Origin of the sequence: Dokdonia sp. Asnod1-B02 (assembly GCF_045063955.1) — a bacterium.
Classification (GTDB): Bacteria; Bacteroidota; Bacteroidia; order Flavobacteriales; family Flavobacteriaceae; genus Dokdonia.
Window position 1 is genome coordinate 2,531,932 of record NZ_JBEFNW010000002.1, and the last position, 57,671, is coordinate 2,589,602.

At 37.1% G+C, this 57,671-nt stretch carries 55 protein-coding genes (2 of these 55 only partly in view); 27 read left to right on the plus strand and 28 right to left on the minus strand.

What is annotated here, in order from left to right; genetic code table 11:
* The 3 genes from ACJJVU_RS11480 to ACJJVU_RS11490 all read right to left on the minus strand — a co-directional run.
* A protein-coding gene (locus ACJJVU_RS11480) for a bifunctional 5,10-methylenetetrahydrofolate dehydrogenase/5,10-methenyltetrahydrofolate cyclohydrolase (protein WP_108878511.1) crosses the window boundary here: on the minus strand, positions 1-232 show its start. 662 nt of this gene lie to the left of the window's left edge; the window shows 232 of its 894 coding nt (coding positions 1-232); it begins with the start codon at positions 230-232; its stop codon lies beyond the left edge, outside the window.
* A gap of 77 nt (positions 233-309) precedes the next feature.
* On the minus strand, positions 310-1,638 hold the full coding sequence (gene ffh / locus ACJJVU_RS11485) for a signal recognition particle protein (protein WP_405225515.1): 1,329 nt from the start codon (positions 1,636-1,638) through the stop codon (positions 310-312).
* Between the two features lie 326 nt (positions 1,639-1,964).
* Positions 1,965-2,216, minus strand: coding sequence for a type B 50S ribosomal protein L31 (locus ACJJVU_RS11490; RefSeq protein WP_035337593.1), 252 nt, complete (start codon positions 2,214-2,216; stop codon positions 1,965-1,967).
* Positions 2,217-2,397: 181 nt separating this feature from the next.
* On the opposite strand from ACJJVU_RS11490, the gene ACJJVU_RS11495 reads away from it, so the two are divergent.
* The 4 genes from ACJJVU_RS11495 (at position 2,398) to ACJJVU_RS11510 (ending at position 7,550) form a co-directional block, all read left to right on the plus strand.
* On the plus strand, positions 2,398-2,928 hold the full coding sequence (locus ACJJVU_RS11495) for a DUF4199 domain-containing protein (protein ID WP_405225518.1): 531 nt from the start codon (positions 2,398-2,400) through the stop codon (positions 2,926-2,928).
* Complete coding sequence (locus ACJJVU_RS11500) at positions 2,928-3,869, plus strand: glycosyltransferase (RefSeq protein ID WP_405225521.1); 942 nt, start codon at positions 2,928-2,930, stop codon at positions 3,867-3,869. The genes ACJJVU_RS11495 and ACJJVU_RS11500 overlap by 1 nt, the downstream gene beginning before the upstream one ends.
* Positions 3,870-3,958: 89 nt before the next feature.
* The gene (locus ACJJVU_RS11505) at positions 3,959-5,686 is read left to right on the plus strand and encodes a phospho-sugar mutase (protein WP_405225523.1); all 1,728 of its coding nucleotides are present in this window, start codon (positions 3,959-3,961) and stop codon (positions 5,684-5,686) included.
* A 34-nt stretch (positions 5,687-5,720) separates the two neighbouring features.
* Positions 5,721-7,550, plus strand: a complete 1,830-nt coding sequence (locus ACJJVU_RS11510; RefSeq protein ID WP_405225526.1) for an ABC transporter ATP-binding protein — start codon at positions 5,721-5,723, stop codon at positions 7,548-7,550.
* 1 nt (position 7,551) lies between these two features.
* Here the strand turns inward: ACJJVU_RS11510 and ACJJVU_RS11515 are convergent, their stop codons facing one another.
* Complete coding sequence (locus ACJJVU_RS11515) at positions 7,552-8,259, minus strand: hypothetical protein (RefSeq protein ID WP_298324050.1); 708 nt, start codon at positions 8,257-8,259, stop codon at positions 7,552-7,554.
* 246 nt (positions 8,260-8,505) lie between these two features.
* Between ACJJVU_RS11515 and ACJJVU_RS11520 the strand changes: the two genes are divergently transcribed.
* A complete protein-coding gene (locus ACJJVU_RS11520) occupies positions 8,506-9,561 on the plus strand; it encodes a vWA domain-containing protein (RefSeq protein WP_405225530.1) in 1,056 nt (351 codons plus the stop codon).
* Positions 9,562-9,678: 117 nt separating this feature from the next.
* Entirely contained in the window at positions 9,679-10,110 is a 432-nt protein-coding gene (locus tag ACJJVU_RS11525) for a hypothetical protein (RefSeq protein WP_405225533.1), read from the plus strand.
* Here the strand turns inward: ACJJVU_RS11525 and ACJJVU_RS11530 are convergent.
* Together ACJJVU_RS11530 and ACJJVU_RS11535 are read right to left on the minus strand one after the other, a co-directional pair.
* Positions 10,100-11,647, minus strand: coding sequence for a family 20 glycosylhydrolase (locus ACJJVU_RS11530; protein ID WP_405225536.1), 1,548 nt, complete (start codon positions 11,645-11,647; stop codon positions 10,100-10,102). The two genes, ACJJVU_RS11525 and ACJJVU_RS11530, sit on opposite strands and share 11 nt — an antisense overlap.
* A 9-nt stretch (positions 11,648-11,656) precedes the next feature.
* Positions 11,657-12,865, minus strand: coding sequence for a class I SAM-dependent rRNA methyltransferase (locus ACJJVU_RS11535; protein WP_405225539.1), 1,209 nt, complete (start codon positions 12,863-12,865; stop codon positions 11,657-11,659).
* Positions 12,866-12,938: 73 nt separating this feature from the next.
* Between ACJJVU_RS11535 and ACJJVU_RS11540 the strand changes: the two genes are divergently transcribed.
* The gene (locus tag ACJJVU_RS11540) at positions 12,939-13,556 is read left to right on the plus strand and encodes a M15 family metallopeptidase (protein WP_405225542.1); all 618 of its coding nucleotides are present in this window, start codon (positions 12,939-12,941) and stop codon (positions 13,554-13,556) included.
* 2 nt (positions 13,557-13,558) lie between these two features.
* Here the strand turns inward: ACJJVU_RS11540 and ACJJVU_RS11545 are convergent, their stop codons facing one another.
* The 8 genes from ACJJVU_RS11545 to aroC all read right to left on the minus strand — a co-directional run bounded on the left by ACJJVU_RS11545 (position 13,559) and on the right by aroC (position 22,875).
* On the minus strand, positions 13,559-16,057 hold the full coding sequence (locus ACJJVU_RS11545; protein WP_405225545.1) for a zinc-dependent metalloprotease: 2,499 nt from the start codon (positions 16,055-16,057) through the stop codon (positions 13,559-13,561).
* A 109-nt stretch (positions 16,058-16,166) separates the two neighbouring features.
* Positions 16,167-16,556: an acyl-CoA thioesterase gene (locus ACJJVU_RS11550; RefSeq protein WP_298324030.1), complete on the minus strand. Its 390-nt coding sequence runs from the start codon at positions 16,554-16,556 to the stop codon at positions 16,167-16,169.
* Between the two features lie 147 nt (positions 16,557-16,703).
* Positions 16,704-17,390: an HAD family hydrolase gene (locus ACJJVU_RS11555; RefSeq protein WP_405225548.1), complete on the minus strand. Its 687-nt coding sequence runs from the start codon at positions 17,388-17,390 to the stop codon at positions 16,704-16,706.
* 43 nt (positions 17,391-17,433) lie between these two features.
* Complete coding sequence (locus tag ACJJVU_RS11560; RefSeq protein WP_405225551.1) at positions 17,434-18,288, minus strand: family 16 glycosylhydrolase; 855 nt, start codon at positions 18,286-18,288, stop codon at positions 17,434-17,436.
* A 217-nt stretch (positions 18,289-18,505) separates the two neighbouring features.
* Complete coding sequence (locus ACJJVU_RS11565) at positions 18,506-19,324, minus strand: lamin tail domain-containing protein (protein ID WP_405225554.1); 819 nt, start codon at positions 19,322-19,324, stop codon at positions 18,506-18,508.
* A 6-nt stretch (positions 19,325-19,330) separates the two neighbouring features.
* Positions 19,331-20,113, minus strand: coding sequence for a hypothetical protein (locus ACJJVU_RS11570; RefSeq protein WP_405225557.1), 783 nt, complete (start codon positions 20,111-20,113; stop codon positions 19,331-19,333).
* Positions 20,114-20,232: 119 nt separating this feature from the next.
* Positions 20,233-21,678 carry a dicarboxylate/amino acid:cation symporter gene (locus ACJJVU_RS11575; protein ID WP_405225560.1) on the minus strand — a complete coding sequence of 482 codons (1,446 nt, stop codon included), beginning with the start codon at positions 21,676-21,678 and terminating at the stop codon, positions 20,233-20,235.
* 132 nt (positions 21,679-21,810) lie between these two features.
* Positions 21,811-22,875, minus strand: a complete 1,065-nt coding sequence (aroC, locus tag ACJJVU_RS11580) for a chorismate synthase (protein WP_298324012.1) — start codon at positions 22,873-22,875, stop codon at positions 21,811-21,813.
* A gap of 172 nt (positions 22,876-23,047) precedes the next feature.
* Between aroC and ACJJVU_RS11585 the strand changes: the two genes are divergently transcribed.
* The gene (locus ACJJVU_RS11585; RefSeq protein ID WP_405225564.1) at positions 23,048-23,860 is read left to right on the plus strand and encodes a UDP-2,3-diacylglucosamine diphosphatase; all 813 of its coding nucleotides are present in this window, start codon (positions 23,048-23,050) and stop codon (positions 23,858-23,860) included.
* Positions 23,861-23,888: 28 nt separating this feature from the next.
* Here ACJJVU_RS11585 and ACJJVU_RS11590 read toward each other — a convergent pair whose 3' ends face one another.
* On the minus strand, positions 23,889-26,804 hold the full coding sequence (locus ACJJVU_RS11590; RefSeq protein WP_405225567.1) for an FAD-binding and (Fe-S)-binding domain-containing protein: 2,916 nt from the start codon (positions 26,802-26,804) through the stop codon (positions 23,889-23,891).
* A gap of 90 nt (positions 26,805-26,894) precedes the next feature.
* On the opposite strand from ACJJVU_RS11590, the gene ACJJVU_RS11595 reads away from it, so the two are divergent.
* Positions 26,895-27,389 (plus strand): hypothetical protein, encoded by a 495-nt coding sequence (locus ACJJVU_RS11595; protein ID WP_298324004.1) that lies wholly within the window; start codon positions 26,895-26,897, stop codon positions 27,387-27,389.
* Here ACJJVU_RS11595 and bshA read toward each other — a convergent pair whose 3' ends face one another.
* From bshA to ACJJVU_RS11640, 9 genes are all read right to left on the minus strand, one after another.
* A complete protein-coding gene (gene bshA, locus ACJJVU_RS11600) occupies positions 27,390-28,520 on the minus strand; it encodes an N-acetyl-alpha-D-glucosaminyl L-malate synthase BshA (protein ID WP_405225570.1) in 1,131 nt (376 codons plus the stop codon). It abuts the gene before it with no gap.
* A 93-nt stretch (positions 28,521-28,613) separates the two neighbouring features.
* Positions 28,614-31,535: a glycoside hydrolase family 3 N-terminal domain-containing protein gene (locus ACJJVU_RS11605; protein ID WP_405225573.1), complete on the minus strand. Its 2,922-nt coding sequence runs from the start codon at positions 31,533-31,535 to the stop codon at positions 28,614-28,616.
* Positions 31,536-31,682: 147 nt separating this feature from the next.
* The gene (locus ACJJVU_RS11610; RefSeq protein WP_298323995.1) at positions 31,683-32,177 is read right to left on the minus strand and encodes an ABC transporter ATPase; all 495 of its coding nucleotides are present in this window, start codon (positions 32,175-32,177) and stop codon (positions 31,683-31,685) included.
* A 199-nt stretch (positions 32,178-32,376) separates the two neighbouring features.
* Positions 32,377-33,168: a (Fe-S)-binding protein gene (locus ACJJVU_RS11615; RefSeq protein ID WP_013749572.1), complete on the minus strand. Its 792-nt coding sequence runs from the start codon at positions 33,166-33,168 to the stop codon at positions 32,377-32,379.
* A 33-nt stretch (positions 33,169-33,201) separates the two neighbouring features.
* Positions 33,202-33,636 (minus strand): phosphoheptose isomerase, encoded by a 435-nt coding sequence (locus ACJJVU_RS11620; protein ID WP_013749573.1) that lies wholly within the window; start codon positions 33,634-33,636, stop codon positions 33,202-33,204.
* Positions 33,629-33,970: a hypothetical protein gene (locus ACJJVU_RS11625; RefSeq protein WP_298323987.1), complete on the minus strand. Its 342-nt coding sequence runs from the start codon at positions 33,968-33,970 to the stop codon at positions 33,629-33,631. The genes ACJJVU_RS11620 and ACJJVU_RS11625 overlap by 8 nt, the downstream gene beginning before the upstream one ends.
* A complete protein-coding gene (locus ACJJVU_RS11630) occupies positions 33,960-35,306 on the minus strand; it encodes a 4Fe-4S dicluster domain-containing protein (protein WP_405225579.1) in 1,347 nt (448 codons plus the stop codon). The genes ACJJVU_RS11625 and ACJJVU_RS11630 overlap by 11 nt, the downstream gene beginning before the upstream one ends.
* Before the next feature lie 25 nt (positions 35,307-35,331).
* Complete coding sequence (locus ACJJVU_RS11635) at positions 35,332-36,276, minus strand: MlaD family protein (RefSeq protein ID WP_298323982.1); 945 nt, start codon at positions 36,274-36,276, stop codon at positions 35,332-35,334.
* A 67-nt stretch (positions 36,277-36,343) separates the two neighbouring features.
* Positions 36,344-37,471, minus strand: coding sequence for an N-acetylmuramoyl-L-alanine amidase (locus ACJJVU_RS11640; protein WP_405225582.1), 1,128 nt, complete (start codon positions 37,469-37,471; stop codon positions 36,344-36,346).
* Between the two features lie 178 nt (positions 37,472-37,649).
* On the opposite strand from ACJJVU_RS11640, the gene ACJJVU_RS11645 reads away from it, so the two are divergent.
* Together ACJJVU_RS11645 and ACJJVU_RS11650 are read left to right on the plus strand one after the other, a co-directional pair.
* The gene (locus ACJJVU_RS11645; RefSeq protein ID WP_405225585.1) at positions 37,650-40,415 is read left to right on the plus strand and encodes a putative LPS assembly protein LptD; all 2,766 of its coding nucleotides are present in this window, start codon (positions 37,650-37,652) and stop codon (positions 40,413-40,415) included.
* Positions 40,416-40,467: 52 nt separating this feature from the next.
* Positions 40,468-40,848 carry a Rid family detoxifying hydrolase gene (locus ACJJVU_RS11650; protein WP_298323975.1) on the plus strand — a complete coding sequence of 127 codons (381 nt, stop codon included), beginning with the start codon at positions 40,468-40,470 and terminating at the stop codon, positions 40,846-40,848.
* A 44-nt stretch (positions 40,849-40,892) separates the two neighbouring features.
* On the opposite strand, the gene holA is transcribed toward ACJJVU_RS11650, so the two are convergent.
* Positions 40,893-41,897: a DNA polymerase III subunit delta gene (gene holA, locus ACJJVU_RS11655; RefSeq protein WP_298323973.1), complete on the minus strand. Its 1,005-nt coding sequence runs from the start codon at positions 41,895-41,897 to the stop codon at positions 40,893-40,895.
* Positions 41,898-41,933: 36 nt separating this feature from the next.
* Between holA and ACJJVU_RS11660 the strand changes: the two genes are divergently transcribed.
* The 4 genes from ACJJVU_RS11660 (at position 41,934) to ACJJVU_RS11675 (ending at position 45,399) form a co-directional block, all read left to right on the plus strand.
* A complete protein-coding gene (locus ACJJVU_RS11660) occupies positions 41,934-42,389 on the plus strand; it encodes a type I restriction enzyme HsdR N-terminal domain-containing protein (protein WP_013749581.1) in 456 nt (151 codons plus the stop codon).
* Positions 42,390-42,437: 48 nt separating this feature from the next.
* Complete coding sequence (locus ACJJVU_RS11665) at positions 42,438-43,442, plus strand: glycosyltransferase family 2 protein (RefSeq protein ID WP_405225590.1); 1,005 nt, start codon at positions 42,438-42,440, stop codon at positions 43,440-43,442.
* Positions 43,443-43,514: 72 nt separating this feature from the next.
* The gene (locus tag ACJJVU_RS11670; protein ID WP_405225593.1) at positions 43,515-44,396 is read left to right on the plus strand and encodes an OmpA family protein; all 882 of its coding nucleotides are present in this window, start codon (positions 43,515-43,517) and stop codon (positions 44,394-44,396) included.
* A 244-nt stretch (positions 44,397-44,640) separates the two neighbouring features.
* Positions 44,641-45,399 (plus strand): Two component regulator three Y domain protein, encoded by a 759-nt coding sequence (locus ACJJVU_RS11675; RefSeq protein WP_405225596.1) that lies wholly within the window; start codon positions 44,641-44,643, stop codon positions 45,397-45,399.
* Positions 45,400-45,499: 100 nt separating this feature from the next.
* Here the strand turns inward: ACJJVU_RS11675 and ACJJVU_RS11680 are convergent, their stop codons facing one another.
* Together ACJJVU_RS11680 and ACJJVU_RS11685 are read right to left on the minus strand one after the other, a co-directional pair.
* Complete coding sequence (locus tag ACJJVU_RS11680) at positions 45,500-46,117, minus strand: L-threonylcarbamoyladenylate synthase (protein ID WP_013749585.1); 618 nt, start codon at positions 46,115-46,117, stop codon at positions 45,500-45,502.
* 72 nt (positions 46,118-46,189) lie between these two features.
* Entirely contained in the window at positions 46,190-46,402 is a 213-nt protein-coding gene (locus ACJJVU_RS11685) for a DUF2945 domain-containing protein (RefSeq protein WP_298323946.1), read from the minus strand.
* Positions 46,403-46,507: 105 nt separating this feature from the next.
* Between ACJJVU_RS11685 and ACJJVU_RS11690 the strand changes: the two genes are divergently transcribed.
* Positions 46,508-47,407, plus strand: coding sequence for an alpha/beta hydrolase fold domain-containing protein (locus tag ACJJVU_RS11690; RefSeq protein WP_405225601.1), 900 nt, complete (start codon positions 46,508-46,510; stop codon positions 47,405-47,407).
* Between the two features lie 136 nt (positions 47,408-47,543).
* Here the strand turns inward: ACJJVU_RS11690 and ACJJVU_RS11695 are convergent, their stop codons facing one another.
* On the minus strand, positions 47,544-49,880 hold the full coding sequence (locus tag ACJJVU_RS11695) for an ATP-dependent helicase (protein WP_298323940.1): 2,337 nt from the start codon (positions 49,878-49,880) through the stop codon (positions 47,544-47,546).
* A 203-nt stretch (positions 49,881-50,083) separates the two neighbouring features.
* Here ACJJVU_RS11695 and ACJJVU_RS11700 point away from each other — a divergent pair, with 203 nt between their 5' ends.
* The 11 genes from ACJJVU_RS11700 to ACJJVU_RS11750 form a co-directional block, all read left to right on the plus strand.
* Complete coding sequence (locus tag ACJJVU_RS11700; protein ID WP_405225604.1) at positions 50,084-50,467, plus strand: VOC family protein; 384 nt, start codon at positions 50,084-50,086, stop codon at positions 50,465-50,467.
* A 244-nt stretch (positions 50,468-50,711) separates the two neighbouring features.
* Positions 50,712-51,101, plus strand: coding sequence for an abortive infection system antitoxin AbiGi family protein (locus ACJJVU_RS11705; RefSeq protein ID WP_405225607.1), 390 nt, complete (start codon positions 50,712-50,714; stop codon positions 51,099-51,101).
* On the plus strand, positions 51,059-51,439 hold the full coding sequence (locus ACJJVU_RS11710; RefSeq protein ID WP_405225610.1) for an abortive infection system antitoxin AbiGi family protein: 381 nt from the start codon (positions 51,059-51,061) through the stop codon (positions 51,437-51,439). Before ACJJVU_RS11705 ends, ACJJVU_RS11710 begins: the two co-directional genes overlap by 43 nt.
* A gap of 174 nt (positions 51,440-51,613) precedes the next feature.
* Positions 51,614-52,885: a hypothetical protein gene (locus tag ACJJVU_RS11715; protein WP_405225613.1), complete on the plus strand. Its 1,272-nt coding sequence runs from the start codon at positions 51,614-51,616 to the stop codon at positions 52,883-52,885.
* Between the two features lie 371 nt (positions 52,886-53,256).
* The gene (locus ACJJVU_RS11720) at positions 53,257-53,529 is read left to right on the plus strand and encodes a hypothetical protein (RefSeq protein ID WP_405225616.1); all 273 of its coding nucleotides are present in this window, start codon (positions 53,257-53,259) and stop codon (positions 53,527-53,529) included.
* A gap of 86 nt (positions 53,530-53,615) precedes the next feature.
* Positions 53,616-54,335 (plus strand): suppressor of fused domain protein, encoded by a 720-nt coding sequence (locus tag ACJJVU_RS11725; RefSeq protein WP_405225619.1) that lies wholly within the window; start codon positions 53,616-53,618, stop codon positions 54,333-54,335.
* Positions 54,336-54,458: 123 nt separating this feature from the next.
* Positions 54,459-54,902 carry a hypothetical protein gene (locus ACJJVU_RS11730; protein WP_013749594.1) on the plus strand — a complete coding sequence of 148 codons (444 nt, stop codon included), beginning with the start codon at positions 54,459-54,461 and terminating at the stop codon, positions 54,900-54,902.
* 317 nt (positions 54,903-55,219) lie between these two features.
* Positions 55,220-55,468: a hypothetical protein gene (locus ACJJVU_RS11735; protein ID WP_405225623.1), complete on the plus strand. Its 249-nt coding sequence runs from the start codon at positions 55,220-55,222 to the stop codon at positions 55,466-55,468.
* 4 nt (positions 55,469-55,472) lie between these two features.
* Positions 55,473-56,315, plus strand: a complete 843-nt coding sequence (locus tag ACJJVU_RS11740; protein WP_405225626.1) for an energy transducer TonB — start codon at positions 55,473-55,475, stop codon at positions 56,313-56,315.
* A 238-nt stretch (positions 56,316-56,553) separates the two neighbouring features.
* On the plus strand, positions 56,554-57,411 hold the full coding sequence (locus ACJJVU_RS11745; protein WP_405225629.1) for a hypothetical protein: 858 nt from the start codon (positions 56,554-56,556) through the stop codon (positions 57,409-57,411).
* 247 nt (positions 57,412-57,658) lie between these two features.
* On the plus strand, positions 57,659-57,671 hold the 5' portion of the coding sequence (locus ACJJVU_RS11750; RefSeq protein ID WP_405225632.1) for a M23 family metallopeptidase. Its footprint extends 665 nt past the window's final position; 13 of the gene's 678 nt are visible here — the first part of the coding sequence; the start codon lies at positions 57,659-57,661; the stop codon falls past the right edge of the window.

Here is a 57,671-nt window from a genome sequence, read left to right on the forward strand (position 1 = left end):
GCAATTCAATTTCGCTAGTCATGTTTGTCATGCGCACCATGGTAGACTCAAAACCTACACGCTCACAGGCACGTACTTTACTCCCTACATATGTAAGAGAAGCTCCATCATTACCTACAATCACTGCAGCAAGATGAGGCACCTTCTCACCGTTTGCTTTCATTTTATCAACTTCGGCTTTGATTTCGTTTTTAATGTCGTTTGAAGTTTTCTTCCCGTCAAGAATAGTCATAGGTAATAGCGTTATGGTTTAGTTTGTTTCATATAAATTAAAAAGACACCCGTTATGGGTGCCTTTTAAGGATATTGTTATTTCATTTGATTCATCATCTGCATCATCTTGCGGCCTCCGCCTCCTTGCATCATTTTCATCATCTTACTCATTTGATTAAACTGCTTGAGCAACTGGTTTACTTGTTGTACCGAAGTACCAGAACCTTTTCCTATGCGTTTTTTACGACTCGCATTGATTGTGGAGGGATTTTCACGCTCACTAGGCGTCATGGAGTGAATGATTGCTTCTATATGCTTAAAAGCATCGTCATCAATATCTACATCTTTGAGCATCTTTCCGGCACCTGGGATCATTCCCATAAGGTCCTTCATGTTACCCATTTTCTTTACTTGCTGTATTTGCTTTAAGAAATCGTCAAAGCCAAATTGGTTCTTTGCAATCTTCTTCTGCAGTTTTCTAGCTTCTTCTTCGTCAAACTGCTCTTGCGCTCTCTCTACAAGTGACACAACATCTCCCATTCCAAGAATACGATCTGCCATACGTGAAGGATAGAATACATCTATCGCCTCCATTTTTTCACCAGTACCAATAAACTTAATAGGCTTATCTACTACAGATTTAATAGAGATTGCTGCTCCACCTCGAGTATCACCATCAAGCTTTGTAAGGATAACACCGTCAAAGTTAAGGATATCATTAAAGGCTTTTGCTGTATTTACAGCATCTTGACCAGTCATCGAGTCTACTACAAAAAGTGTCTCTTGTGGTTGTATTGCAGCATGTACATCTGCAATTTCTTTCATCATCACCTCATCTACAGCAAGACGACCTGCTGTATCAATGATTACTACGTTGTGACCGTTTGCTTTCGCGAAAGCGATACCATCTTGAGCAATCTTTACTGGATTCTTCTCATCACGATCAGAATATACATCTACCTTAATCTGATCTCCTACTACGTGTAGTTGATCAATAGCCGCTGGACGATATACATCACAGGCTACTAATAAAGGTTTCTTTGTTTTTTTGGTTTTAATGAAGTTTGCAAGCTTACCTGAGAAGGTTGTCTTACCAGAACCTTGTAAACCTGACATTAAGATAATAGATGGAGTACCAGAAAGATTAATTCCTTCTGCATCACCTCCCATTAACTCTGTAAGCTCATCTTTTACAAGCTTCACCATTAACTGCCCAGGTTGTAGGGTCGTTAATACGTCAGATCCTAAAGCTTTTTCTTTAACACGGTTTGTAAATTCCTTTGCAGTCTTAAAGTTAACATCTGCATCTATAAGAGCACGACGCACTTCCTTAAGTGTCTCTGCAACGTTTACTTCCGTAATGCTACCGTGACCTTTGAGTACGTGTAGGGCTTTATCTAACTTATCACTTAAATTATCAAACATAGTTATCTGCTATTGTAAAGGTTGCAAATTTAAGGATTTGTAGTGGTTTATCACTCCTTTAATAATTACAGATTCTATAAAAATGTGTAGAAAACTACTTAATAACTAGAAGCAATGCAATGAGTGCCACTAGTACAATTAATTCACGCTTGCGCTTAACTTCTTATAAGATGGGATAGTAAGCAAGGAACTGCTATTTACATGAAGAGCTAATAGGCTCAGCACCAACTCTAATAAGAAAATCAAACAGCTTTTAAACATGAGTTGTAACAAACAAAAAAAAGCCTCCCATAAAAGGAGGCTTTGTACTTGATAAGAACAAGAAATTACTTCTTGAACTTAGCGTATTTGTTTTTGAACTTATCAATACGTCCAGCTGTATCTACAAGCTTAGCTTTACCTGTATAGAATGGATGTGAAGTTCTAGAGATTTCTAATTTTATTAAAGGATACTCAGTTCCTTCGATCTCAATAGTTTCTTTAGTATCTGCAGCAGATTTTGTTAAGAACACCTCATCATTAGACATGTCTTTAAATGCTACTACTCTAAAATTTTCTGGGTGTATATCTGCTTTCATTATAATCGTACTTAAAAATTATTCTATTTTTCGAGGTGCAAATTTACATAAATTTTGAAAATGACCAACTATTTTTTAAAATAAATATTACCTATTTCACGAAGTTACGATTTTTCTACGCTCGGCGTAACGATATTGTATATTTGTCTACTAACTGACCATAACCAAAACAACCATTATTATGAATGATACAATTAAATCGATAGCATTAAAGAATGGCTTTATTGCCGGTATTACCATTATACTATTGTATGTAATTTGCTACGTTGTCAATGTCGAACTATTAACTAACTTTTGGTTTGGGCTAACCATTATCATTGCTCTTATAGTTTTAGGTTTTGTTACGACAGCAAAATGCAAGAGTTTACAAGATGGTTACATATCTTTTAGAGAAGCATTTTCTGCATATTTGATACCTGTGGCTATAGGACTACTATTACCAATGATTTTTTTATATGTTCTATTTAATTTTATTGATCTTGAAGCAGCCGAAATGCTCAAGGAAATAGGCCTTGAAAAGACTGAAGAAATTATGAGACGCTTTGGAGCTCCAGAATCAGAAATTGAAAAAGCAATGGAACAAGCAGCATTAGAAGATTCATACTCTATTAAGAACATAACACTTCAATACGCTTTTACAGTATTGTTTTGTGGTATCCTCGGTCTTATAGCTGCTCTATCTATGAAAAAGAAAAAAGAAGAATTAGGATAATGCAAATATCTGTTGTCATACCTCTACTTAATGAGGAAGAATCACTTAAAGAACTACACCATTGGATTTCAGAAACCCTGGAAACCAATGGTTTTTCTTATGAAATCCTATTTATAGATGATGGAAGTACAGATGCTTCTTGGGAGGTGATTGAAACGCTTTCGCGAAAGCGTGATAACATCAAAGGAATTCGCTTTAATCGTAACTACGGTAAATCACAAGCCTTACACGCAGGTTTTGAAGCTGCCGAAGGTGATGTAATCATCACTATGGATGCAGATTTGCAAGATAATCCAGAGGAGATTCCAGACTTATACCGCATGATTACCGAAGATAAGTATGACTTAGTCTCAGGATGGAAAAAGAAGCGCTACGACTCTGTAATTGCAAAAAACTTACCTAGTAAACTCTTTAACGCCGCAGCAAGAAAAACTAGCGGACTTAAACTACACGACTTTAACTGTGGCTTAAAAGCCTACAAAAAAGAAGTAATCAAAACCGTGGATGTATATGGTGAGATGCACCGATACATACCCGTACTTGCTAAGAATGCAGGATTTTCAAACATAAGTGAGAAAGTAGTACAGCATCAAGCTCGTAAGTATGGTGAGACTAAATTTGGTATGGAACGCTTTTTAAATGGCTTCTTAGATTTACTCACAATTTGGTTTTTAGGAAGTTTTGGAAAGCGACCTATGCATCTTTTTGGAGCACTAGGTGTACTCATGTTTGTTATAGGTTTTGGATTTGCCGGATACTTAGGTATAGACAAAGTATTCTTTCATAGAGCAGGCAGACTGATTACAGAAAGACCACAATTTTATATTTCACTTGTTGCGATGCTTATGGGTATTCAACTATTTATTGCTGGCTTCTTAGGCGAACTCGTACTAAGATCAAAACGTGATAAAAAGAGATACAATATTAAAGAGACTTTATAACATACAGCTCAACACGTAGACATCCCTCGTAGTGAGCTTTATAAATTATAACAAAATCGTACTTTTGTTAGTAAACAACACACATTCTTATGGTATACCACGATCCCGCTATTTTAGAAAAAGCAAATGCATGGCTTACAGCAACCTTTGATGAGGAAACTCAACAAGCCATTAAAGAAAATATCGCTCACAATCCAGATGAGCTTGCAGATAGTTTCTATAAGAATCTAGAATTTGGTACTGGCGGAATGCGCGGTATCATGGGAGCTGGAACTAACAGAATTAATAAATATACCTTAGGAAAAAATACCCAAGGTCTATCTGACTACTTGCACAAACAGTTTCCTGACAAAAAAATAAAGGTCGCTATTGCTTATGATTGCCGTCATAACAGTAAAGAACTTGCTCAAGTGGTTGCAAATGTATTTTCGGCAAATGGGATTAAAGTATTTCTATTTTCTGATCTTAGACCTACACCAGAATTGAGTTTTGCTGTGCGTCACCTAGATTGCCAGTGCGGTATTGTACTCACTGCGAGTCACAACCCTCCAGAATATAACGGTTACAAAGTGTACTGGGAAGATGGTGGACAGCTCGTACCACCACAAGATAACGAAGTCATAGCCACAATAGATGCGCTTGACTTTAGTGCTATAAAATTCAATGGAGATGACTCTCTTATTGAACTTGTAGATAAAGAAGTAGATAAAGCTTTTGTAGATGCAAGTGTTGCAAATGTGTCTTTTGGTCTTACTAGTGAAACAAAGAAGGACCTAAATATCGTTTTCACCTCGTTACACGGAACCTCAATCACGCTCGTTCCAGATACGCTTAGACAAGCAGGATTTACAAACCTTCATATTGTAAAAGAACAAGAAGTTCCAGACGGTAACTTCCCTACCGTTGTTTCTCCTAACCCAGAAGAAACTGCCGCTCTTAAAATGGCGCTAGAACTTGGTGAAGAAAAAAATGCAGACATCGTTATAGGTACAGATCCGGATTGTGATCGACTAGGGATTGCTGTGAGAGGAGATGATGGCAAGCTTACCATTTTAAATGGTAATCAAACTATGATCTTAATGACAGATTATTTATTAGAACGCTTTCGCGAAAGCGCAAATCAACACCCAGCACCATTTATAGGAAGCACCATTGTGTCTACACCTATGATGGATATTCTTGCAGATGCGTATGATGTAGAATGCAAAACAGGACTTACAGGCTTTAAATGGATTGCCAAAATGATTGTGGATTATCCTAACCAGCACTTTGTAGGTGGTGGTGAAGAAAGCTTCGGCTATATGGTAGGTGATTTTGTAAGAGATAAAGATGCCGTGACCGCCACCCTACTCGCTTGCACCATGGCAGCACAAGTAAAAGAGCAAGGACAGACGCTGTTTGAAAAACTGAAGTCGCTGTACGTAAAACACGGTTTTTACAAGGAAACACTTATTGCCCTTGTAAAAAAAGGACAATCTGGCGCAGAGGAAATCAAGCAAATGCTCAAAGATCTTCGTCTAGAGCCTATGAAAGAAATTAATGGAAGTAAAGTGATACGTGTAGAAGATTACCAATCATCTACTAGTCGTGACCTGCTTACGGGAGAGACCACTACCATTGATGTTCCAAAATCTAATGTGCTTATTTTTTATACAGAAGATGGCAGCAAAGTTGCTGCACGACCAAGTGGCACAGAGCCTAAAGTAAAGTTTTATATAAGCGTCAATGCTCAACTGGCTTCGTTGAGTGAGTATGACACAATTTCTGCAACACTAGATAAACGTCTTGCTGGTATAAAAAATGCATTAGGCGTTTAAATAATTCAAAATTTCGCGCAAGCGGAAACACTCTATGGAATATTTTAAGAAGATTCTTTCTTATGCAATGCCGTACAAAGTATATGGTATTCTTAATATCATTTGTAATGTATTTTATGCGCTATTTAGCACATTAGGTTTTGTAGCCTTAATACCTATGCTTCAGGTTCTTTTTGACAAGACTAAAGAAGTTACTGTAAAACCTGAGTGGAAAGGTATCCTTAAAGCTAAAGATTACATGGAGGATTCCTTAGGCTATTACGTCACAGAAATAGCATCTGATGATAAGGCGCAAGCGCTTACGCTTATGATTATCTTCATAATTAGTACTTTTTTACTTAAAAATCTATTTGGCTATTTTGCTATGTACTTCATTACTTTTTTGAGAAATGGAGTTTTAAAAGACATACGTAATGCCATGTATGCAAAGATTGTCTCACTACCCGTTGCATACTTTACAGAAAAACGAAAAGGAGATACAATTGCCCGCGTCACTTCTGATGTACAAGAAGTTCAACATTCTTTTTTAAGTATTCTTGAACTCATTGTAAGAGAACCGCTCACTATTATTTTTGCACTTGTTGCAATGTTCTTATTAAGCCCTCAGCTTGCTGTGTTTGTTCTTACATTTATTCCAGTGATGGGTTTTCTAATATCTCTCGTTGGAAAGCGATTGAAGAAAAAATCTGATCGTGTACAGCGCGAGCAAGGCGAGTTACTTTCTAAACTAGAAGAAACGTTAGGAGGCCTTAAAATTGTGAAGAGTTTTAATGCAGAGCAACGTTTTCAATCTAATTTTGAAACAAGCACAAGCAGATATAATGATTTTGCAAATAACTTAATGCAACGACAAGCTCTTGCCTCTCCTACTAGTGAATTTTTAGGAATCGTTGTGATAGGTATACTACTATGGTTTGGTGGTAATATGGTTCTTACTGAGGGAACTCTAGACGGACCTACATTTATAGCATTTATGGGACTCGCCTATGGGATACTTACTCCTGCCAAAGCTTTCTCTAAAGCCAGCTACAGTGTAAAACGCGGTAATGCCTCTGCTCAAAGAATTCTAGAAATACTAGAAACGGAAAATACCATTGCAGATAAAGAAACAACAACACCGGTAAGTGGTTTTGAAAAGTCTATTAAGCTATCTAATATTTCTTTCAAGTATGAAGACCAATTAGTGCTTAAAAACTTTAACCTTAATGTTCCTAAAGGTAAAACGGTAGCCCTCGTAGGTCAATCTGGATCTGGAAAGAGTACGATTGCCAATTTACTTACTCGTTTTTACGATGTGGTAGACGGAACTATAACATTAGATGGACTGGATATTAGAGACATGTCACTTAGTGATTTAAGGAAGAATATAGGGATTGTTACTCAAGACGCTATTCTTTTTAATGATACGCTCAGAAGTAATATGTCTGTAGGTAAAGAGAACGCCACAGATGAAGAAATTATTGACGCACTTAAAATTGCTAATGCTTGGGAGTTTGTACAAGACCTCCCTAAGGGACTTGATACTAATATAGGTGATAGTGGTAATAAATTGAGTGGAGGACAAAAACAACGCCTCTCTATTGCTAGAGCGGTTCTTAAGAATCCGCCTATAATGATTCTAGATGAAGCTACCTCAGCATTAGATACGGAGAGTGAGCGTCTCGTGCAGAAAGCGCTAGAAAATATGATGAAGAACAGAACTTCAATTGTAATTGCTCACAGACTTTCTACTATTCAAAACGCAGATGAGATTGTGGTCATGCAAAAAGGAGAAATTGTAGAGCAAGGAAAACATCAAGAGCTTATTGATAAGAAGGGAATGTATCACAAACTAGTATCAATGCAATCTTTTGAAGAGGCTTAGACTAGTCGTTTTCTTTTACGATGACAACGGTTGCTGTGTATCCAGATGCAAGAAACCAAGTGTTTGAAGAAATCACCTTTTTCATATCATCATACATTACAAACTGTGCTGTATTTGCTCCTACTGAGCCTTGATTAAGTGCCTTAATTTCTATTTTATTAAATCCTTTTTTAAGATCAAGATAAAATCCTTGAAACTGGCCTTCAAGAAATATTCTAGGATGCACAATGGTATCATTTACACTCACGCTCACTAGATCTCCATCTACTGCGCCGTGATCTCTGTAAGTAAAGTTTACAAATTTGGATCCGCTTTTAAAGTCGCCTAAGTATTGATCTCTAAAATATTCTGGACGGAGTTTTTCTCTATCTTTTTCTTGAGAATTATTCATCTTATTTTCGAGAGCAGTGTACGTTTTTTCTGCAAAGTCGGTGCCTTCCATAAAGTTGATCTCTCTTTTCTCATTTGATTTAAAAGGATCCTTAAGCTTTACCTTACTCTTAAAAACAAGGGAGCCAGATTGTACATCGCTGCTCTTTTCTCTTGCCATAGGTGCTATAAACACAGGTGCTGGCACATCATTAGGCTGCTTTCCCTTAATTTCTATAGAAGCACTAGGTGCATCTATTTGAGCTTGTGCACTTAGAGATACTAAGAGTAAGGCTAATAATGGAAGAGCTTTAATTGATATGGGGAAAGTAGTTTTCAAATAGTAAGTGAGTCGATGTAACATTTTAGAGTTATGGCTTCCATGCATATTTACCATAAAGTATGCCATTGTTGCTTAAAATTACGCTTTCGCGAAAGCGTAACAGCAACCTAACGTATTCAAAGATAAAATATTTGAAATTTATAGGTCAATATATCAGTTGGCAAAATTTATTGATCATTACAATGTATTAAGAAATAAATTGAAATGTAATGCGTTCTAACCACATCAAACAAATGAATACTTATGAAACTACGTGCATTACTTGCTCTTTTTGTCCTAGCCTCTCTATCTTTTTCTTGTAGTTCAAGAGACGACGATGGAAATAGCGCAACAGATATAGACTGTCTCAACTTAGGAACCCAAGAGCTTGATATTACCATACAAGAATCTTTTACCACACTACCTTCTAAGGTATCTGTTTTCTTTAAAGTAAATGGCAGTGACGGTAGTCCCGTAGCAGGATTAACACCTTCTAATTTTACAATTTTTGAGCAAGGCCGTAATGACGATTGCTATAATGAAATTTCAAATTCTGAGGCATCTGGCGCGATATCTCCAAATGCTCAGATTTTTTCAAATAACACACTACTAGTGTTAGATTTAAGTAACAGTGTCTTGAGTACAAGCTTGCAAGAACTTAAGCAAGCGTCAAGCAGTTTCATAGCTAATGTGATGCCGGCAATACCTACAGATTCTTTCAAAATGGCTATTTACTGGTTTGATGGAGAAGATATTCTTCATGAATTACAACCACTTACCACCAGTGCAGCTGTACTACAAGAAGCTATAGATGGAATTACAGAGGATATCAGTAATGACCCCTCAACAGATTTATATGGCGCCGTAATTAAAGCTACCGAAATTGCAGATGATATTATTGACGTTTCTGAAAATGAAGAACTATTTGCAGCAGCCTCTGTAGTAATTTTTACAGACGGAACAGATCAAGCAGCTAGATATACAGAACAAGAGGCAGTAGATGCTGTTTCTGATGCAGATGATGATATAAGCTTCTTTACTATAGGTCTTGGCTCAGAGATAGATGAAGGCATACTTTCTAAAATAGGACAAACAGAAAGTGTATTTGCATCTAATGCAGCAGAGCTAGAGTCTGTCTTTAATGATATATCTAATGGTGTAGCTGGACAAGCAAATAGTTTTTACTTGTTTGAATACTGCAGCCCAAAACGTGATGGAAGTGGTATGAATAACCTTGTGATTCAAGTAATTAATGGGAATCAAGATGGACTAGTTCAAACTTCCTTTGATGCAACAGGATTCACTAGTGGTTGTGAATAGCTATTTTAACTACTCAATTTGAGTAGTTAATCGACACAAAAGGCAGCTTTACAGATGCGCCCGATTACAAGATACTATTATCAAGTAACAATTTTGACAATAGTATATCTTTGTATTATGCTAGTATCAGAATCAAACCTTAATAATGTATTAGAAGATGTTTACATCTTAGAAACAGGAACTTACTATTTTTTTGAAGATTTTATTATCTCAGAAATTAATGAAGGTATGCTCTTTGACTGGCAGATGGCGCAAGAACTCCTCCATCTAGCCGAAAACCATTATGGAACAGAAAATAAGATAGCCTACATATCAAATCGCGTTCACTCTTATTCTTTAGTACCTCAAGACTGGCTTAAATATTTTAAAGCACGTAATTCTATAAGTGCATTTGCTGTGGTTTCTTACAGTCAGCAAGAACGCTCAGACATACTCCTAGAACGCCTTTTCTTTAAATCTAAAATCAAAAAATTCTTTGATTTAAATGATGCAGTAGATTGGGCTAAAGAGCAGCAAAAAGAATACATTATTAAGAAAACTACGGCTTGATTTTAGTTTCAAGTACTGGAGAATTATAATAGTTAATCTTTAAAATATCCATTCTCTTATAATGCTTATTTAATCGCCTCTCATAAGAATCCCAATTATAATTTTCGGGCTTAGTCCAGCCCAACTCTGCGTGACCTATAAGCCTAGGAAAAGCGAGATATTCAATATCATCAGACGATTTTATGGTCTCAGACCACAAAGGAGATTCGATTCCCAACACTTGTGAAGGCGGCACATCCTTAAAAATTTGTGATGGTTTCCAGATATAAGCACTATCCACCTCAACCGTTCCAGCCCAAGTAAGACCTATAGGTGACTTCTTAGTATATTTCATATCCAAGTACATGCGCTTTGCAGGAGATAAAATAACTTTTGCACCTTGAGCAAGTCCTCGTGATGCGGTAGTGATTCTTTGCCAGTGTTGTACTATGTAAGTACTATCTACACCGGCACTTTCTATCTCTTCCCAGCCTATCACTTGTTTTTTATATTTCTTTACTATTGAAAATACTTTATTGAGAAAAATATTATAATCCTTTTTTGAAGTGACATGAGATTCATCACCTCCTAGGTGTATATATGGCCCAGGGGTCATTGCTGCTATTTCCTTTATCACATCTTCTACAAATGTGTATGTAATATCTTTATCTACACACAAGGTGCTGAAGCCTACACGCATTTCCTTATACAACTTTGTGGCTTTACCATTGCAGTTGAGTTCTGGATAAGATGCCAATGCTGCGTTAGTATGTCCAGGCATATCAATCTCTGGAATCACCGCAATAAATTTTGACTGAGCATAGGCTACGATAGATTTATAATCCTCTTGCGTATAAAACCCAGGGCGTTCATTACGCACAGAAGAGCTACCTCCTATTTCAGTGAGCTTAGGCCAAGATTTGATTTCTATACGCCACCCTTGGTCATCCGTTAAGTGTAAGTGCAATTTATTGAGTTTATACAATGCCATTTGGTCAATGAGACGCTTTACTTCATCTACGGTAAAGAAGTGACGTGCAACGTCTAGCATCATACCTCTATACTCGTACTGCGGTGCATCTACAATTTTTAGTCCTGGGATGACTAGACTATCAATCTGCTTTCCTGCAATAAGAGCATCTGGTAAAACTTGCAATAGCGTTTGCATACCCCTAAAGACACCACTAGGTGTAGACCCAGCAAGCGACAATCTCTTATTATTTATAGCAAGTACATATCCCTCTGGGGAAGGTATACTATCACTAGACACCATATTAAATGAAACTACATTTTCATCTACTTCATTATCTAGTGTTAATGGAAAAGGTGTTTGTTTTAAAAGATTTTTAAACTGCGTGGCAATTGCTTGCACTTCTGGCAATGTATCACTCATCACTCTAGTTTCCTGATCAAATAAAAAGCCATAATCCTCTGCAACTATCTGATCTGGAATTGGGATAAGAACGAGCTTTTCAATACTTGTAGGTACTAAAGGTTTTTCCTTTTTACAAGAAAAAAATGAGATGCAAATAACAAGCGTTAAGAATCTAAAAGCCATAATCCTACACTAGTTTAATCTATAATAACCACACTTGAGATATGCTCCTTCTGGAAAACTAATAGGGTGATCACTGTCGTGATACGTCTTACCTTCTACTGTAAACTTGCGATCTGCCTTTTTAATATTGAGTTCACAGATGTCAAAAAACGCCTCTGCCTCTACTCTAGATGAACAAGATGCTAGTACAAGCATCCCTCTTTTTGATGTTAACTTGGTTCCTAATTGAGCCAGTCTAGCGTAGCTATTTCTAGCTGTGTTTACTTCCTTTGCACTTTTTGCAAAACTTGGTGGATCTATCACAACGATATCATACTTCTCCCCTTCATCTATAAGTTGCTGTAAGCCTACAAAAGCATCTACAGCAAGTATTTTGTGCTTTCCTGTGTGCTGATTGAGCTTACCATTTTCTAGCGCAACTTGTAACGCCTGAGCACTTATATCAAGGCTCAACACCTCTGTTGCTCCTCCAGCAAGTGCATGAACAGAGAATCCTCCTGCATAACTAAAGACATCTAGCACAGTCTTTCCTTTTGCCATGTCTCCTACTCTTTTTCTATTGTTGCGGTGGTCGAGAAAGTATCCTGTTTTATGCCCATGAATCACGTTTGCCGAAAATTTCACTCCGTGTTCCACAAAACGAACTACTTCTTTTTTGAGGGTTCCAAAGATCACTTGTCCATCTGTAAGTCCATGTGATTTACCTTTTGCAACATTGCGACTTAAGCGCAATACCATTGTATTTGCTTTTGAGGTTTCAATAAGATCAGGTAATATTTCTTCGAGATATGGAAACCAGATAGCGCTGTAAATTTTTACAACGATGACATCATTATAAACATCTGCTATGAGTCCTGGAAAACCATCATTCTCTCCAAAAATGAGACGATAACTATTGGTGTTTGTTCTTAATAGCTGTTTTCTCAAGGAAAATGCTTCTTTTATTCTAGTTTTAAAGAACTCCTCATTTATTGTTGCCGGTACGTTACTAAGAACCTTTATTCTTATAGGAGAATCTGGATCATACAATCCTATTCCAAACACTTTATCAGATCGATTATCAAAAAGAATGGCAATGTCACCAGAGGTTCCTGCTTTATTAAGCTTTGCTATACTATTTTCAAAAATCCAAGGATGTCCTTGTTTTACAAGCTTTTCGGCATTTGTTGTGAGGTGTACTGCAAGTCTCTTTGCCTTTATTTGAGGTAAATCTATCATGTAAGATGTAGTATTATGAAATTACGCTTTCGCGAAAGCGTGAAAAAAACCAAATTAATCGTAATTTTCCAGTATGAGAATGTATCACACGCTTTTTTTAGTAGTATCGGCCCTTTTTTTTCTAACCTTCCAAAGTGATGATGAAAGTCCGCTGGTAAATATAGACCAGTTTGACTCAACTTTTGCATATGATGTACGTTATGCAACAGATGACAATTTTTTAAAACAAACGGTCTATGACTGTGTGCAATGCTTACTCATACCCGAGGTGGCGGAGGCACTTGTAGATGCAAATAATTACTTCTGTGAGTTAGGCTACATGGTAAAGCTGTATGATTGCTACAGACCATTATCTGTACAGAAAAAAATGTGGGAAATTTATCCTAATCCAGGTTACGTAGGAAATCCATATGGTAGTGGCTCTATACATAATCGTGGTGCTGCTATAGATATGACTATTGTTAAGCTTGATGGCACTCCGCTAGATATGGGGAGTGACTATGACTTTTTTGGTAAAGCTGCTCATATTGATCATCCACATAATGAGACCATAACTGCAAATAGAAAGCAATTATGGTCTGTTATGAAAAAATTTGGCTTCTCACCTATTCGTACCGAGTGGTGGCATTTTAATTATAATGCAAAGAACTATGGTCTTAAAGTACTTGACATTGATTTTGACTGTGAGTAATTTTATTTAGGATCTAGCAATTGCTCTATGCGTGCAATGGCATCTTCATAGTGATATTCTGTGACTGTATTCACACTACTATTACGCGCTGAGCGTAGTTTACTACGCAGTTTTCCTAGTTCACCTCTTACTAGCGGTCGCACATCTGATACACTCACATCGTAATATAGAGTTCCTTCAAAACCAGATCTTCCAGATCTAGCTTTTGGACCTTGGTCCGTCATTAAAAACTCCATTCTATCTAAGTAAGAACGCTGTAAATTACGACGATAAAGATCTACCGAAGTGCCTCTGCTAGTTTCTGACCAGATACCATTTCTAAGATCTGACAGCATATCAAGAGCGCTATAGTAATCTGTTTGCGTAGTCTCTGCGTCTATAAGACGACCTATCCTATCAAAACTTAAGATTCTATTTAAATAGCGTGATTGTGTTCTTCTCACCTTTTCTGCATATCCTGCGTGATCTATGTTTTGCATGATTGCTGGATCTACAAGCCATGTAGGAGTTTCAAAAAGATTGTTTTGTAACCAACTCATTGATTCCTTCTGTGCAGCTTTATCTAGGTGCGTGTACACTACTCCAGATTGTGAAGGCATTTTAATATCTTCAAAAACTCCTCCAATATTTGTAACTACATGACCTACAAATCTGCTATAAACACCTACAAGCTCTCCATAAAGCTCTTCTAGATCTCCATAGTCGTTTGTTTTATCTGACGTCCAGCTAGGAAGATTTTTTGCTACATATCGTAAGTTTTTGATTCCATACGTACTTGCTTTTACAGGATCATTACCTATAGATTCCGTCTGTGACTGCGGATCAAAACTACTAGACTGTCGGCCAAATTTAAAACGAGGATCTCCCGCTTTTTCTTGAATCCAATTATTAAGAGTTGCTTTTTCCATTAACGGCGAAGAAGCTTCTGGTAACCAGCGGTAACCCCAGTTAGTCGCATAATGATCATAAGGTCCCATCTGGCGTACAAATCGAATGTTTGTATCTCCTGGCTGCGCTATATAGTTATATCTAGCATAATCCATAAGACTAGCTGCAATACCATTTTCTTGTGTAAAAGCTCCGTCTCTGTAAGATTCTACATCATAAGCATAACTTGCTGCCATGTTATGTGGAAAACCTAATGCGTGCCCTACCTCATGAGCAATAACCATACGCATCATCTCTCCTATCTCTTCCTCTGGAGTATCTAGCGTTCTCGCGCTTGGGTTTGCTGCTCCTGTTTCAAGGAGGTATCTATTTCTATAACTGCGCAGGTGATTGTGATACCAGATAATATCACTTTCTATAATCTCACCACTACGTGGATCTGAAACACTTGGTCCTACCGCATTACGCGTAGTACTTGCTACATATCTTACAACAGAGTATCTAATATCTTCTGGGCTAAAATCTGGATCTTCTTCTGGTGTAGGAGCATCCTTTGCAATGATTGCATTTTTAAATCCTGCAGTTTCAAAAGGCTTTTGCCAGTCTTCTATTCCTTGTTTAATGTACTCCTTTAGGCTTTCTGGCGTTCCTGGGTCTAAGTAGTAGACAATAGGCTTTACTGGATCTACCAGCTCACCTCTTTTATACGCTTCTGGATCACTAGGCTCTAGTCTCCAGCGACGTATGTATGTTTTCTCATCTGCTTTTAAAGCATCGCTTCCATAATCAAACTGATTTACAGTAAAAAAACCAACACGTGGGTCATACAATCTAGGTTGCATTGCCACCTCTGGAAGTAAAATCATAGATTGATTTACCTGTAAACTGATACTCTCTGCAGAACTTTCTGTAGGTGGCTCTGAGGCATCATACGTAAAGTCTTGCTTTACTTCAATGTTTTCTGGAAAACTCTTAACACTGTTGATAAAGCTACGGCTACCATCAAGTTTTTTTACTTTGTATTCTTTACGTAAACGCCCAGATAGCGGACTAATCGCTTTTACGTCTGTAGAGAATAATTTTGTAACATCAATGACTACGGCAGTAGAGTCTTGATTGAACGTTTCTACATCAAAAGCATATAATGTAGGTTCATAATTGTTTACTCGTACAGAGTTGCTTATCGCCTTGCTACTATCTGCAATGTTGGTGTATGACTTTATCTTAAGTAAGACCTTATCTTGAAAACGCTGCCAGTGTACAACTTGCTCGTTAGTTTTTGAACCAGCATTCATATAACCACCTCCTAGTCCGTTAGGGATTTGAGCAATACGAGTGACCCATAGCATGTCTTTTTCAAGCGCAGTAAAAGGAATTTCGTAATAGAAGTTATTCTTTACCTTATGTACTTGGAATAAGCCAGAATCTGTAACTGCTTCTTTTGTAATTACATCAGTATATGATTTGATTGCGCCCTTATCAGCTTTTTTAGGAGTTGCAACCTGCTCTTTTTTATTTTTTGACTTACGCTTTCTTAATTCTTTGCGTTGTGCAAAAGAATCTTGAACATTAAAAAAGGTAGTAATGAGACAGAGAAGTAGTATTCTTTTCATGGAGTTTGTTTAAAGTACTCCGAAAATAAGAATTGACTGCAACGAGCAAGATTAATTTTAGATAACATTAACAGAATACGGACGTATTAACATTAGTGTTTATCACTCGCTATTTGTCCAGTCTATCTTTTACAAATTCTATTTGCGTTTTACCATGTGCCTGCGCCTTTCCATCTTCATCTAGACCTACCATTACAATACGTTCAATACTGATAATAATCTCTCTAGTCATCTTATTGCGCACCTCGCATCTCAATGTAAGTGATGCTGTACCAAAAGCAGTAGCTTCAATCCCTATCTCAATAATATCACCTATTTTGGCACTAGAGCGAAAGTCTATCTCACTCATGTACTTTGTAACCGTCCTAGGATTTTCAAGTTGGATGATTGCATAAAGCGCTGCTTCTTCATCAATCCATTCTAAGAGCCTTCCGCCAAAGAGTGTTCCATTAGGATTTAAGTCTTCTGGTTTTATCCATTTACGTGTGTGAAAATTCATCATATTTGGGTTGAGATTTATCTAAAGTTAACAAAAAGATGTGTCACGCTTTCGCGAAAGCGTACTTAAAAAACTCATTTTACCAGATCATCAATAATCTTCATAAATATGAACAGTATTTATGAAATGGCTACCATAAAATTGACATTATAAATGCTTAAGAATCTCGCTAGACATTCCAAAAGATTTAAAACGCTCGTGAGTAATCTCTATATCTACCTGCTCATGCGCCCATGTAGTGTGGAAAGGAATATGAAATGCATGACCTCCTATTTCTAAGACTGGCAGCACATCAGACTTTAATGAATTACCTATCATAAGAAAGGTGTCTGGGCTAATATCTAGGTGTTTTACAAGCTTGAGATAATTTGCTGGCTGCTTGTCTGACATTACTTCTATATGATGAAAATATTTTGAAAGTCCAGATTTTTCTAGTTTACGCTCTTGGTCGAGAAGATCTCCCTTAGTAGCTACTACAAGTTTATACTTATCAGAAAGCTTCTCAAGCACCTCTTCAATACCATCAATAAGATCTACAGGAGCGTTAAGCATCTCCTTACCTATATCTATAATGCTTGCAATAATCTTATTAGTCACCTTTCCTTCAGAAACTTCTTGCGCACATTCAATTAATGATAATGTAAAAGGCTTTATCCCGTATCCGTAAAGAGAGAGATTACGCATTTCCATTTCAAAAAGTCGTTGCTGGCACGACTCATAGTCAATATACGGGCTCAGTAGCTTGCACACCTCATCTTCGGCATCACGAAAAAAAGTTTCATTTACCCATAAGGTATCATCTGCATCAAAGGCAATTGTATGAATGTTGTTCATAGTATTGTTTTAAGCACGCTTTCGCGAAAGCGTAATAATTCCTTTAATCCAATTCGTACACACGTACATAATCTACCTCCATTGCTGCCGGAAATATAAGGTCGTCTACCTCACCTCCAAGATTACCTCCTACGGCAATATTGAGTATAAAATAGTACTCCTTCATAAAAGGCCAGTTTTCATTATTATAATCTTCTGGACGATCTATGGTAAGCGTGATGTTATCTGGGCTGTCTATGTAAAATTGAAGTTGATCTTCTTTCCACAGTAATCCATAAATGTGAAACTCCTCTTCGATAGTAGGAAGCGCAATAAAATCTGTTGAAATTTGTGTTCCATTAGAGTGGTTATTTGCAACGCTATGTATGGTTTGTAGTACTTGATCTGGATTCTTACTTACATACTCCATCACATCTATCTCACCACATTGTGGCCATCCTATCTCTGTAATATCTGCACCAAGCATCCATAATGCAGGCCAGATACCTTTTCCTTTATAATCTGGCATCTTTGCTCTGATGGCTACGTGACCGTATTGCACTTTCTGTGTACTAGTAATTCTAGCAGAAGTATAATCGCCTACTTTTTGACCTTCGCCCTCTTTCTTTACAATAATTTTGAGAGCCCCATCTGCCACCTCAACATTATTCCCATCTGTATAATTTTGTAATTCGTCATTTCCCCACCCAGTAGCACCTGTTTTGTAATTCCACTGCGAGGTATCTACAGTTGTACCATTAAATTCTTCACTCCACTTTAACTTTTTAGTTTCTTTTGCTTCTTGAGAAGCGGATTCTACTTGTTCAACATTACTCTCTAAGTCTTTATTGTTTTGATTTGTTTCTTTACAGCTCACAATAGCTGTAAAAAGAAATATTAGAAGGATGCTATTTTTCATGATAATAGGGTGTGAATTTATAAAGTTTAAAAATACAATATAACTGTAACAATCATAAATGAAATGGATCAATATGAGTAAACAATGATTCCATGAACTACACTCTTACCCTCTAATTAAGATTCTAGACAGCGTTTCCTATTTAATACATTACCGTTGTGTATTTTCTAAATAATTTTGAGTTTAGCAGTTTATAAGGAACTCTAATAATCAATCCTTAATTGAAACTCTGACCATTATTTGCTGCTCCAGGAGTACTAGTAGCAGAAGTTGTCCAGCTAAAATTGGCATACATATTACCTGGCCCACCTGTAAGTTGTAGAGATTCGCCTGCGGGATTTGTACCTTCTTCTTCTACTCCTATATCTATAGAAGTTATTCCCGCTGCCACTCCAGCCGTAGCAGTAAACGCACCTTCATAACTTAAAAACTGAATGAGTTTACCAGCAGGATTTACAAGTGCGATACCATCAGGAGATGTTCCGCCGTTTTGAATTCCACCAGGTGGATAGTTAATAACTGTAAAGCCAAAACCATTACCAGTGTCGTTACTTATAAGACCGGAAAGGACTACAGTATTATATGGAGACGTACTGTTTCCATTATATAACACCACAGAATATCCATTTATATCTAGTCCCGAAACACCAGCGACCTCTATAAATTCGCCTGCATCTACTCCCGCATTATCATAGTGTATTTCATTTATCCAAATATCTGTTCTCACAGGAATTTCTGAAGCACACTTTATATGTCCCCAAAATTCTCCATTAAAAATATCAATACATCCAGTAGCTTCTACATAAACCATCATACCTTTATCTGCGATAGTTGTTGGTATACCATCTCTAGCTGCATCAGATGGAATTCGTGGTGGCATAAAACCTAAATAAGCTCCAGCACCATCTACTTGACTACTTACTTCAAGCATCGACTTTTCTGAGGGGTTTCTTGTACCTACTCCTACTTGGCCTACTACAACAAATGAATAGAAAATAACTCCAATTACACACAAACACTGTTTTGAAAAACTCATAATCTTCTAATTAAAAGTTTGCCCTACATTCTTTACACCTGCTGTGCTTTGACCTGCGGCACTTGTACTCCAAGCAAAATCTAGAAAAGAATTACCTGATCCAGTAAGATGTATAGATTGTGTTGCTGTTGTACTTGTGTTCTCTACTACACCTACATTAATTGATGTAAGTCCGTTTGCTGGTCCACCAGTAGCTGTGATAGTTCCTTCATAACTCAAAAACTGTATCACTTTACCGTCCGGACCTACTAGCGCAAAGCCACTAGTGTCATTTCTTAGATTGCTAGCATCTACAGAGATCACTCCGAAGCCATTTTCTTCATCATCTATAGTTCCTGAAAGTGTTAGGATGGCTGCATACGGTTGTCCCGTATCTGCTCGGTATCTCACTAAATAATAACCAGAGATATCTAAACCAGCAGGACCAGCGATTTCTATGAACTGATTTACATCTGTCCCACTGTTTGTATAATGAAATTCATTGATCCAAATGTCTGAGGGTCCTCCAGAGCAATAAATACTTTCCCATGCTGTGCCTGTCCAAAAGTCTAAACAGCCAGTTTCTTCTACAAAAACCATTAGACCTATATCTGTAGTAGTAGGTGCGATACTTGCTTGATTTGCCGTAGTTGCTACTCTAGGAGGTATAAACCCTTTATAAGCACCAGCTGTAGTAACACCACTTATTTCGAGCATAGCAGCATCAGAGGGTGTAGTGGTTCCTATACCAACTTGGGCATACAAAAATGAAGTTGCTAGTAGCAACAAAGAAAACATAAAGACTTTCATAACTATGATTTTAAATATCACAGCTAAGTATCTAACTTACAATATAGTAGTCTGGGATTATGAAAATAATGAAGATTTCCCCTACAAACATTTTTTAAGCCAACTTTTCGCCTAACTACCTATTTATCAGGATTAAAGGCGTCGTCTGGATTTACAGTATCATCATAATTAAGCATTCCTTCCGTTTTTGCAATAATGGAAGAAACCGTTGCATCTCCAGTAACATTCACCACCGTTCTACACATATCAAGAATACGGTCTACAGGAAAGATAATCGCAATCCAAGCTGGATTTAAATCTACAGAACCTAGGACAATAATTAGCATCACAAGTCCTGCACTAGGTACCGCTGCAGATCCTATAGAGGCTAGTGTCGCCGTGAGTACAATAGTAAGTTGTTGCCCTATCGTAAGATCAATCATGTGAAGTTGTGCAAGAAAAACAACTGCTACAGCTTGATATAAAACTGTACCATCCATATTTACAGTAGCACCTATTGGAAGCACAAAACTTGTTATTTTCTTATCTACTCCTAAGTTATCCTCTACACACTCCATCGTTACAGGAAGTGTCGCGGCGCTACTTGAGGTAGAGAAAGCTGTAGTTTGCGCAAGACCCATTGCTTTAAAAAAACCTTTATAAGGAATGGTACGTACAAAGATTTTAATAATAAGCGGATACATTACAAATATCATAAGCATTAAGCCTAAGAACACTGTAAGTGAGTACCATGAGAGTCCTTTAAATATTTCTACCACTTTTCCTATGTCGTCACCTGCCATCTTACTTATGACACCAGCAAGTAATGCAAATACAAAAAATGGAGAAGCTTGCATCACAAAATCTACCATCTTTAAAAAGACCTCCATCACACTATCTACTAGTTTAATGACTGGTCCAGACTTTTCTTTAGGAATAAACAGCAAGCTAATCCCAAAAAATATGGCAAAGAAGATAATTTGCAACATTAATCCATTATCAGTAAGTGCTTTGAAGAAGTTTTGAGGTACGAGATCTATAAGAGGCTGTAAAGGGCCTGCATCTTTAGTGGCATTTGCAGTTTTCATTTTTTCTGCAACGGTAGCGTCCTCTCCTTTTGTTTTTACTAGTTCGTTTACACGTCCAGCGCGTTCCATAAACTGAGGATCTTGTAAATAATTTACACCATCTTTAATCTCTACACCTTGTTCTTGAGCCCACAGCTCATAACTTATTCTATTATCTATACGGCTTTCTTGATCTACAAGCGCTCCAGGCTTAACAATATTTACAAGTGTTAATCCTAGTCCTACCGCTAGTAATGTTGTGATGAGGTATGCTAGCAATGTTTTTCCACCCATTCTACCTAAACTAGAAGGGTCACCTATACCAGCAACTCCAGCGATGATAGAGAACAGTACTAAAGGAACTGCAATAAGCTTTAAAAGATTAATAAAAATAGTCCCAAAAGGAGCAATCCAATTAATAGTAAAATCACTCAATCCTACCGAAGAAGACACCAGTGCCCAAACCACACCTAAAATTAAACCAATAATAATCTTCCAGTGTAGTGCTAATTTTTTCATAGGTAGTAGTTCCTTCTTGAATGAAAACCCAACTAGTGAGTTGAATATGTGATGTTTAAATTTATTTCAAAATACTATAAATCCCTCAGAGGCAAACAGCTTTACTACTTACCATTCCTCGCAATTTTATTTCTACAATCTAATAGATTTATCTCGTAGTACAAAATCTGCTATTACAAGTGCTGCCATCGCCTCTACAATAGGCACTGCACGAGGTACCACACACGGATCGTGCCTTCCCTTTCCTTGCATTTCTACCACTTCTCCGGCTGCATTAATAGTCTCTTGCTTTTGCATTACAGTTGCAACTGGCTTGAATGCTACCTTAAAGTAAATATCCATCCCGTTAGAAATACCTCCTTGAACACCGCCACTCAGGTTAGTTTTAGTAGTTCCATCTGTATTAAAATGATCATTATGATCACTTCCTTTCATAGTTGCTCCTTCAAAACCGCTTCCGTATTCAAATCCCTTTACAGCATTTATAGATAGCATTGCTTTTCCTAGCTCTGCATGAAGTTTATCAAAAACTGGCTCTCCAAGACCTACAGGCACATTTTGTATCACACAAGTAATCACACCTCCTATGGTGTCTCCTTGTTTTTTTATTTCTTTAATTTTTTCTTCACACGCTTTCGCGAAAGCGGGATCTGCACACCTCACATCATTTTTTTCAATCTCGCTAAAATCAAGATCTTGATATGGTGTATCCATAGATAAATCTCCCACAGCACTTGTAAATGCGTGAAATGATATGCCCTTTAAAAATTGTTTTGCAATGGCTCCAGCTACAACGCGACTGGCAGTTTCTCTTGCCGAAGATCTTCCTCCGCCACGGTAATCACGGTTCCCATACTTTTTATCATAGGTGTAATCTGCGTGACTAGGCCTGTAGGTATCTTTAATATGACCATAGTCCTTAGATTTCTGATTTGTATTTACTATCTGAAACCCAATAGGTGTTCCCGTGGTTTTATCTTCAAAAATTCCTGATAAGAAATCTACGGTATCTGGTTCCTTACGTTGCGTTACAATCTTAGATTGACCAGGCTTACGACGATCTAAATCGTGCTGAATCGCATCAAAGTCAATGCTCAAACCGGCAGGACATCCATCTATAATTCCACCTATAGCCTTGCCATGTGATTCTCCAAAAGTTGTGACCTTAAATATAGTTCCGTACGTATTACCTGCCATCGTATGTGTTTTTAACAAATGTAAATTGAAAAGGCCATAATCAAAAGCTAAAAACTCACTTAATGATTAATTAACTTGGTCTCTATTAAATAACTATAACTTTTATACTTCTTAACGTCTAATTTACCACCCTATCTAAAATTCTAAAGATCTTACAAGCAAAACAATCTCGGTGAAAAGACCCGTAGAAATTGCTGTACTATCAGACATACATCTAGGCACTTATGGCTGCCACGCTGCAGAAGTCATCCAATATTTAAATTCTATCACACCAGAAATACTCATCTTAAACGGTGATATCATTGACATCTGGCAGTTTAGAAAACGTTTCTTCCCTAAAGAGCATCTCAAAGTCATCAAAAAAATAATAACACTTGCTTCTAAGGGAACTCACGTGTATTACATCACAGGTAATCATGATGAGATGCTTAGAAAATTTAGTGATGCTACTATGGGAAATATACACCTTATAGATAAGCTTGTGCTTAATCTAGATGGTAAAAAAGCTTGGTTTTTTCATGGTGATGTTTTTGATGTTTCTATACAGCACACTAAATGGATTGCAAAACTAGGCGGCTGGGGTTATGACTTTTTAATTCTCTTTAATAGGCTTCTTAACAAATGGCTTATAAGTATGGGAAGAGAGAAATACTCTCTCTCAAAAAAGATTAAGAATAGTGTAAAAGGAGCAGTGAAGTTTATCAATGATTTTGAAACAACAGCCACAGATCTCGCTATAGAAAACAAATTTGATTACGTTATTTGCGGTCATATACATCAACCCGCAAAGCGATTAGTGCATAATCAAAAAGGAACTACACTCTACTTAAATAGTGGTGACTGGATAGAAAATTTGAGCTACCTAGAATATAATAATAGCAAATGGAGTCTCAATTACTACAGAGAAAACCGAAATAATAAGCGTAACAATACTTCAAAAGTTCTCCTTGAGCCTAGCATGTTCCAACCAGATATTTTTAACTAATAAATTTCAGTCAGAGCTTTATTGAAAATTACATTAAAAGCGCATCATTTAATACCGTTATAGGATGCAAAGCTACACGTGCAGTACCATCCTTTATTTGATGTCTACAGCTTGTGCCATTTGCAACAATAATGGTGTCATCACTAGCCTTTCTTACAGCAGGAAATAGCGTTTGCTCACCCACTTTCATACTCACCGCATAATGTTCTTTTTCATACCCAAAGCTACCAGCCATACCACAACAACCCGAAGGGATAATAGTAGGAGTGTAATTTAAAGGAAGGTTAAGAATGGCAAAAGTATGTGACACTGAGGAAAGTGCTTTCTGGTGACAGTGACCATGTATTTTTAGTTTTTTGGCTTTCGCCGAAAATTGCTCGGAGGTAATAACCCCTCGTTTGATTTCACTATGTAAAAACTCTTCAATTAAAAATGATTGTGCCGAAAGCTTTTGGGCAACCTCCACATCATCTGCAAGCCTTAGATACTCATCTCTAAATGACAAAATAGCCGAAGGTTCAATACCTAGAATTACAGTGTCTTCAGCTAAATCCTTGAATAGTTCAATATTCTTATTTGCTAGTGTCTTAGCCTCCTCAAGAAATCCTTTTGAAATGTAAGAGCGTCCACTATCATGGTTAGTCACAACTTCCACCTCATAACCAAGGCGACGTAACAGCGTTAAAGCATCCTGACCAATGTTTCCATCCAGATACTGAGTGAACTCATCAATATATAAAATGACTTTAGTTTCACTTTTCAATTTCTGATTGACACTAGTATGAGCTATACCAGATACATCTAAAGGATCTGAAAATACATTTAATAAAGGTAGACTTCGCTCTGGTGCTATGCCCAAGCTAGCTTTTGCTATACCTGCAGTTATTTTAAGAAGTGTATTATATATTCTAGGAGAAAATGCTCCTAGTTTGTTGATTTTTGTCGTGTTTGCAAATAGTTTTGTACGAAGACTGCTCCCGTTAGCTTTCTGATATTGATACTCAAACTCAGCTTTTAATGTAGCTACATCCACATTACTAGGGCACTCACTAGCACAGGCCTTACAACTTAAGCAAAGGTCAAAGACCTCCTTTAATTCTGTATGGTCATATTTATTTGACTTATCTGATGTAGTTAGAAACTCTCTTAAAGCATTTGCTCTTGCTCTTGTTGTATCCTTCTCATCTCTTGTTGCTCTGTAACTAGGGCACATCGCACCTCCTGCACTTGGTAATTTTCTACAATCGCCGCTTCCATTACACTTTTCGGCAAGTCTAAGAATTCCTTGGTTATCCTCAAAATTCATGAGTGTATCTACCGCTGGCTCCTTGCGATCTACTTCATACCTCAAGCTTTCATCCATCGGGAAAGCATCGATTACTTTTCCAGCATTAAATACTTGATGGGGATCAAAAGCTTTTTTTACAGCTTTCATTACCTCATAATTCTCATCACCTACCATCATAGAGATAAACTCTGCGCGCACGATGCCATCTCCATGCTCGCCACTCATAGAGCCATTGTATTTTTTAACTAGATGCGCTACATCTGTAGTTATCTGTCTAAAAAGCGCTACATCTTGTGACGTTTTGAGATCAAGAATAGGACGTAAATGTATTTCTCCTGCACCAGCGTGGGCGTAGTACACGGCATCTTGCTCATGTCTTTTCATGAGCGCAGTAAATTCACTTATATATGGCGCAAGATCATCTAGCGCTACCGCTGTATCTTCTATACATGCAACGGCCTTTCTATCACCTATCATATTACCTAAAAGACCTAAGCCGGCTTTGCGTAGGTCCATTGCTTGAGCAATTTCATGACCTTCTAGGATAGGGTACGCATACCCATCGCTTTCTAGCTTTAATTGATCAATAAGTCTATTCGCCTGTTCTCGAGCGCCTTCTATGGTTTGATCTCTGAGTTCAAACATTAGAATTGCTGCCGGATCACCTTCTATAAAAAATCTATTCTTCTCTTGCTCCCGATTGTTCTTAGTACAATCTAGGATCACCTTGTCCATCATCTCACAAGTATACAGATCATGCTTCATAGCAGGGACTACAGCTTGTAAACATGAATCTAAATCCTTGTAATGCCCTGCAACCATAACGCCATAAGCAGGTGGCAACACATCTAACTGCAAGGTAATTTCTGTGGTAAATGCAAGTGTACCTTCACTCCCAGATAATAGTTTACAGAAATTAAAAGGTTTTCCATGCTCTTCAAATGGTGCGGTACTAGCGATTTCATCAAGTGCGTAACCGGTATTTCGGCGATGGATTTCGGGTTTGGGAAACTGCTCTTTAATCTCATTGCGAACGATACTTTGAGAAAAGTAATCATTTGTTCTTTTGTAAATGGAACCTTCCAAGTTGTCAAGGTTCAATTTTTGGCGAAAGCCAACTGCATCCAGTTCTTCAAAAATAGCGTCACTACCATCAGACAATACTGTCTTTAATCGAACAACTTTATCTCTTGTAACACCGTACTTGATACTGGTGGTTCCAGATGAGTTATTTCCCACCATTCCACCTATCATACATCTGTTTGCAGTAGACGTATTTGGCCCAAAAAACAAACCATGGGGCTTTAAAAACAAATTGAGTTCGTCTCTTATAACACCAGGTTGTACGGTTACCTGCTGCTTTTCTATATCAAAATGAATAATCTCTGTAAAATACTTAGACACATCTACCACAATACCATCTCCCACACATTGCCCAGCAAGCGAGGTTCCCGCCGTTCTTGGGATAAGGGTGATGTGTTGCGCTTTCGCGAAAGCGCATAACACCTTTATATCATTTACGGTCTTAGGAAAGGCAACAGCAAGCGGAATCTTGCGATAAACAGATGCATCTGTTGCATAGATAATTTTATGTAGTTGATCTACATGTAACTCTCCATCAAACTCGATTTCTAATTTTTTCAAACTAATTTCCATTAAGATAAAAGTAACTAAAACTTTATGTAGCCCTTAACGTTATGACTATATAATTACCAATAGTTTTGCCAATTCAAACAAACAATTACAATGAAAAAAACACTAGTTATTGCCCTACTTTTTCTAGGATTAAGTGGGATAGTTTATGCTCAAGAAATCTCTCCTAATGCAATAGGATTGAGAATTGGAGACAACGACGGATTTAGCACAGAAGTAAATTACCAAAGAGCTTTAAGTGAAAACAACAGACTAGAATTAGGACTAGCTTGGAGATCTGGAAACAACTTTGATGCAGTAAAAGGAACTGGAATTTACCAATGGGTATGGAACATTGATGGCGGTTTTAACTGGTATGCAGGTGTAGGTGCATCTGTAGGTGCTTTTGATGTTGATAACGACGCTCCATTTTTTGACGATGATGACAATGAGTTTTTTGTAAACGCGGCTGGAGATATAGGTATTGAGTACCGTTTTGATATCCCATTATTATTATCTCTAGATTTTAGACCAGAAGTAGGGATATTAAATGACTTTGACGATAGTCTTGAATTTGACGTAGCGTTAGGAATCCGTTACCTATTTTAATTAAGAGACTTTTTCTAAAGCTCTCTTATAAAGAGATTCATAAAGCGGCACAATGTTTTGTATATCAAACTTGGCCGCTTCTTTTCTTGCGTTTGTTTTAAACTTCTCAAGCGTATCATCATCTTCTAAGATTCTAATGGCGTTTTGAGCCATATCTGCAATGTTACCTACGTTAGATAAGTAACCGGTCACTCCGTCTACATTTACTTCTGGAATACCGCCTGCGTTACTTGAAATCACAGGTACACGATTTACCATAGCTTCTAGCGCCGCAAGTCCGAAGCTTTCTGCTTCAGATGGCAGAAGGAATAAATCAGAAAAACATAAGATTTTATCTACTTCATTACTGTTTCCTAAAAAGCGCACTTTATCTTCTATATCTAGTTCTTTTACGCGCTCTTCTGCTGCTTCTCTTTCTGGGCCTTCACCTACCATAAGTAGCTTAGAAGGAATTTCTAATTGTAAACGATAGAACACCTCAATCACGTCTGAGATACGCTTTACTTTTCTAAAGTTACTCACATGCGTAACAATACGCTCCCCTTCATTTGCCATTAAATCACGCTGACACTCTGTAAAAGTGTCTGTTACTGCACCAAAATCTATAAAATTAGGTACCACATCTATTTCTCTTGTTATTTCAAAGAGTCTCAGTGTGTCTTGCTTTAAGCTTTCTGAAACTGAAGTTACCACATCACTATTATTGATACTAAAACTTACTGCCGGACGATAAAATGGGTGACTACCTACAAGAGTAATATCTGTACCATGTAGCGTCGTTACCATAGGTACATGAATTCCTTCTTGCTTGAGCATTTCCTTTGCCATGTATCCTGCATATGCGTGAGGAATCGCGTAGTGTACGTGTAAAATATCAATTTTTTCTTTCTTGATAATTTTTACCAGCTTGCTAGAAAGTGCTAGCTCATATGGCTGATAATGAAAAAGCGGATAATCTGGAACGTTTACCTCGTGAAAATGAATATTGTCATTTAATAAAGCTAGGCGCACAGGTTGCTTGTACGTTACAAAGTGTACTTCGTGACCTCTTTTTGATAAAGCGATTCCTAGTTCTGTTGCTACTACTCCACTTCCTCCGAAGGTTGGGTAACAGACAATTGCAATTTTCATAACAGGATTTTTGGTAGATTTCTTTTTTGCTTTCGCGAAAGCGTACTCACATCATATCACTTATAATACGAGTATACAAATAGCACTTCAAATTTAATCAATTAAAGCATTATAAATGACTTCTTGAATCTTGGTTCTCAAACCAGATTTTATGAGTGCACGGTTATCCATTGTGGGGAATGTTCTATTTGATAGAAAGACATAGACAAGTTCGTTTTCTGGATCTGCCCAAGTGTATGTACCTGTAAAACCGCTGTGCCCAAAACTCGTCATAGGCACACAACCACAAGTAGGACCACCACCGCTCAATTGTGGCTTATCAAAACCTACACCTCGTCTAACATTATTATCACAGTAATAACAAGTATTAAAGCGATCCATGGTCTCTTTTGAAAAGTAGCGCTTACCACCGTAGTATCCGTTTTGAAGATACATTTGCATCATTTTGGCAACGTCATTTGAGTTTGAAAATAAACCAGCATGACCACCCATATTACTCTGCATGGCTGCTCCCATGTCATGCACATAGCCTTGTACTTTCTGGTTGCGCCAGTAAGAGTCGTTTTCTGATGGTACAACCATATCTTTGGCATACTTTCGCAATGGTCGGTAGCCTGTAAAGTTTGCTCCTAATGCGTTATAAAAGTGTGATCTTGTAATTTCATCAAGATTATCATTGTAGTGATCTTCTAGAAATTTTTTCATCAAATAATAAGGAAGGTCACTGTACTTATAAGATAGTCTAGAACGAAGATCACTATCTGCTATTTTCTTAACTAGTGTATCACCGTACCCTGTACGCAGGTACATTTTTTCGGCAACTTTGATATTATAATTTTCTGAGTATGCAGTGCTGTAATAATCATCAAGTGGCTTTTTTGTAACAGAATCTAGCGTGCTGATATAAAAAGGGATCCATGCCTTGAAACGACCATAGTGTGATAGCGCATCTTTGAGCGTGATATTTGCCTTATTACTCCCCTTTAGTGCAGGTATCAGGTTGCCTAATTTATCCTCTAAATCAATAGATCCTTCGCTCTCAAGCTCCATCAATAAAGGTAAAGAAGCGAGTATTTTTGTCATAGAAGCGATGTCATACATGTCTTCTGGACGTACAGCACGCTTTTTATTGTAGGTGTGATATCCAAAGCTTTTATCGTAAATCACCTTACCACGACGGGCCACTAGTACCTGAGCACCTGGCATCATAGCTCTTTTGATTCCGAGATTTACAAGGGAATCAATTTTAATGTTAAGCGTGTCTGCATTAAGACCAACCTCTTCTGGGATTCCATATGAAAGTCTTCTTAATGTTCCAGATTGTAAACCGGTTCTTATAGGCGTTTTACCTAGAGACACTGGCAACCTTCCCTTACTAGGTATGGCTCCAAAAATAAGTTGGGCGCTTTTTTCTTGGGCTAGCTGGCTATTTTGATAACTGTGAATTATAGCCTCAATATCTGCGCTATTTTGCAAATCTAGCATTGCATAAGGTCTTACAAAAAGGTCTAAAACGACAGTTTTAGTTTTTGCTATCTCTGTAATCCATCTAATTTCTTCTGCCGAAAATTTATAGGATTTCCAAGGGTTTGCATTAGATCTGTGAAAACCTATGATAACATAATTATAATCTTCTAATGCCTTCTGAGCCGCTTCAAGTGTTTTAGATTTTATCTCATCCACCTGTGCATACTTGCGTAGTTGAAATTTAAATGCAGATCCGTCATCATCACCTAAGCCTAAATAAGCAATCTTCTTTTGGTCAATGTTTACTACAGGAAGCACATTATTGTTATTCTTAGTAACGGTTATTGCATTTTCTATAGCTTCACTATAAACCACGTCATCAATACGTGCATTAAGATCATCAAGAAGGTATTTTGTGACAACGGGTTTGTATTTGTTTAAGCCCACTTTATACTTAGCATATAAAATTTTCTTTACCGAGTGTGCTAGTCTCTCTTCTGTAATCTTACCAGACTCAAGAGCCTTAATAATTTTGGCAGATGCAGAAGGTACATCTTCACTTATCAATAAAATATCATTTCCTGCCTCAAAAGCTGCAAGATCAATATCTCCAGGTTCTTTAAAATTTGCAGCGCCTTTCATATTCAAAGCATCTGTAAATATCAAACCGTGAAAGCGGTAATCTTCCTTAAGCATTTTTGTCACGATAGTAGGTGAGATACTTGTAGGCACTCCCACTTCTGGTACGAGAGCTGGCACATTAAGGTGTGCAACCATAATACTCGCAATACCATTCTCAATAATTGGCTTATATGGATACATCTCTACACTCTGCAGACGTTCCTTGGTAAAATTGAGTGTAGGTAGCGTTTTGTGACTATCTTTATCTGTATCACCGTGACCTGGGAAGTGTTTTGCACTTCCTAAGACTCCAGCTTCTTGCATTCCTTCCATGAAGGCAATTGCTTTTTCTGTAACGTTGATTTTATCTTCGCCAAAAGATCTATTTCCTATAATAGGATTTGCTGGATTGATATTGATATCAACCACTGGGGCAAAGTTAATGTGTACTCCTAAACGCTTAGAATGCTCTCCTATACGCTTTCCTACTTTCCTTACGATATTATTATCTTGTATAGCTCCTAGCGTCATATTCCAAGGAAAGGCGTAGGTACTATCTAATCTCATCGCAAGTCCCCACTCTGCATCCATCCCTATGAGAAGCTTCGTTTTTGCAAGGTCTTGAAACTCATTATTGAGTTTTGCTTGACGCATAGGCCCACCCTTAGAAAATATAAGACCGCCTATGTGTTCTTCTTTGATAAGCTTTTTAATTTTATCAATTTTAGCCTTAGGATCACTAGAGAACACATCAACCATAAATAACTGTCCCACGCGTTCCTTTGGCGTCATTTGCATATAAACAGAATCTACCCATTTACGCTGCGCAATAATGTCATTTGCATAGAGCGGGTATCGCTCTTGAGCATAAGAAATTACGGAAACAAATAAGAAAAATAATATGGTAATAATGCGTCTAGGCGCCATAAATGCAATATTTTAAGTTGTAGAAACGACTGCAATAACGACGCCAGATAGCGCTTATTACATTCTAATATAAAAGTAAAGGGTTTGAGGTACGCTTTCGCGAAAGCGTGCAAATCTTAACAACATCTTAAGACCTTCAAGTCACTTCTATTTACCCTTCTTGAGAAAACGAGAATGCCAGCTATCTATTGCTGGAATTTCCCAATTAGTTTTATACTCACCTACATTTGCAACAAGGTTATTGAAAACTATAGTGTTTTTACTTACCGCACCATCTTTAACCATCTTCTTAAACTCAAGCAGTGTTTTATAATGAATACGATCATTCTGATAATAGGTCACATTCATTTTATCTAGTAAGTCTACACCTAGCTCCTCTTGCTGCGCTATGATAAAACGAACCTGACTATCAATTGAGCATCCTGTTGCAGCAGCTTCAGACTGGTCAAGACCTATCACAATAAAGCGGTCATATTTAATCTCAAAACCAGCTTTTAGGCTTGCTCCGTGAGCTGTCCAGCTTGTTAAAAAAGTAGCCATATCTTTCTCTAGTTGAGCTACTTGTTCTTCTGTAAATTTTTGATCAGATTGATATAACCAGATTCTTGATGAGTCAGAAAGTGAATTAAAATCTACAAGCATTTTTATATTTTTTTTTTTAAAATAAAAGCGGAAATTAATCCGCTTTAAAATAAACTAAAACTATCGTACTTCAAGTATCGATATGTGAGTCTTACAATAATTATAAGGAGTACAATACTGCCAGGAGTAGCTATAATATGAACGAACTTATCGAACAAATCCGGCTTCTGACTAGGTTTGTCTTTATCATTCATAGCCTCTATAATTCTTCGGCAGAAGCTATCATTTCGGCAACATCCATTACCTCGACGCTACCTTCTTTTTCTTTACCTTTTATTCCGTCTGTCATCATTGTATTACAGAAAGGACACCCAGCAGCAATAATATCAGGCTTTACCTCGAGTGCTTGCTCCGTACGCTCTATGTTAACGTCTTTATTTCCTGGCTCTGGTTCTTTGAACATTTGTGCTCCACCAGCTCCACAACATAAACCGTTAGTCTTGCACTTACGCATTTCTACAAGCTCTACATCAAGCTTACGTAGTAAATCTCTTGGCGCCTCATATACTCCATTTGCACGACCTAAATAACAAGGATCATGAAAAGTGATACGCTTTCCTTTAAACTTACCTCCTTCTACCGTAAGGCGGCCATCGTCTAATAATGACTTTAAAAATTGCGTGTGGTGTACTACTTCATAATTTCCACCTAATGATGGGTACTCATTTTTGAGAGTATTAAAACAGTGAGGACAAGCCGTTACTATTTTCTTAACTTCATATCCGTTAAGCACTTCAATGTTGGTCACAGCTTGCATCTGGAATAAAAATTCATTCCCAGCACGTTTTGCTGGATCTCCAGTACAGCTTTCTTCTGCTCCTAATACTGCAAAATCTACATTTGCTTTATTTAAGATACGTGCAAAAGCCTTTGTTATCTTCTTTGCTCTATCATCAAAACTTCCTGCACAACCTACCCAAAATAATACTTCTGGTTGTTTTCCTAGCGCCACATACTCGGCCATAGTGGGTACTTTAAGTGTCTCGCTCATATTCTTGTATTCCGTGTAAAAAACGGTATTTAATTAATCTTCAAAAACTTCAATAGTTACTTTCTTCTCGATAAGGTCTGTAAACTTCCCTTTGTAACGAGTTGCTTTTACTAAGTGATTATCTACCCAGTGATAGTTACCTCCTCTAGGTTTCCCCATAAGTAAGCTATGGAATTTAAACCCATGACGGTTAAGCCATTCTGTAGTAACTGCTCTGTGCTCTTCTGTTCTAGAGGTAAAGAAGCAAATAATATGACCTTCATCATGCCATTTATTTAATGTTTTAAGCGCATCTGGAAATGGCTCACATGTACCCATACGTTCTGGCTCCTCATTAGGAACATCTTCTGTAATGGTACCATCTATGTCAATTAAGTAATTTTTGACTCCCTCTGGAAGCACCGGACTTACGTGTTCACCATCCTCTAGTTTCTCACTTAACATCTTGTCTACGTCTTCTTTATTCATGGTTGTCGTTTAAATTCTTAAAATCTTCTTTACTAAATCTCACATAAAGTGCCAGTCTGTGTTCTCCTGGTTTATTATACTTTGGATTATAGCGCTCTATAAGGGATTGCCTCATTGCTTCTTCACGTAGCACACCCATTTGAGAGTCACTACAATAATCACAAAAAATCTTTTTTACGGTAACACTATCTACTTGTAACTGTTCATTTACAAAAAGACGCGTGTACATTTTAAATTGTAAGCTATCAATTTTATAATTCTTTGTAGGAGATTGCGCTTTCGCGAAAGCGAAACTTAACAATAACCCTACAACTATAAAATATCTATGCTTCATTAATCCAGTTACCTCTATCCATCTGGTTAAACGGCCATGGCGCTCCATTATTCTCAATGTTTGTCATCGCGTTATTTAAATCTGTAGGCGCTGCACTTTCTTCCATTACCATGTAACGACGCATATCAACAATAATACTTAATGGGTCGATACCTATAGGACAAGCTTCTACACATGCATTACATGTAGTACAAGCCCAAAGCTCTTCTTTTGTGATATAATCATCAAGCAATTGCTTGTTGTCCATCACAAATACTCCATTGTTTTCATCTATATTTTTACCTACTTCCTCCAGACGGTCACGTGTATCCATCATGATTTTACGAGGGCTCAATTTTTTTCCAGTTTGGTTTGCAGGACATTCGCTTGTACAACGACCACATTCTGTACAGCTATATGAGTTCATAAGTTGCACCCAGTTAAGATCTGTCACATCACTTGCTCCAAATTTTCCAACCTCAGCTTCTTCAGCACCTTCGGCTGGCGCTGCAAAAGGATCTGCATCCGGGTCCATCATAAGCATTACCTCGTCTGTTACCGCTTTAAGGTTATCAAACTCTCCTTGTGGTTTAAGCTTAGCATACCAAGTATTTGGGAATGCTAAAAGAATATGTAAGTGCTTTGAATAATATAGGTAATTTAAGAAAATCAAGATACCTACAATGTGTATCCACCATGCAGCACGCTCTACAATAACAAGTGCGCCTATTGACATTCCGTCAAAAAGTGGAGCAATAAAACTACTTATTGGGAATGCACCTGTAATACTACCATCTGCCGAAGCATAATGATCTGCTCCCATCATTTGCAATTGTAAATCTGCGGCGTTCATTGTAAGAAATAAACCCATTAATACCACCTCAAAATATAAGATGATGTTACCGTCAGACTTAGGCCATCCTTTAAGTTCTGGACTTAAGAATCGTTTTATGTTCATCACATTACGACGAAGCCAGAAAATAATTACGGCAACAAGTACTAGAAATGCAAGAATCTCAAAACTTCCAATTAAGAAGTCATAAAGTCCGCCTAGAAAACTAAAAATTCTGTGAGTACCAAAAAGTCCATCTATGATAATCTCGAGGACTTCAATATTGATAATGATAAAACCTACGTAAACAACTACGTGTAAAATTCCAGAAACTGGTCTCTTTACCATTTTATACTGACCCAAGGCAATTTTTGCCATGTTTCGCCAGCGTTTTGGCTTGTTATCGGATCGATCTACGTCCTTTCCTAGATTAATATTACGTAGAAGTTTCTTGATGTTTTTAACAAAAAAACCAACTCCTAAAACTAGAACAATGAGAAAAATGATGTTTTGTACGTATTGCATATAAATTCGTTAGTTAAGCTCGCGCCTACTGTAACGAATCTTTAGGCGGAGTATACTCTCCTGGCTTTTTCCCGAAGAGTGAAAAATGTACATAACGTTTTGGGTTAAGCTTCATATCTTGAAGAAGATCTCCCATCTGGTTTGCTGTACGATCCAAATTTAAGTAAAGTTGATCATCATTCAAAAGTTTACCTACGGTTCCTTCAGGAGAATTTAACTTATTAGACAATTCTTGGAAATCTGCGATGGTTTTCTCTAAATCTGCAACCATTGTACCCATTTGAATTTTAGAGAGCGAATCTGATAATGTAGCGAAGTTGCCACTCATTTTATCTAGATTAGTAATCGTACGATCTAATTTATCTTGATTAGATGCTAGCAATCCATTTACAGATTTAGATATCCCTTTCATCTCACGAGAAGCTGCTGTAAAGTTTGCGATGGCATCTCTTAAGTTTGCTCTTGTATCTCTATCTAATACTGAGTTCACATTAACTAATAGTGAATCTGTATCTCCTATAACTTTTTCTACTTGGTTTTGAAGTGGCGTAAGTCGTTCATTTACAAGTTCCATGATCCCTTCACCCATTTCACCAGGTAAGGTATCTCCAGACTTAGCATTTCTTCCTTTTTCGTAAGAAGGGACAATCGCAAGCGATTTACCGCCTATGAGTCCTCCCCCATATACTCTAGCAAGACTATTGTTTGAAAACTCAAAATCCTTTTCCACTACAAACTTAACTACGAGCTTACCGCTACTGTCTGCAAAGTCTATAGACATTACTCTACCTACTGGCAATCCATTAATAGTTACTTGAGATGATGGTGCAAGACCTTCTACATTATCATACTTTGCATAAAGTATTTTACTCTTATCTAAAAGATTATTGCCTTTGAGGTAGTTGTAGCCAAATATTACAAGCAGCAGTGCTGCGATAACTAGAATGGCGGTTTTTATTTCTTTAGACATTAAATAAGATGCTTATTGGTTAAAACAAATGTAGGTCAATTGTTAAAGGCAGTCCTAACGTATAAGACTAATTTAACACTTGATTGAGTGGCACTTTGATATTATCCTTATTAAATGATACGATAAAAGCCTCTTTGTACCCTTTATTTTTTGCTTCTTGTAATTGTGTACGAGCTAAGTTGTAGTCTGAGGTTGCGCCATAATAATACTTATACAAACGGCCATCTTTAGAACGACTTACAGACTTAAGACCCTTAAAATTATAAGATTTAGTTTCTAGTTTACGTTTACTCGCTGCAAGTTGTACTTTAAAGGTCACACCCTCTACTACCTTAGACTTAGGTGTCGCAGTAGGAGTCGTAGTTTTTACAATCACAGGATTTGCAATCTCAACACGCTCGTTCATCTGTATACTCTTCTTATAATTAGTAACAGCTTTACTAATTGCCTTTGCCATTTTATCTTGACCAGCAGTAGAGTTTAAGAATTTTCCCTCTTCATTGTTAGTAAGAAAACCTGTTTCTATAAGCACACTAGGCATTACAGATCTGTGCAACACCCAGAATATAGCTTGCTTCACACCGCGACTGCTGCGCTTCACGCTACCTGTAAATTCATTTTCTACAAAGCTTGCTAGGTTGATACTTTGATCAAGATATTCCTCTTGCATAAGCTCAAGGCCTATACTCGTCTCTGGACTATTAGGATCAAAACCTGCATATCGCTTTTCATAGTTTTCCTCAAGTAAGATTACCGAGTTTTCTTTTTTGGCGATAGCCATATTCTTTGCGTTACCGTCTATACCAAGTACAAAAGTCTCCGTTCCTTTAGCTTGTGAGGAGTGGGAATTACAATGTACACTTATAAAAAGATCTGCATTTGCATTGTTTGCAATATCTGCTCGTTCCCATAATTCTAAGAAAACATCTGTCTTTCTAGTATAAATCACTTCTACATCAGATTGCTTTTCTAATTCTTTCCCTAGAGCCAAGACTACATTGAGAGCTATATTTTTTTCGTAATATCCGTTTCCACGGTTACCACTATCACCTCCACCGTGTCCAGCATCGAGAACAACCTTGAATTTTTTAGAAGAATTACTGGATTGCGCTTTCGCGAAAGCGCCTGAAAAACAACTCACTACAAGCAGTACAGTTGTTAAATAAATATTAAATATGTTTTTTTTACGCATCATTTATATCAAATATGACTCTTTTGAACGTTAGGTATTAAATTGATCTCTGTAAATAAGGTAACGTGCATTACACGCTTGTTATTTTCAAAATTGTAATTCTAGGGCTGTAGCCGAAAAAAATATACGTAATTTTGACACTTTAATTGATAATTATTTGCACAAAAATAGGCTAATCGCATTGCAAACAAAAACTGCACACTTTCTTATTGTACTCTCTCTTTGCTTGCTACCATTGCTTACGGCAAGTGCACAGGAACTCCCATCCAAGAATGATGCCAGACGCGTACCTGCAAGGGATACTACGTTGATTCAATCTGCAACTGAAGGTTTTGCTAGGCTTGATTCCATCACTCCTACCGTAGTTGCTATAGAAGATACTACCAAAACAATACAAGATTCTATAAAACAAAAGCCAGAAACCCTTACAGACAAGGTTGTTTACAAGGCAACAGACTACCAGCGCATATCACAACGTAAAAAGAAAATCTACCTTTATAATGAGGCAGAGATTGTATATGAGGACATGAAAATAAATGCCGGTGAAATCATTCTCGATTATGAAACTAACACCGTATTTGCTCGAGGAATAAAAGATTCTGCTGGAAATTACTCTCAAATACCTTATTTCGTTCAAGGTCCTAACGAAGTAAAGCCAGATTCCATAAAGTTTAATTTTGATACGCAACGAGCTCTTATTTATGGTTCGCGCGTTGAAAAAGCTGGCGGACAGCAAATAAATTTAAAAGCAGAACGTAGTAAAAGAGTAAATGACTCTGTGATCTTTATGAGTAATGTAAAGATATCTACCTCTGAAGATCTTGATAATCCAGAATACTACTTTCTCGCTCGTAAAGTAAAATTTGTACCTGGTAAAAAACTTGTTGCAGGACTTACTAATATGTACATCGCAGATGTTCCTACTCCTATAGGTTTACCTTTTGCTTTTTTCCCTATGGAAAAGGAAACTAGCGTATCTGGCTTTATATTACCTGGACCAGGAGAAAGTAGAGAGCGTGGATACTCACTAACAAATGGTGGATATTATTTTGCGCTTAGTGAGTATTTTAATCTAGCACTTACAGGTGATTATTATACAAACGGTAGTTATGCCTTTAGAGCAGACACTGATTATAAGGTGCGTTACAAGTACAACGGTAGGTTTAGTTTCAGTTCTGAGCGTATTTTGTTTAGTGAGCGTGGTCTTCCAGACTTTTCTGAGACTAATACGTATAACATACGCTGGAATCACAGTCAGGACACCAAATCTAGCCCTAACAGTAGATTTTCGGCCTCTGTAAACTTAGGTAGTAGTAACTTTTATAGACAATCACTTAACCAGGCCAATACAGGTAACTTCTTAAATAACAACTTTAGCTCTTCTGTTTCCTACTCACGCACGTTCCCTGGTACAGTCCCTGTGAATCTAACGGTTGCTGCGACTCACAGTCAAAACTCACGAACGGAAGAAATCACGATGTCACTTCCCTCTACCCAACTTAACGTAGATAGGATTTATCCTTTTGCTGGTAAGTCTGGGTCTAAGAAAGGGCTTATTAAGAATGTAAACTTGAGTTATGCATTACGAGCAGATAACCGCTTTAGAACAAACGACGACGAGTTTTTTACTGCTGCCATGTTTGAAGGTGCAGAAACTGGAATAAGACATAGTATCCCTATTGCAACCAACTTTAAACTTTTTAACTACATCAGTGCTTCGGTAAGCGGTAGTCTTGAGGAAAGTTGGGTATTTAAAACGATAGATCAACGTTTTGATGAAGAAACCAATGCTGTAGTACGAGATACAGTAAACGGTTTTGATGCCTATAGAACCTACAGAGGTGGATTGAGCTTAGGAACGACCGTTTACGGAACTTTTAATTTTAAGGAAACTAGCAAGATTCAAACCATACGTCACGTAGTACGACCATCATTAAGTTGGTCATATACTCCGGCTTTTGATCAGTTTTACGAGACCTACACACGACCTGATCCTAATGATGTGACAGATCCTCAAAATGTAGAAGTAGAGTATTCAAGATTTGACGGAGGATTCTTTGGTGCTCCTAGTAATCGCGTTTCTAATTCGCTCTCATTTAGTCTTGCAAACACACTAGAAGCAAAAGTACGGAGTAAGGATAGCACAGATACAGAGCCCAAGAAGATAAAGCTTATCAATAACCTCAACATTAGGACCTCTTATAACTTTGCTGCAGATGACCTTAAGTTATCACCTATCTCTGTAAACGGATCTGTTCCTATTTTACAAGAGAAGCTTGACGTAAACTTTAGTGCAAACTTAGATCTCTATGCACTTAATAGTGCAAACCAGCGAATAAACACGCTTAACATAAATAATGGTGGTAGTCTCTTTAGACTTACCAGCGGACAGGCGAGTTTTGGGTACAGTTTTTCTAGTAGAGATTTTGACAAAGATGCTAAGGCGGGTGTAAATAAAGATCGCACAGAAAACGAAACCTTTGCAGGTGGTGGACGCCCAGATGATTTATTAGGAAAAGGCGTTGACATTACTGGAAACACAAACGCGGGAAATCGAGAGCCAGAAGACGAAGAAGAAAAAGAGATTGAATTTTATAGGTTTAAAATTCCGTGGAATTTACGCTTTGGGTATCAAGTAGGATACGCAAACAATGCACGTCAAAACGATGTAAGCTCTCACTCTATCGTAATAAGCGGAGACGTAAAATTAGGAAATAGATGGACTGTGGGTGGATCTACTGGATATGATCTTGCAAACCCAGGTATCACTTTTACCTCACTTAATTTTGCGCGTGATCTTGAGAGTTGGAACATGCGTTTCAGCTGGGTTCCTCCTGTAAATTCAGATCCTAGTAGAACTTCTTGGAATTTCTTTATCGGGATTACTGGTAACTTACTTAGTGATATTAAATACGACAAACGCCGTACGCCAGATCAACAATTATAAGTACGAAATGTATAATCACGCTTTCGCGAAAGCGTAACAAATACCATTACTCATGAAAAAAATAATCACAACATTAAATGCTCCGGCTCCAATAGGCCCTTACAACCAGGCAACATTAGTAAACGGAATGCTATACACTAGCGGACAGATTGCTATCATACCGGCAACTGGTGAGCTTTTTAAAGGAAGTATAGAAGAAGAGACTGAACTTGTTATGCAAAGCGTCAAAGCGATTCTTACAGAAGCTGGAATGACTTTTGAAAACGTGGTCAAGACTTCCATCTTCATTAGCGATATGGAAAACTTCGGGAAGATTAATAGTGTGTATGGAAAGTACTTTGATGAAGCTACAGCTCCTGCAAGAGAAACAGTAGAAGTGGCAAATCTTCCTAAATATGTGAATGTAGAAATAAGTGTTATCGCTGCTGAATAAGCTAACCTACACTTCAAATAATTCTGAGAGCTGCTTGTAAAATCTTAATTCATGATTTTTACAAGCAGCTCTTTTAGTAAGTCGTTACTTGCAAAAGCACTCGCTCCTACCCCTTTACTCTTTACATCTACTTCTCTTATCAAGGAGATACAAGCACTTACTTTTTTCATAGGGTAATTGCGACCTGCAGTAATATATTCATCTACAAAAAAAGGCGAGACACCCAGTGCTCTTGCTACCGTAGTCTTATCCTTTTGAGGAAGTCCGTGATATTTGAGAATACTCGCAAACAAACTAAACAACTGACTCACTGTTAAGACCAGCGGATTATCCTTAGGATTCTGTGTAAAGTATTGTGCAATGCGCTGTGCCTTCACAATATCTTTCTCTGAGATTGCTTTACGTAACTCAAAAATATTGAAGTCCTTACTTATCCCAATATTCTCCTCGATGGCTTGTGGTGTAATCTCGCTCCCTTTAGGTAAAATAAGCATCAACTTATTGAGCTCATTAATTACTTTCCCTAAGTCATTCCCTAGATAGTCTACTAGAATTTGTGCCGCTTTAGGTTGGATATGGTATCCCTCATCTATAAGCACGCGACGCAACCAGTCGCCTACTTGGTTTTCATAGAGTTTCTTACTTTCATAATGAACTCCGTATTCCTTTAAGGCTTTTGCGAGTGCTTTACGTTTGTCTAGCTTCTTATATTTATATGCCACCACCAGCACTGTTGTAGGCTGCGGGTTTTTTACATAAGCGGCTAGCTTCTCAATCTGGCGTGACAGATCTTGCGCTTCTTTTACAATCACTACCTGGCGTTCTGCCATCATAGGATAGCGCTTTGCGTTGCTCACAATATCTTCTATGGTCACGTCACGACCATAAAGCACCACTTGATTGAAGCCTTTTTCGGCTTCATCTAGTAGATTATGCTCTATATAATCTGAGATTTGATCTATAAAATAAGGTTCTTCCCCACTTAAAAAGTAAATGGGTTTTATGATTCCTTTTTTAATGTCTTCAACTATGTTTTTTGCGTGCTTCACCTTTGGGTTTTCCTGCAGAACTCGTACTATTGTGGTATGCAACAACTCTCTTTTCCTGCATACTCTTTCAGACTCAAAAGTAGCGAAAACAAACGGTATATTTTTGACGTCATTCGTAAAAAGTTCTTGGTACTCACTCCCGAAGAATGGGTGCGACAACACATATTACAATGGCTCCTGACTGAAAAAGGATATCCGCTAAGCCTTATTAATGTTGAGAAAGAAATAAAAGTAGGTAATACGCGCAAGCGTTATGATATTGTCATTTTTAATAAAGATGGCTCCCTCCTACTTATTGTAGAGTGTAAAGCTCCTGCTATAAAAATTACCCAAGAAACCTTTGATCAGATAGCCCGTTATAATTTGCAATTACAAGCAGATTACTTGATGGTGAGCAACGGACTTTCACATTATTATTGCCAAGTAGACACAGTAGCAGAGCGTTATGACTTCTTGCGATCGCTCCCAGATTATGAGCGAGAAGTAAAATAAGTACGCTTTCGCGAAAGCGGAATCCCATAAAAACCTTTTATTTGTAGTGTGAACATAGCCATCGTCATCTTAAACTGGAACGGAAAAGAACTACTTGAACGATTCCTTCCCACTATTATTGAGCATAGTGAAGACCTCGCAACTATTTATGTAGCCGATAACGCAAGTACAGATAGCTCTGTAGGTTACGTGCAAGAACACTTCCCGAGCGTTCACATTATAAAGAATGCAGAAAATGGTGGTTATGCAAAGGGTTATAATGATGCACTTAAAACCATAAAGGCAGATGTCTATGTACTCATTAATAGTGATGTGCAAGTGACTAAGGGCTGGCTAGCACCTATGATTGCTCTTTTTGACGATCCTAGAGTATCTGCGGCGCAACCTAAAATTAAAGATTTAAAAAAACCTACGCACTTCGAGTATGCAGGTGCAGCTGGAGGTTTTCTAGACAAGTTAGGCTATCCGTATTGTAGAGGTAGACTATTTGATACTTGTGAGGAAGATATAGGACAATACGATACTACCGTAGAGGTACAATGGGCAAGTGGCGCTTGTCTCTTTGTAAGATCATCTACCTTCTGGGAAGTGGGAGCACTAGACGAAATATTCTTTGCTCATCAGGAAGAAATAGATTTATGCTGGCGAATTAAAAACAAAGGATACCGTGTACTCGCTTGTGGTGATAGCGAGGTATATCATCTAGGCGGAGCTACACTACCCTCTGCAAACCCAAAGAAGACATTTTATAATTTTAGAAATACGCTCTTTAATGTTGTAAAGAATATTAAGGGGTTTAAAGCGCTATTTATCATATTTTCAAGACTCGTGCTTGATGGTATTGCGGCACTAAAGTTTCTGTTTTCTGGGCAGCCTAAGCATCTTTTGGCTATCTTGAAGGCTCATTTAAGTTTTTATGTGCACATACCTGCACTATTACAAAGACGCTTACGCCTAGTGTCTTCTAGACGTTATGCTGATACAACTTCAATTATATGGAGTTATTTTGTACAGAAAAAGCACACCTATAAGGACTTAAGTAACAAACCATAAATTACTGTTAACAAGTATCTATGGCATCGCTGTTTTAGTACATTTATCACAAATTTAAAAGTTACACAAACTATGAAACGATTATTGATTGCTGGTATTGCCAGCGCCCTACTGCTTACTTCTTGCGTTTCTAAGAAAGAATATGCTGCGCTTGAGGCAAGACAACAAGAAACTCAAGACTTATTGAACTCTGCTACGGTAAAGTTAAATTCTTGTCTAGAAGAGAAAGCAAGTGCTACTACTCGTGTGAAGTCACTAGAAGAGCGCATTGCAGAAATGAGAAAAGACAGAAATGACCTTATCCAAAGTTCTAAGGACCTTACTATGCTCACAAAGCAAGGAGCGTCTAACTTAGAAAAGTCACTAGAAAGCTTAAAAGAAAAAGATCTTAAGATTAACCGTCTTCAAGATGCTCTTACTAAAAAGGACAGTGTAACACTTGCACTCGTTACTAGCCTTAAGAAAGAGGTAGGTATCAATGACACTGATATTGAAATCAATGTTGAGAAAGGTGTGGTTTTCATATCACTTTCTGATAAGGTATTATTTAAGAGCGGAAGCTATAACATTACTTCAAGAGCAGAAGAAATCTTAGGAAAGGTTGCTACGGTAATTAATGGTAAGCCTAACTTTGAAGCACTTGTAGAAGGTCACACAGATAACGTTCCTTATAATAAAGGAGGTGTTCTTATAGACAACTGGGATTTAAGTGCTAAAAGAGCAACGGCTATCGTAAGAAAGCTAGTAGACTTAGGAGCAAATCCTGCACAGCTTATTGCTGCTGGACGTAGCGAGTTTGTACCGCTAGTAGATAACAGCACTTCAGAAAACAGATCTACAAACCGTAGAACTAAGATATATGTACTTCCTAAGATTGATCAATTTTATGATATGATTGAGCAAGAAATGAAGAACATGTCTGGCGAAGATGTACAAGTAGAAGAAGGGAACTAAGAATCTCATTAAATAACTCTTACAGAGAAAAGCGACTATCGGCAAGATAGTCGCTTTTTTCGTTTAACAACACAAATGAGATTTGAATATGTGCCCTTGAACGTCAAAATCATCGCTCAAAGACACAATTTAAACGTTTAAATGTTAAAATTTAGTGTACTTGGTCGATTATCGTCTTAAATGTGCGGTTCATAGAGGTTTTCACAATACTTTCGTATGTATAGTAAATTAAAACCGCCCCATTATGAAGAATTTTACTCTTGTTATCTTAGCTCTTTTCTGCTCATCAATACTTGTTGCAGGAATCTCTCCAAAGGAAAAGCAAGCTCTTGTAGACTTATACAATAGCACTAACGGAAATGAGTGGACAAACTCTTGGGATCTTTCTCAAACTCCAGAAAACTGGATGGGTGTTACTATCTTTAGAGATCAAGTATTTGCGGTAAGTCTTAAGGACAACAATCTTACGGGTACAATCCCAGCGAGCATTGGGAACCTTACAGGGCTTAAAATATTAAATCTTCAGAAAAATGATTTACACGGAGCAATACCAGCTTCTTTAGGAGCTATCAAAGGTCTTAAAACAATCAACTTATCTTTAAACAAACTTGAAGGGAACATTCCTAGCGAGATTCTTGCGATGAGAAGTCTAGAGTATCTAGATCTTTTCTTTAATAACTTAAGTGGAGAATTACAGAACGATGTAGCTGGATTGAAAAACTTGAAAAGACTTAGTCTTGCAAATAATGACTTTAGAGGAAAGCTTCCTGTAGCAATCACTTCATTAGAAAAACTTACAGACTTACAATTAAGTAGTAATAACTTTACTGGTAAACTACCTAACGGTCTTGCAGCGTTACCACAATTAAAGAAGCTTAACCTTTTTGACAATAACTTCACTGGTGAGTTTCCTACAAAGCTTAATGCTCTTAATTTAGATGAGCTTACGTACAATAACAACAACTTTACAGAAACGGCTACCCTACTTGCGGCTGGCGAATAATTTACTAGTCTTTAGGTTAGATTAGTAAGTACCCCAAATCTTTAATTAGATTTAGTTAAGAGCCTCTCCTTTTGGAGAGGTTTTTTAATAGGTATCTGTTTTATAATTCTGGACTTCCTTTTCCTTCTCTTATAAGAATAGGCTCATCACCCGTAAGATCGATTACGGTAGAAGGAATATTGCCTCCATAACCACCATCAACTATTACGTCAACACGGTTTTGCCATTTCTCAAAGATAAGTTCTGGATCTGTGGTGTATTCTATCACCTCATCTTCATCATAGATTGACGTAGAGATAATAGGATTACCCAGTGCTCTTACGATGGCTCTTGTAATCTCGTTATCTGGTACACGTATTCCTACTTCCTTTTTCTTTTTAAAAACACTAGGCAAGTTATTATTACCTGGCAATATAAACGTATAAGGTCCCGGCAGTGCTCTTTTGAGTATTTTAAACGTCTGCGTATCTATTTGCTTCACATAATCTGAGAGATTACTTAGATCCTCGCATACAAAGGAGAAGTTAGCCTTAGCTAGCTTTACTCCTTTTATCTGTGCAACGCGTTCTAGCGCTTTTGTATTTGTAATATCGCAGCCTAACGCATACACTGTATCACTTGGATAAATGATGAGTCCGCCGTTTTTTAGGATTTTTACGATTTCCTGTAAGTCCCTGGGGTTTGGATTTTCTTCGTAGAGTTTTATAAACTTTGACATGGCTGTAATTTTTTGTGAATGTACGAGTAACAATTAATATGAGAATCACGCTTTCGCGAAAGCGTAACTTCCCTAATCTACGCGCTCTACTTCGTCCTCAAGTTTGAGTACTTTATCACCATCTTCTTGCTCGATGTATAACGCCTTGTTACCAGACTCACCATTACGAGTGACTTCATTGCCTTTGATAGTACGGGTCACTTTCTCTGTAAAAGTTTCGGTTACTTTTCCTTCTGCGGTACCGTTACCCCACTTCCACTGTACTTTTGTTCCTTCCTTGATCATAACTTTTTTATTTAAAGTTACTTATAAGCTTAAAATATCTCGCAGAAAGTAACGCAACCTTAACATAAAAGTAAAATCTGTGCGTTATACCTTAAAATTATCTTAATGAAACTACTATATATCCTCTGCTTACTGGCTGCAATGAGCTGGAGCTGCTCAGATAGTGACGAGACTACCACAGATGTCATTACTCCTGATACGGAGATGGAAGAAGCTGTTGCTCTTGAGGCGCTTACCCTACTAGATGTTCCCTACGGTAATGATCCTGCGCAGGTGTATGATATCTATTTACCTGCAGGACGTAGTGCTGCCAAAACAAAGATGATTATCCTCATACACGGTGGTGGCTGGACAGAAGGAGACAAGGAAAATGTTTCTGCTTTTATAAACCTGGTGCAATCACAACATCCAGATTATGGCGTGGTAAATATGAATTACATTCTGGCAGATCCTCCAGCGATACCGGCATTTCCTAATCAGTTTCTGGATGTGCAGGCGGTGATCAATCAGCTTAATGATACGAGTAGCGAGTTGCAATTTAATAACGAGTATGCTTTTATAGGACTTAGTGCTGGCGCACATATTGCGATGATGTATGACTACACCTATGATGTGGACGACCAAGTAAAATTTGTAGCCAACATTGTAGGCCCAGCAGATTTTACAGATCCCTTTTATGCAGACGGCCCTGGTTTTGAAATCTACATCGCCGCACTTACTGATGAAACTGCCTATCCTGAGGATGCAAATTACAGCGAACTGTTAAGCCCTGCCAAAGTAGTCACAGCAAGTGCTAGTCCTACCCTACAGTTTTACGGAGATCAAGATCCGCTGGTGCCGCTTACTAATGGTCAGCGACTAGATACGGCGCTTTCTAATGCTAGTGTTCCGCATATATTTACCATTTATGAAGGTGGTCATGGAGATTGGGACGCAACGAGCTACCTCGATGTACAGCAGAAAATAGGCGCATACATCGACCTCTACTTACCTATAGAAGATTAAATACATCGCCTTAAACAATATGACGACATAGAAGGTGTTCCTGTATAGCTTTCGCGAAAGCGTACATATTACCATAAAAAAATGCTGACATCTAATGGACGTCAGCATTTGTGTTTTATATCAGCTTGTGTGCGTACTAGCTTACGATTTCAAGTTTGGCAAAACGTAGTAACAACTTTTTGAGACCACCGTTTTCAAAATTTATTTCTGCTTTTTGATCTTGGCCTTTCCCTTCTAGTCCTACCACAATCCCTTTCCCAAAACGGATATGCTTTACCACCGTGCCCGCTTCTAGTGCTCCTGCGAGTGAAGAGACAGGCTCATCACCGCTAGTAGGTCTTATCTTGCGCAACTTGCGTAGCTGGTCTTGCGATGGATTACCCACTCTAGGTGGTGTACCGCTCACTGGTTTCTTTAAACGTAATTTACTTTTATCTACCTCCCCATACTCATCTATATCCATGAGTGACTTATAGCGGTTTCTCATCATAGGCGTCTGGTAGTCCAGATACTTATCATCTATTTCCTCTATAAAACGGCTAGGCTCTGCATCTACCAGTTTACCCCAGCGATATCTAGACTCTGTATAGGTAAGGTATGCCTGCTTCTCTGCCCTTGTAAGTGCCACATAAAACAAGCGGCGCTCCTCCTCTAGCTCACTACGCGTGCTCATACTCATACCAGAAGGAAAGAGATCTTCCTCCATACCCACGATGTATACAAATGGAAACTCAAGTCCCTTTGCTAGGTGGATGGTCATTAACGCCACGCGGTCATCATCACCCGTATCATTATCCATACTTGTGGCAAGTGCCACATCTTCTAGAAACTCTGCCAGCGATCCTGTAGTATCTGCCAGCTCCCTTTGCTCCTCTACAAAGTCGCGCATACCATTGAGCAGCTCCTCTATATTTTCTATACGAGCAACGCCCTCTGGAGTTCCATCCTTTTTAAGTTCTTGTAAGAGTCCCGTTTTCTTTGCAACCGTTTCTGCCACGGTAAAGGCATCACTTTGCTCATTAAGAATCTGGAAACTCTTGATCATCGTGACAAAATTCTTAAGCTTAGTCTGTGTACCGCGATTTATATTCATCGAGGGACCTAGCTGCTCTATTTTATCCATCACCTCAAACATAGAACGCCCGTAGTGCTTTGCAGCCACCGTAAGCTTATCTATGGTCGTACCGCCTATTCCTCTTGCAGGATAGTTAATCACACGTTTAAGTGCTTCCTCATCTTTTGGGTTGATAAGCACGCGCAGGTATCCCAGCACATCCTTAATCTCCTTACGTTGATAGAAGGATAACCCTCCATAAATACGGTATGGGATATCTCGCTTACGCAAGGCATCCTCCATCGCACGTGACTGCGCGTTTGTTCTATATAAAATCGCAAAATCCCCATTCATCAGTTGGTGATTCATTCTATTTTCAAAAATAGAACTCGCCACATAGCGTCCCTCCTCCCCATCTGTAGGAGAGCGGTGCACGATAATCTCACCACCATCTGGGTTTGCGGTCCAGACCGTTTTATCCAGTCTGGTTTTGTTTTTTTCTATCACACTGTTTGCTGCCTCCACAATCACTTTTGAGGAGCGATAATTCTGTTCTAGGCGGTACATTGCTACATTCTCATAATCCTTCTGGAAGTTCAAAATGTTATTAATGTTTGCCCCACGGAAGGCGTAGATACTCTGCGAGTCATCTCCCACCACACAGATATTCTGAAACTTATCAGACAGCGCCTTTACAATAAGGTACTGGCTATGGTTAGTATCTTGGTACTCATCTACTAGTATGTACTTAAAACGATTTTGGTATTTGTTAAGCACCTCTGGAAAACGGTTAAGCAACTCGTTTGTGCGTAGTAGTAAATCATCAAAGTCCATCGCCCCTGCCTTAAAACAGCGATCTACATACTCTGCATAAATCTCACCCATGCGCGGGCGTTTTGCCATCGCATCTGCCTCTACCAGCTCAGGATCATTTTGATACGCACGTACCGTAATCAAGCTGTTTTTAAAAGAAGAAATACGGTTTTGAATCTGCTTGTACTTATAGATATCCTTATCCAGCTGCAGCTCCTTGATAATCGCGCTTATTAAACGCTGGGAGTCTTGGGTATCATAAATCGTAAAGTTAGACGGGTACCCTAGCTTATCTGCCTCAATACGCAAGATTTTGGCAAAAATGGAGTGAAAGGTTCCCATCCATAAATTCTTTGCCTCAGAGCTACCCACAATATCCGAGATACGCTTTTTCATCTCACGTGCCGCCTTATTTGTAAAGGTGAGTGATAAGATGTTAAAGGCGTCTACTCCCTGTGACATGAGGTAAGCAATACGTAAGGTAAGCACACGCGTTTTACCAGATCCCGCACCTGCAATTACAATTAATGCTCCCTCTTTATGTAGTGTGGGAGCGCGTTGGGCCTCGTTTAAGCCCTCAATATATACTTCTAATTTTGAATCCATAGCAGGGGTACAAAGTACGGATTGATCACAAGAATTAAAACCACAATCCATGATTTTATAGCTCTTTTGTAAACAATAACAATAGGCACGCTTTCGCGAAAATTTGACACCTCACACCTCCCGCGTTCCATGATAACTATTGCTAGCGAGGAGCAGCGTATTTCATTAAAAATGAAGATATTTAGCCTATAAAACCAATAATCATGAGCACTTTCTTTATAAATCACGTTGCTATTTCTGTACAAGACGTAGCCGTCTCCATTGCTTTTTACCAAAAGGTATTTGGGGTTACCGAAATAGAAAATACCGCCTCTGTCTCCCCTACTCGCTGGCTCGCCCTAGGTGATGGCAAGCAACTGCACCTCATCCCAAGACCAGGCGAAACCGTAATCACAAACAAAGCAGTACACCTCGCACTAGCCACCGCAGACCTTGCTTCCTTTATCACACACCTTAAAAGTCTCAACATAGACTACGCCGACTGGCGAGGAACGCCCACAAAAGATTATGTGCGCAATGACGGGATACAGCAAGTGTACTTCCAGGATCCAGATGGTTACTGGATAGAAGTAAATGACGATGCATAGCATCTAGATTTATAGTGCTGAAACTAACTATTTTACATTTTTTTGCCCAAAATGAGGAAAGTCGTAAAGAAGTATGGGTTTGAGGTTGTAGATTAGCTTTTTAGAAAGTAAATGAGTGATTTTACTTTTTAAATATCAAGAATTAATAATATAGATCATCTGGCTGCTGGGTTTTGCTGGGGTTAGGTGGTTTGAATGGTGGCTTTTCATATAGAAATGGGGTCGCACGCAAGAAAAATAAGCAATGGGACTATCACCTTCAACACTATTCCACTTTACATCGAAAACTGGATTAAAAGGTATTTTGAGAGACAATTTTAAAATAAAATACTGTTTAGAAAATATTAATCACAATAAAAGAAATTTAGAAATAGCTATTCCGATGGTTTCTTTTTGTGATATAAAAATTTCTGAAATAACTGACCATATTGAAAAATATGGATCATACGGTATAGGCTTAAGTAAAGAATGGGCTCATGAAAAAGGTTTGAATCCATTACTATATCTCACCGCTAAATCTGATTTCTCCGATAGTTTGATTTCCTCAATAAGAGAATTTGCAAAACAAGATTCATTTGATGTTGAGAAGAGGTGGGATTTAACAAATATTTTAAGATATATGAAGGTGAATTAACCCGTAAAGGTAAAACTATACATAATTATCGCTTTGCAGATGAAAGAGAATGGCGGTACACTCCAAAAATGAGGGGCAATAAAAATTTTAAAGATTGGCTATTAGCTCAAAACTATGATACAACAGAGAAAAAGAAAGCAGAAAATGCAAAACTTGTTAATGAAAGACTTTATTTCAACGCTAATCAAATTTTATATATAATAGTGAAGGAAGAATCAGAAATAAATGAAATTATAAATCACATTAAGAGTGTAAAAGGAAAGAATTACACCATGGACGAAGTTGATAGATTAACTACAAGAATTTTATCTTGTGAGAGAATAATAAATGACTTCTAAAAAATTATCCTTTAACATAAAAAAATTGACTATGTCCGGATTCGCCAAAAATTTTTATGTATCTATCAGTACAGCTTAAATTTCAAATACTGCTTGAACTTTACCTGTAGAGTAACTTTTACGACTAATCTACTTTTTACTTACAAAACCGTTAAATACCATAAAAACTAAATAATGACAATACAAAATGCTAAAGATTTATTAAAAGAAAATTATATAAAGGCTGGACTAAAGTTAGATAATGAAACTTTAGATACATTATATTTTAGTAAGGAAGATGGTAGATTAAAGGTTAGTAAAAAAGATATTGAAAACTATAAAAACTATCTAAATCAAAATAAAAAATACAATACAAAAGCATCTGAGTGTAGCGTTTTAGATAAAGAATACAGAGAACAAATTATTAATGATTTAAGCTTTAAAAATAGATTTTTTAGGAGAAAAGATTTTGTTTTTGGGGATAGTGAAAATGATGAAACGTATTTAGAAATTAGCCCAGCAAGTGATGACTATCTAAACTTTTTTAGATTTCAAGAGCAATATCTTCAACTATGTCTTCCTAGGTTTAATTGGAGTGGTTCAGTAGGGGAAAATGGAGAAGATGATAAATATGAAGAGTTATATGACAATTTATATCGACCAAAGACTATTAAGGTACATAATATCAAGGCAAAAAATATTGAAGAATCAATAAATAAATCTACAGATCTTATAGACAGGTGCTTATTCTCAATTTCCTCATTAAAGGAAATACCAATGGAGTTAATTGAGAATTGGCCAATTCGAAATAAAGACGAAAAAACTAGTCGCAACTTCTTTTTTGAAGAACAACTAACAGGAAATACTTTGCCAATACCTAAGTTAAAGTTAAATTCTACTTTAATAAAATTTCATAAACAAGCTACAAGTACCGATATACCTTCACTAAAATATTTAGCATTTTATCAAGTGTTAGAATTTCACTTTTTAGTAGTAGCTGATGAACAATTATATTATAATCTTTCACGGCGTATTAATGACTTAAAATTTAATACAGAGTCGAGTAATCTTGATAAAATTATAAAGGACGTAACTACTCACAAAAGAGTAAATGATGAAACAGAGATGTTGAAGAACGTACTAAAAAAATATATTCAAGAAGATGAATTAATTAATTTTATTAAAGATTTTGAAACTCATATGGGTAAGAGTATTTATACTTCTAAAAGAGAAGTATTTGGAATTTCTATAGCTTCTACCGCATTAAATACCGGACACGTTTACGGTAACGTAGCGAAAACAATAAAAGCAATAAGAAATGCTTTAGTACATTCTTCTGACCGACACGAAAGAAATGATAGATACATACCTTATTCTAAACAAGGCACAAAACTGATAGAGGACGAAATGCCTTTGATAAAATATTTAGCAGACAAAGTGATAATTGCAAATGCATCTCAGAATTAAATACGGAAAGTAACGGTGAATATCGAAAGTAGCTCGAGTAGATTCAACACTAAGGCTTAGGCATTTTCAGGAAGTCGCCAAATTTTTAAATTTGACGATTTCCCAAAAACAAAATAGATGGTAAAATTTAAAAATGCAGCAAAAATTCAATGCCGACAGAGCTGATTACACTGATCGTGACATTCAAATGGAACTACTTTACACTAGCTGGCAAATAAGAATATCCTCAGAAAAAACTAGAGCTAATACCTCTACAATTGTCTGGGTTATCGCGATTGGGATCATACTAAGTGTTGTTATGGCAATTTTTTCAGTTATTTAATTACTCACAAACTCAAAACCAATTATTCTAAAAACTAATAATTTAAAATATGGAAATAAAAATAGGTGCAGACGAACTTATCTTGTGGTTGAGAAAGAATAAAAAGGCAGAAAATGTCACCACAAAACAACTAGGTTTAAAAATTCTTAATTCAATTGAAGACTTAGGTGGAAAATTAATTGAACACGATAAACCTTGTTCTTGGAATACAAAAGCTATTTCAGAAACAATTGATGAATTTAATTTACCAAAAACAGCAAGTCAATATATTTTAGACTCACGTAAATTAGATGATTTATACTGCAAATTATCTAGTTGGTAATTCTTAAATAATTTTTCCCAATGTAAACAAATGCTGAAAAGCAACTAATGGCAGCAAAGAACTGAATCTAAACAACCTTAAAAAACATGGAAAAACCTGAATCAGCTGCGCCTATTTATCGCTATACAGCGTCCAATAGAAATGATTTTGAGTTAGCAACTGGAGGAGATCATATAGATGATATATCGGATCATATAGAAAAACATATTGGAGAGATTCATATGGTGTTTCATGAGCTTATATCAGATCAAGTTCACATTGATGTACACTGGGTAAAGCCTAGAGAAGAAAGACCATTTCATACATTCGTTACTTCTGGCATGAGTGATAAGGCAATGAATACACCAGAGGATGTAATAGATTGCGATTACGCAGAAATAAGTATTTGTCTACCGGCATCCTGGAAAATCTCTGAAGAAGACTTTAAGGATGAAAACAACTACTGGCCTATTAGATGGTTAAAACAAATAGCTAGATTCCCTCACGAATACAACACTTGGGTTGGTTACGGGCACACCATTCCCAATGGCAACCCCGCCGAGCCTTTTGCTCCAAACACACAGCTTAACACCATGGTACTCTTACCTACAATCGTATTTAACGAGGATTTCCATTCTCTAAAGTTGGCAAACAAAACCATTGACTTTTATTCATTAATTCCTCTCTATAGCGAAGAAGTTAATGTAAAGATTAAAAAAGGCGTAGAAGCTCTTTTTGATGGCTTTGACAAGCACGCCGTAACAGATATATTAGAATTAAACAGGCCTAATACTGCCAAAAGAAAAAAGCTTTTTGGGTTATTTTAGGGAGGATAACTTTTAAATCAATGAACTTAAAAATATGACTTGTGTTTAACATGAAACGGTTTGGTCTTTTTATAAGTCAACCTCTATGTAAAGCACTCTTAATAACCATTAAAAACTAAATAAATGAAAAAATTATTACTTCTATTACTAATCACAATATCTGGAAACTCATATGCTCAATCTAGTCCACAAGATTTAATTGACACCTTTTTTGAAACATATGAAAAAGACGCTGGTAAAGCTGTAAAAGAATTATATGAGACAAACAAATGGACTGATAGAATAAAAGATGATATCGATAAAATTATTGGTACTGTGAATGGGTTTTCTGAAAGCTACATGGGTAAGTACTATGGATATGAAATCATAACTACAAAGAAATTTGCTGAGAGCTTTGAATTATATTCATACCTAGTAAAATACGATAGACAGCCCCTTAGGTTTATATTCAAATTTTACAAACCAAATGACAAATGGGTATTATATTCATACGCTCTTGATGATAACTTAGATAATGAAATTCAAGAAGCAGCAAAACTCTATTACTTAGAATTAGATAAAAACTAAACTCAATAGCACTAAATAATCATGCAAGTGTTATCTACACTTACCATAATTGCCGCTGTATTTTTTGTTTACAATTGGATCATGAATGATGATGGAATTGATTCTTCCTTCTCACTAATTACTATCGCAATAGTATTAGGGATTATATTTTTGGATAAAAAATACAAAAGCATAAAAGCAGAATTACAAACTAGAGCATAGTATTCGTATTGAAATTTGAGCATTTGGGTTGGGTTTAATCTGGAATGATAGTATTGTTTAAAGTGATGCTATTCTTAAAGGAGACCATTGTGTGAAATAATAAGAAATTGTAATTAATGTATTTAAAAGGGTATAGAATAAAAACATCAATCATTAATAATTCAATCACACTCCCAAAATGGTACTTTGGCGGTGACAAACCTTGGACGAATAATTCTTGGAATAATACAATAGCGTCTATTAGGAAATTTAGTGAAGCTGATTATCCTCTACATGTATTAGACTTGGACAATCCAGATTTATCAGAAACTCATTTAAAAAATAAATCAGCTTTTGAAGAATGGTTAAAAGAATCAATGAAATAAACATATGAAAAACAATATCCTAATCGTTATCCTCCTCCTAGTAGCAACTATAAATAAAAGCTACAGTCAAGAAACTGTTCATTTTGATAGAGTGTTTCACTATAGAACTGACGATCCAAAAAGCACTAACAAAAGAGAATACATAACTACAGATAGTATTATTGAAATAAAGGACTATAACAAGTACGGCCTCTTTAGAACAGGGAAATTTTACGGATTTACAAACCTCTATAACCTTGAGGAATTCATTTATTTTAATACAACAAATCAATATGATAGAAATCCCAAACTAAAAACAGAAAACAGAGAGGGAACCGTAACCTATTACAATAAAGATGGACATAAAATGTCTGAACAATTTCTTGTAGGAGAACAAACAAAGCAAATACAGCTCTGGAATAATCAAAAACCTTTTCTAACCAATGGCACTGGAACTTTTAAATGTGACTCCGAGAAGAAGAATGAAAAGATCGTTAGAATTTATAAAGATTCTTTAGAAATTGAGGGCTTCATTGTAAGAGAATCAAGAAATGATACTATTTATATCAAAACGGATACAAAGGCATACCCAAAATCAGGGCTACAGTCTTTTTACAAACAGATTGCTAAAAATTTTAAATACCCAAGTTTTGCCCAATTACTAGGAATAGACAAAAAAATCACCATCAGTTTTGTAGTAGATGAAAATGGAAAATTGACTGATTTTGAGCCTCTAAATAGTACTAGTTTAAATTTTGAAAAAAAAGCAATCCGCCGACTTGAAAAATTACCTAAGTGGAATCCAGCAACCCGGAATGGTAAGGGTGTCAAAACAAAATTTCAAATACCGCTTACTTTTAAGCATTGATAATGCATTGTGGTTACAATATATTAAGAGTGTAGACAAAAAACGAATTGAAAATGAATTGCTTCTTATTTGGTATATGAAGATGATATACGGAATACAACTATCCTCTGAATATGAACATATAGAGCAAGTAAAAAATTGAAGTGAAGGAATTAGAGTTGAGTTTAATCTGAAAAGTTAGTATTGTTTAAAGTGATGCTATTCTTATACTAATCCATCTACCAAACCATTAAAAAATTTGAAAACAACCATAACGCTCCTAGCAATAATTCTTCTTTTGGGTTGTAAAAACCAAGAGGGAAAGAGTGAAAAATTTACGCACACAAAGGCCGATTCTGTAAAAATTAAAAACACTGGTTTTGTAGATTATCCTATTGAAGGCGTAGGCTCAAATGCTCAACTAGTACACAAGGACTCTTTAGACTTAGATCTTTTTTGGAGAAAAACAGCTTTTTCAATGCTGGATACGATCAATATGAATCTCCCTAATTCAAAAATTAAAAACCTTCTGTTTAATAGTGACGATGGCAAAGGTATCTTGAACACAGGCGGTGTCTACTATGCACCTGATGGATTGTTTAAGATACTCGTTGTAGGCGGAGAATTGTGCGGTGCTTACTGTACCCCTTTTTGGAAATCAGAACTTGTTTTTTCAAATGGAAAAAGAATAGGTAATCTTGATTTTAGAAATATTGAACATATCTATTCAATGCCAGATGGGAACTATTTGATAGTAGATAAAAGTTTTGACAGACCTGCATCTTTTTATAGCGTAACAACTACATCTGCCACTTTGGCCTCGTTCAAAGAGGAAGAAATAAATTATCATACATTTAATTTCACACATCCCAAGTACAATGAAATAAAGAATAATACACCTAGTAAAAAATTATCATTTTCTCAAGAACACTTTATAGATGTAGAACAGTATTTAACGTACAATGAGGATACAAAAAAACTCACATACAGTTATGGAACAGATTTCTCATACTGTTGTCAGATTGATTCAGCCTACGTATTCAAAGGAGAGTTTGAATATGGAAATGGTGGTTTTACACTATTACATGAAAAGAAGGAATACATCGATGTAAAATAAAATGTAGTCTAGCACTATTTAAAACACCGTTTACTTTTAGGCATTAAAAAACAATACCTGCTCCACGTTTAATATTAAAAAAACATTGAAAAAACTTATCCTCTTACTGTCCATCGTTTGCCTTGCAGCTTGTAAAAGCCTTAACAATTTCCCAAAGGAAAAATACTATGCGTTTCAATATAACTTTAATAACGTATATGAGAATGACACTATATCTTTTCATTTAAAGAACCCTCTTATGTGTCCCATGAACGTCAGAC

Excerpts from the sequence above, each read along its gene's own strand:
- ACJJVU_RS11620 (WP_013749573.1), bottom strand. The coding sequence starts at position 33,636 with ATGAATAAAGAAGACGTAGACAAGATGTTAAGTGAGAAACTAGAGGAT.
- ACJJVU_RS11535 (WP_405225539.1), bottom strand. The coding sequence starts at position 12,865 with ATGATAGATTTACCTCAAATAAAGGCAAAGAGACTTGCAGTACACCTC.
- ACJJVU_RS11530 (WP_405225536.1), bottom strand. The coding sequence starts at position 11,647 with ATGGCTTTTAGATTCTTAACGCTTGTTATTTGCATCTCATTTTTTTCT.
- ACJJVU_RS11505 (WP_405225523.1), top strand. The coding sequence starts at position 3,959 with ATGGTATACCACGATCCCGCTATTTTAGAAAAAGCAAATGCATGGCTT.
- ACJJVU_RS11640 (WP_405225582.1), bottom strand. The coding sequence starts at position 37,471 with ATGATGCGTAAAAAAAACATATTTAATATTTATTTAACAACTGTACTG.
- ACJJVU_RS11685 (WP_298323946.1), bottom strand. The coding sequence starts at position 46,402 with ATGATCAAGGAAGGAACAAAAGTACAGTGGAAGTGGGGTAACGGTACC.
- ACJJVU_RS11615 (WP_013749572.1), bottom strand. The coding sequence starts at position 33,168 with ATGAGCGAGACACTTAAAGTACCCACTATGGCCGAGTATGTGGCGCTA.
- ACJJVU_RS11625 (WP_298323987.1), bottom strand. The coding sequence starts at position 33,970 with ATGAAGCATAGATATTTTATAGTTGTAGGGTTATTGTTAAGTTTCGCT.
- ACJJVU_RS11555 (WP_405225548.1), bottom strand. The coding sequence starts at position 17,390 with ATGAACAACATTCATACAATTGCCTTTGATGCAGATGATACCTTATGG.
- ACJJVU_RS11715 (WP_405225613.1), top strand. The coding sequence starts at position 51,614 with ATGACAATACAAAATGCTAAAGATTTATTAAAAGAAAATTATATAAAG.
- ACJJVU_RS11650 (WP_298323975.1), top strand. The coding sequence starts at position 40,468 with ATGAAAAAAATAATCACAACATTAAATGCTCCGGCTCCAATAGGCCCT.
- ACJJVU_RS11550 (WP_298324030.1), bottom strand. The coding sequence starts at position 16,556 with ATGAATTTTCACACACGTAAATGGATAAAACCAGAAGACTTAAATCCT.
- ACJJVU_RS11525 (WP_405225533.1), top strand. The coding sequence starts at position 9,679 with ATGCTAGTATCAGAATCAAACCTTAATAATGTATTAGAAGATGTTTAC.
- ACJJVU_RS11595 (WP_298324004.1), top strand. The coding sequence starts at position 26,895 with ATGAAAAAAACACTAGTTATTGCCCTACTTTTTCTAGGATTAAGTGGG.
- ACJJVU_RS11635 (WP_298323982.1), bottom strand. The coding sequence starts at position 36,276 with ATGTCTAAAGAAATAAAAACCGCCATTCTAGTTATCGCAGCACTGCTG.
- ffh (WP_405225515.1), bottom strand. The coding sequence starts at position 1,638 with ATGTTTGATAATTTAAGTGATAAGTTAGATAAAGCCCTACACGTACTC.
- ACJJVU_RS11740 (WP_405225626.1), top strand. The coding sequence starts at position 55,473 with ATGAAAAACAATATCCTAATCGTTATCCTCCTCCTAGTAGCAACTATA.
- ACJJVU_RS11725 (WP_405225619.1), top strand. The coding sequence starts at position 53,616 with ATGGAAAAACCTGAATCAGCTGCGCCTATTTATCGCTATACAGCGTCC.
- aroC (WP_298324012.1), bottom strand. The coding sequence starts at position 22,875 with ATGGCAGGTAATACGTACGGAACTATATTTAAGGTCACAACTTTTGGA.
- ACJJVU_RS11590 (WP_405225567.1), bottom strand. The coding sequence starts at position 26,804 with ATGGAAATTAGTTTGAAAAAATTAGAAATCGAGTTTGATGGAGAGTTA.
- ACJJVU_RS11495 (WP_405225518.1), top strand. The coding sequence starts at position 2,398 with ATGAATGATACAATTAAATCGATAGCATTAAAGAATGGCTTTATTGCC.
- ACJJVU_RS11700 (WP_405225604.1), top strand. The coding sequence starts at position 50,084 with ATGAGCACTTTCTTTATAAATCACGTTGCTATTTCTGTACAAGACGTA.
- ACJJVU_RS11630 (WP_405225579.1), bottom strand. The coding sequence starts at position 35,306 with ATGCAATACGTACAAAACATCATTTTTCTCATTGTTCTAGTTTTAGGA.
- ACJJVU_RS11490 (WP_035337593.1), bottom strand. The coding sequence starts at position 2,216 with ATGAAAGCAGATATACACCCAGAAAATTTTAGAGTAGTAGCATTTAAA.
- ACJJVU_RS11565 (WP_405225554.1), bottom strand. The coding sequence starts at position 19,324 with ATGAGTTTTTCAAAACAGTGTTTGTGTGTAATTGGAGTTATTTTCTAT.
- ACJJVU_RS11720 (WP_405225616.1), top strand. The coding sequence starts at position 53,257 with ATGGAAATAAAAATAGGTGCAGACGAACTTATCTTGTGGTTGAGAAAG.
- ACJJVU_RS11540 (WP_405225542.1), top strand. The coding sequence starts at position 12,939 with ATGAGAATGTATCACACGCTTTTTTTAGTAGTATCGGCCCTTTTTTTT.
- ACJJVU_RS11690 (WP_405225601.1), top strand. The coding sequence starts at position 46,508 with ATGAAACTACTATATATCCTCTGCTTACTGGCTGCAATGAGCTGGAGC.
- ACJJVU_RS11695 (WP_298323940.1), bottom strand. The coding sequence starts at position 49,880 with ATGGATTCAAAATTAGAAGTATATATTGAGGGCTTAAACGAGGCCCAA.
- ACJJVU_RS11680 (WP_013749585.1), bottom strand. The coding sequence starts at position 46,117 with ATGTCAAAGTTTATAAAACTCTACGAAGAAAATCCAAACCCCAGGGAC.
- ACJJVU_RS11575 (WP_405225560.1), bottom strand. The coding sequence starts at position 21,678 with ATGAAAAAATTAGCACTACACTGGAAGATTATTATTGGTTTAATTTTA.
- ACJJVU_RS11570 (WP_405225557.1), bottom strand. The coding sequence starts at position 20,113 with ATGAAAGTCTTTATGTTTTCTTTGTTGCTACTAGCAACTTCATTTTTG.
- ACJJVU_RS11500 (WP_405225521.1), top strand. The coding sequence starts at position 2,928 with ATGCAAATATCTGTTGTCATACCTCTACTTAATGAGGAAGAATCACTT.
- ACJJVU_RS11660 (WP_013749581.1), top strand. The coding sequence starts at position 41,934 with ATGCAACAACTCTCTTTTCCTGCATACTCTTTCAGACTCAAAAGTAGC.
- ACJJVU_RS11510 (WP_405225526.1), top strand. The coding sequence starts at position 5,721 with ATGGAATATTTTAAGAAGATTCTTTCTTATGCAATGCCGTACAAAGTA.
- ACJJVU_RS11730 (WP_013749594.1), top strand. The coding sequence starts at position 54,459 with ATGAAAAAATTATTACTTCTATTACTAATCACAATATCTGGAAACTCA.
- ACJJVU_RS11705 (WP_405225607.1), top strand. The coding sequence starts at position 50,712 with ATGGGACTATCACCTTCAACACTATTCCACTTTACATCGAAAACTGGA.
- ACJJVU_RS11520 (WP_405225530.1), top strand. The coding sequence starts at position 8,506 with ATGAAACTACGTGCATTACTTGCTCTTTTTGTCCTAGCCTCTCTATCT.
- ACJJVU_RS11605 (WP_405225573.1), bottom strand. The coding sequence starts at position 31,535 with ATGGCGCCTAGACGCATTATTACCATATTATTTTTCTTATTTGTTTCC.
- ACJJVU_RS11675 (WP_405225596.1), top strand. The coding sequence starts at position 44,641 with ATGAAGAATTTTACTCTTGTTATCTTAGCTCTTTTCTGCTCATCAATA.
- ACJJVU_RS11735 (WP_405225623.1), top strand. The coding sequence starts at position 55,220 with ATGTATTTAAAAGGGTATAGAATAAAAACATCAATCATTAATAATTCA.
- ACJJVU_RS11560 (WP_405225551.1), bottom strand. The coding sequence starts at position 18,288 with ATGAAAAATAGCATCCTTCTAATATTTCTTTTTACAGCTATTGTGAGC.
- bshA (WP_405225570.1), bottom strand. The coding sequence starts at position 28,520 with ATGAAAATTGCAATTGTCTGTTACCCAACCTTCGGAGGAAGTGGAGTA.
- ACJJVU_RS11670 (WP_405225593.1), top strand. The coding sequence starts at position 43,515 with ATGAAACGATTATTGATTGCTGGTATTGCCAGCGCCCTACTGCTTACT.
- ACJJVU_RS11610 (WP_298323995.1), bottom strand. The coding sequence starts at position 32,177 with ATGCTTGTAGATTTTAATTCACTTTCTGACTCATCAAGAATCTGGTTA.
- ACJJVU_RS11545 (WP_405225545.1), bottom strand. The coding sequence starts at position 16,057 with ATGAAAAGAATACTACTTCTCTGTCTCATTACTACCTTTTTTAATGTT.